This window comes from Paenibacillus sp. FSL H7-0737 (assembly GCF_000758545.1).
In the GTDB taxonomy this organism is placed as follows: Bacteria; Bacillota; Bacilli; order Paenibacillales; family Paenibacillaceae; genus Paenibacillus_AQ.
On sequence record NZ_CP009279.1, the window covers coordinates 115,344 to 173,014 of the forward strand.

The 57,671-nt window shown below is 45.9% G+C and carries 49 protein-coding genes, 10 tRNA genes, 3 rRNA genes, 1 other RNA gene and 2 riboswitches (2 of these 65 cut by a window edge); of the genes, 51 read left to right on the forward strand and 12 right to left on the reverse strand.

Annotation, left to right across the window (positions count from 1 at the left end):
• Positions 1-2,140 carry the 3' portion of a sensor histidine kinase gene (locus H70737_RS00540; RefSeq protein WP_042183942.1) on the forward strand. 188 nt of this gene lie to the left of the window's left edge, so 2,140 of the gene's 2,328 nt are visible here — the last part of the coding sequence; the start codon falls outside the window, past its left edge; its stop codon occupies positions 2,138-2,140.
• Entirely contained in the window at positions 2,130-2,831 is a 702-nt protein-coding gene (rluF, locus tag H70737_RS00545) for a 23S rRNA pseudouridine(2604) synthase RluF (protein WP_042183944.1), read from the forward strand. Before H70737_RS00540 ends, rluF begins: the two co-directional genes overlap by 11 nt.
• 99 nt (positions 2,832-2,930) lie before the next feature.
• Here the strand turns inward: rluF and motB are convergent, their stop codons facing one another.
• Positions 2,931-3,749: a flagellar motor protein MotB gene (gene motB, locus H70737_RS00550; protein WP_042183946.1), complete on the reverse strand. Its 819-nt coding sequence runs from the start codon at positions 3,747-3,749 to the stop codon at positions 2,931-2,933.
• The gene (gene motA / locus H70737_RS00555; RefSeq protein ID WP_042183948.1) at positions 3,733-4,536 is read right to left on the reverse strand and encodes a flagellar motor stator protein MotA; all 804 of its coding nucleotides are present in this window, start codon (positions 4,534-4,536) and stop codon (positions 3,733-3,735) included. Before motA ends, motB begins: the two co-directional genes overlap by 17 nt.
• A gap of 206 nt (positions 4,537-4,742) precedes the next feature.
• Here motA and H70737_RS00560 point away from each other — a divergent pair, with 206 nt between their 5' ends.
• Together H70737_RS00560 and H70737_RS00565 are read left to right on the forward strand one after the other, a co-directional pair.
• Complete coding sequence (locus H70737_RS00560; RefSeq protein ID WP_042131745.1) at positions 4,743-5,036, forward strand: hypothetical protein; 294 nt, start codon at positions 4,743-4,745, stop codon at positions 5,034-5,036.
• A 228-nt stretch (positions 5,037-5,264) separates the two neighbouring features.
• Complete coding sequence (locus H70737_RS00565) at positions 5,265-5,552, forward strand: 4a-hydroxytetrahydrobiopterin dehydratase (RefSeq protein ID WP_042123209.1); 288 nt, start codon at positions 5,265-5,267, stop codon at positions 5,550-5,552.
• A gap of 91 nt (positions 5,553-5,643) precedes the next feature.
• Here H70737_RS00565 and H70737_RS00570 read toward each other — a convergent pair whose 3' ends face one another.
• From H70737_RS00570 to H70737_RS00595, 6 genes are all read right to left on the reverse strand, one after another.
• Positions 5,644-6,000: a c-type cytochrome gene (locus H70737_RS00570; RefSeq protein ID WP_042183950.1), complete on the reverse strand. Its 357-nt coding sequence runs from the start codon at positions 5,998-6,000 to the stop codon at positions 5,644-5,646.
• 127 nt (positions 6,001-6,127) lie between these two features.
• Complete coding sequence (locus H70737_RS00575) at positions 6,128-6,613, reverse strand: GNAT family N-acetyltransferase (protein ID WP_042183952.1); 486 nt, start codon at positions 6,611-6,613, stop codon at positions 6,128-6,130.
• A gap of 256 nt (positions 6,614-6,869) precedes the next feature.
• Entirely contained in the window at positions 6,870-7,361 is a 492-nt protein-coding gene (locus tag H70737_RS00580; RefSeq protein WP_042183954.1) for a C40 family peptidase, read from the reverse strand.
• A 5-nt stretch (positions 7,362-7,366) separates the two neighbouring features.
• Positions 7,367-7,508, reverse strand: a riboswitch (cyclic di-AMP (ydaO/yuaA leader).
• A 359-nt stretch (positions 7,509-7,867) separates the two neighbouring features.
• Complete coding sequence (locus H70737_RS00585; protein ID WP_042193080.1) at positions 7,868-8,296, reverse strand: C40 family peptidase; 429 nt, start codon at positions 8,294-8,296, stop codon at positions 7,868-7,870.
• Positions 8,297-8,349: 53 nt separating this feature from the next.
• Positions 8,350-8,488: riboswitch (cyclic di-AMP (ydaO/yuaA leader) on the reverse strand.
• A 214-nt stretch (positions 8,489-8,702) separates the two neighbouring features.
• Entirely contained in the window at positions 8,703-9,533 is an 831-nt protein-coding gene (locus tag H70737_RS30920) for a hypothetical protein (protein ID WP_042193082.1), read from the reverse strand.
• A gap of 11 nt (positions 9,534-9,544) precedes the next feature.
• Positions 9,545-11,551 (reverse strand): M1 family metallopeptidase, encoded by a 2,007-nt coding sequence (locus H70737_RS00595; RefSeq protein WP_042183956.1) that lies wholly within the window; start codon positions 11,549-11,551, stop codon positions 9,545-9,547.
• A 103-nt stretch (positions 11,552-11,654) separates the two neighbouring features.
• Between H70737_RS00595 and H70737_RS00600 the strand changes: the two genes are divergently transcribed.
• Entirely contained in the window at positions 11,655-12,161 is a 507-nt protein-coding gene (locus H70737_RS00600; protein ID WP_042183958.1) for a YwhD family protein, read from the forward strand.
• Between the two features lie 101 nt (positions 12,162-12,262).
• Here the strand turns inward: H70737_RS00600 and H70737_RS00605 are convergent, their stop codons facing one another.
• Positions 12,263-12,736, reverse strand: coding sequence for an AbrB/MazE/SpoVT family DNA-binding domain-containing protein (locus H70737_RS00605; RefSeq protein WP_042183960.1), 474 nt, complete (start codon positions 12,734-12,736; stop codon positions 12,263-12,265).
• A 202-nt stretch (positions 12,737-12,938) separates the two neighbouring features.
• A complete protein-coding gene (locus H70737_RS00610; protein WP_042183962.1) occupies positions 12,939-14,999 on the reverse strand; it encodes a transglycosylase domain-containing protein in 2,061 nt (686 codons plus the stop codon).
• A 224-nt stretch (positions 15,000-15,223) separates the two neighbouring features.
• On the opposite strand from H70737_RS00610, the gene H70737_RS00615 reads away from it, so the two are divergent.
• From H70737_RS00615 to argS, 3 genes are all read left to right on the forward strand, one after another.
• Positions 15,224-16,408: a beta propeller repeat protein gene (locus tag H70737_RS00615; protein ID WP_042183964.1), complete on the forward strand. Its 1,185-nt coding sequence runs from the start codon at positions 15,224-15,226 to the stop codon at positions 16,406-16,408.
• 330 nt (positions 16,409-16,738) lie between these two features.
• Complete coding sequence (locus tag H70737_RS00620) at positions 16,739-17,182, forward strand: YwiB family protein (protein ID WP_156113197.1); 444 nt, start codon at positions 16,739-16,741, stop codon at positions 17,180-17,182.
• Positions 17,179-18,864 carry an arginine--tRNA ligase gene (gene argS / locus H70737_RS00625; RefSeq protein WP_042183968.1) on the forward strand — a complete coding sequence of 562 codons (1,686 nt, stop codon included), beginning with the start codon at positions 17,179-17,181 and terminating at the stop codon, positions 18,862-18,864. The genes H70737_RS00620 and argS overlap by 4 nt, the downstream gene beginning before the upstream one ends.
• Positions 18,865-18,992: 128 nt before the next feature.
• Here the strand turns inward: argS and H70737_RS00630 are convergent, their stop codons facing one another.
• Positions 18,993-20,162, reverse strand: coding sequence for a S8 family peptidase (locus tag H70737_RS00630; RefSeq protein ID WP_042183970.1), 1,170 nt, complete (start codon positions 20,160-20,162; stop codon positions 18,993-18,995).
• A 458-nt stretch (positions 20,163-20,620) separates the two neighbouring features.
• Between H70737_RS00630 and rpoE the strand changes: the two genes are divergently transcribed.
• From rpoE to H70737_RS00800, 35 genes are all read left to right on the forward strand, one after another.
• Positions 20,621-21,172: a DNA-directed RNA polymerase subunit delta gene (gene rpoE, locus H70737_RS00635; RefSeq protein WP_042183972.1), complete on the forward strand. Its 552-nt coding sequence runs from the start codon at positions 20,621-20,623 to the stop codon at positions 21,170-21,172.
• Between the two features lie 326 nt (positions 21,173-21,498).
• Positions 21,499-23,106, forward strand: coding sequence for a CTP synthase (locus H70737_RS00640; protein WP_042183974.1), 1,608 nt, complete (start codon positions 21,499-21,501; stop codon positions 23,104-23,106).
• Between the two features lie 370 nt (positions 23,107-23,476).
• The gene (locus H70737_RS00645) at positions 23,477-23,863 is read left to right on the forward strand and encodes a response regulator (protein WP_042123230.1); all 387 of its coding nucleotides are present in this window, start codon (positions 23,477-23,479) and stop codon (positions 23,861-23,863) included.
• 208 nt (positions 23,864-24,071) lie between these two features.
• Entirely contained in the window at positions 24,072-24,926 is an 855-nt protein-coding gene (fba, locus tag H70737_RS00650; RefSeq protein WP_036679934.1) for a class II fructose-1,6-bisphosphate aldolase, read from the forward strand.
• A 187-nt stretch (positions 24,927-25,113) separates the two neighbouring features.
• Complete coding sequence (locus tag H70737_RS00655) at positions 25,114-26,367, forward strand: UDP-N-acetylglucosamine 1-carboxyvinyltransferase (RefSeq protein WP_042183976.1); 1,254 nt, start codon at positions 25,114-25,116, stop codon at positions 26,365-26,367.
• Between the two features lie 162 nt (positions 26,368-26,529).
• The gene (gene rho, locus H70737_RS00660) at positions 26,530-27,882 is read left to right on the forward strand and encodes a transcription termination factor Rho (RefSeq protein WP_042123234.1); all 1,353 of its coding nucleotides are present in this window, start codon (positions 26,530-26,532) and stop codon (positions 27,880-27,882) included.
• Between the two features lie 25 nt (positions 27,883-27,907).
• A complete protein-coding gene (locus H70737_RS00665; protein WP_042183978.1) occupies positions 27,908-29,185 on the forward strand; it encodes a radical SAM family protein in 1,278 nt (425 codons plus the stop codon).
• A 131-nt stretch (positions 29,186-29,316) separates the two neighbouring features.
• Entirely contained in the window at positions 29,317-29,514 is a 198-nt protein-coding gene (rpmE, locus tag H70737_RS00670) for a 50S ribosomal protein L31 (RefSeq protein ID WP_042123239.1), read from the forward strand.
• A gap of 116 nt (positions 29,515-29,630) precedes the next feature.
• An RNA gene (ffs, locus tag H70737_RS30085) (signal recognition particle sRNA large type) lies at positions 29,631-29,899 on the forward strand.
• Positions 29,900-30,036: 137 nt separating this feature from the next.
• Entirely contained in the window at positions 30,037-31,812 is a 1,776-nt protein-coding gene (dnaX, locus tag H70737_RS00675; RefSeq protein WP_042183980.1) for a DNA polymerase III subunit gamma/tau, read from the forward strand.
• A 47-nt stretch (positions 31,813-31,859) separates the two neighbouring features.
• Complete coding sequence (locus H70737_RS00680; RefSeq protein WP_042183982.1) at positions 31,860-32,171, forward strand: YbaB/EbfC family nucleoid-associated protein; 312 nt, start codon at positions 31,860-31,862, stop codon at positions 32,169-32,171.
• A 39-nt stretch (positions 32,172-32,210) separates the two neighbouring features.
• The gene (recR, locus tag H70737_RS00685; protein ID WP_042123249.1) at positions 32,211-32,810 is read left to right on the forward strand and encodes a recombination mediator RecR; all 600 of its coding nucleotides are present in this window, start codon (positions 32,211-32,213) and stop codon (positions 32,808-32,810) included.
• 136 nt (positions 32,811-32,946) lie between these two features.
• Positions 32,947-33,198 carry a DUF2508 family protein gene (locus H70737_RS00690; RefSeq protein WP_052404100.1) on the forward strand — a complete coding sequence of 84 codons (252 nt, stop codon included), beginning with the start codon at positions 32,947-32,949 and terminating at the stop codon, positions 33,196-33,198.
• 43 nt (positions 33,199-33,241) lie between these two features.
• On the forward strand, positions 33,242-33,499 hold the full coding sequence (locus H70737_RS00695) for a pro-sigmaK processing inhibitor BofA family protein (RefSeq protein ID WP_371915754.1): 258 nt from the start codon (positions 33,242-33,244) through the stop codon (positions 33,497-33,499).
• Positions 33,500-33,801: 302 nt separating this feature from the next.
• Positions 33,802-35,359: ribosomal RNA gene (locus H70737_RS00700) — 16S ribosomal RNA — on the forward strand.
• Positions 35,360-35,483: 124 nt separating this feature from the next.
• Positions 35,484-35,600 (forward strand): 5S ribosomal RNA (gene rrf / locus H70737_RS00705).
• A gap of 45 nt (positions 35,601-35,645) precedes the next feature.
• Positions 35,646-35,722: transfer RNA gene (locus tag H70737_RS00710), tRNA-Ile, on the forward strand.
• A 21-nt stretch (positions 35,723-35,743) separates the two neighbouring features.
• Positions 35,744-35,819 (forward strand) — tRNA-Ala (locus H70737_RS00715).
• Positions 35,820-35,988: 169 nt separating this feature from the next.
• A 23S ribosomal RNA gene (locus tag H70737_RS00720) occupies positions 35,989-38,917 on the forward strand.
• Together the 16S, 23S and 5S rRNA genes with 10 tRNA genes alongside form the textbook arrangement of a ribosomal RNA operon.
• An 82-nt stretch (positions 38,918-38,999) precedes the next feature.
• A tRNA-Ser gene (locus tag H70737_RS00725) sits at positions 39,000-39,091 on the forward strand.
• A 30-nt stretch (positions 39,092-39,121) separates the two neighbouring features.
• A tRNA-Met gene (locus H70737_RS00730) sits at positions 39,122-39,198 on the forward strand.
• Between the two features lie 8 nt (positions 39,199-39,206).
• Positions 39,207-39,282, forward strand: a tRNA-Val gene (locus tag H70737_RS00735).
• Between the two features lie 33 nt (positions 39,283-39,315).
• Positions 39,316-39,391, forward strand: a tRNA-Thr gene (locus H70737_RS00740).
• Positions 39,392-39,404: 13 nt separating this feature from the next.
• Positions 39,405-39,482 (forward strand) — tRNA-Asp (locus H70737_RS00745).
• A gap of 66 nt (positions 39,483-39,548) precedes the next feature.
• Positions 39,549-39,621: transfer RNA gene (locus tag H70737_RS00750), tRNA-Phe, on the forward strand.
• 9 nt (positions 39,622-39,630) lie between these two features.
• A tRNA-Tyr gene (locus tag H70737_RS00755) sits at positions 39,631-39,716 on the forward strand.
• A gap of 5 nt (positions 39,717-39,721) precedes the next feature.
• Positions 39,722-39,794, forward strand: a tRNA-Lys gene (locus tag H70737_RS00760).
• A 149-nt stretch (positions 39,795-39,943) separates the two neighbouring features.
• A complete protein-coding gene (locus H70737_RS00765; RefSeq protein ID WP_042183986.1) occupies positions 39,944-41,038 on the forward strand; it encodes a PucR family transcriptional regulator in 1,095 nt (364 codons plus the stop codon).
• 114 nt (positions 41,039-41,152) lie between these two features.
• Positions 41,153-42,274: an ABC transporter ATP-binding protein gene (locus tag H70737_RS00770; RefSeq protein WP_042123255.1), complete on the forward strand. Its 1,122-nt coding sequence runs from the start codon at positions 41,153-41,155 to the stop codon at positions 42,272-42,274.
• A 210-nt stretch (positions 42,275-42,484) separates the two neighbouring features.
• Positions 42,485-43,423 (forward strand): HPr(Ser) kinase/phosphatase, encoded by a 939-nt coding sequence (hprK, locus tag H70737_RS00775; protein ID WP_042183988.1) that lies wholly within the window; start codon positions 42,485-42,487, stop codon positions 43,421-43,423.
• Between the two features lie 12 nt (positions 43,424-43,435).
• Entirely contained in the window at positions 43,436-44,467 is a 1,032-nt protein-coding gene (gene lgt, locus H70737_RS00780) for a prolipoprotein diacylglyceryl transferase (RefSeq protein ID WP_042183990.1), read from the forward strand.
• 5 nt (positions 44,468-44,472) lie between these two features.
• Positions 44,473-45,129 (forward strand): pyrophosphatase PpaX, encoded by a 657-nt coding sequence (gene ppaX, locus H70737_RS00785; RefSeq protein WP_042183992.1) that lies wholly within the window; start codon positions 44,473-44,475, stop codon positions 45,127-45,129.
• A complete protein-coding gene (locus H70737_RS00790; protein ID WP_197071255.1) occupies positions 45,126-45,635 on the forward strand; it encodes an acyltransferase in 510 nt (169 codons plus the stop codon). The genes ppaX and H70737_RS00790 overlap by 4 nt, the downstream gene beginning before the upstream one ends.
• A 293-nt stretch (positions 45,636-45,928) precedes the next feature.
• Complete coding sequence (locus tag H70737_RS00795) at positions 45,929-47,125, forward strand: acyltransferase (RefSeq protein WP_042183996.1); 1,197 nt, start codon at positions 45,929-45,931, stop codon at positions 47,123-47,125.
• 42 nt (positions 47,126-47,167) lie between these two features.
• Positions 47,168-48,322, forward strand: coding sequence for an acyltransferase (locus tag H70737_RS00800; RefSeq protein WP_042183998.1), 1,155 nt, complete (start codon positions 47,168-47,170; stop codon positions 48,320-48,322).
• 72 nt (positions 48,323-48,394) lie between these two features.
• Here H70737_RS00800 and gntK read toward each other — a convergent pair whose 3' ends face one another.
• Entirely contained in the window at positions 48,395-49,924 is a 1,530-nt protein-coding gene (gntK, locus tag H70737_RS00805; RefSeq protein ID WP_042193086.1) for a gluconokinase, read from the reverse strand.
• A gap of 379 nt (positions 49,925-50,303) precedes the next feature.
• Here gntK and H70737_RS00810 point away from each other — a divergent pair, with 379 nt between their 5' ends.
• The 8 genes from H70737_RS00810 to hisIE form a co-directional block, all read left to right on the forward strand.
• Positions 50,304-51,521, forward strand: coding sequence for an ATP phosphoribosyltransferase regulatory subunit (locus H70737_RS00810; RefSeq protein WP_042193089.1), 1,218 nt, complete (start codon positions 50,304-50,306; stop codon positions 51,519-51,521).
• A gap of 69 nt (positions 51,522-51,590) precedes the next feature.
• A complete protein-coding gene (gene hisG, locus H70737_RS00815) occupies positions 51,591-52,229 on the forward strand; it encodes an ATP phosphoribosyltransferase (protein WP_042123270.1) in 639 nt (212 codons plus the stop codon).
• A gap of 36 nt (positions 52,230-52,265) precedes the next feature.
• On the forward strand, positions 52,266-53,576 hold the full coding sequence (hisD, locus tag H70737_RS00820; protein WP_042184000.1) for a histidinol dehydrogenase: 1,311 nt from the start codon (positions 52,266-52,268) through the stop codon (positions 53,574-53,576).
• Positions 53,563-54,171, forward strand: a complete 609-nt coding sequence (hisB, locus tag H70737_RS00825) for an imidazoleglycerol-phosphate dehydratase HisB (protein ID WP_042184001.1) — start codon at positions 53,563-53,565, stop codon at positions 54,169-54,171. The genes hisD and hisB overlap by 14 nt, the downstream gene beginning before the upstream one ends.
• A gap of 1 nt (position 54,172) precedes the next feature.
• Positions 54,173-54,796 carry an imidazole glycerol phosphate synthase subunit HisH gene (gene hisH / locus H70737_RS00830; protein ID WP_042184004.1) on the forward strand — a complete coding sequence of 208 codons (624 nt, stop codon included), beginning with the start codon at positions 54,173-54,175 and terminating at the stop codon, positions 54,794-54,796.
• 42 nt (positions 54,797-54,838) lie between these two features.
• Positions 54,839-55,576 carry a 1-(5-phosphoribosyl)-5-[(5-phosphoribosylamino)methylideneamino]imidazole-4-carboxamide isomerase gene (gene hisA / locus H70737_RS00835; RefSeq protein ID WP_042184006.1) on the forward strand — a complete coding sequence of 246 codons (738 nt, stop codon included), beginning with the start codon at positions 54,839-54,841 and terminating at the stop codon, positions 55,574-55,576.
• A gap of 761 nt (positions 55,577-56,337) precedes the next feature.
• A complete protein-coding gene (hisF, locus tag H70737_RS00840; RefSeq protein WP_042123282.1) occupies positions 56,338-57,096 on the forward strand; it encodes an imidazole glycerol phosphate synthase subunit HisF in 759 nt (252 codons plus the stop codon).
• Positions 57,093-57,671, forward strand: the 5' portion of a protein-coding gene (gene hisIE, locus H70737_RS00845) for a bifunctional phosphoribosyl-AMP cyclohydrolase/phosphoribosyl-ATP diphosphatase HisIE (protein ID WP_042184008.1). Its footprint extends 138 nt past the window's final position; only the first 579 of its 717 coding nucleotides appear in the window; the start codon lies at positions 57,093-57,095; its stop codon lies off the right edge, out of view. Before hisF ends, hisIE begins: the two co-directional genes overlap by 4 nt.

Below are 57,671 nucleotides of genomic sequence, written 5' to 3' on the forward strand. Positions count from 1 at the left end.
AGAATATCAAATTGCGCATAATTTAAGGATGGCGGCTATCTTTGCCTCCGAAGAGCTGGACCCCGACTATAGGAATGTGACGAATGAAGAACTTAAGGCCCTAACTTCCAAGGTGGGCGTGTCTAATATTTCAATTCTGGTAAAGACTGATAACGATATTGTAATAGCGAGGTCTTCGGTGCCTAGTGATATTGGGGTGTCCACAAAGGACTGGGGGTACTGGTATCTGGCCTTTTTGGAGTTGTTCGATAATCAGGAGGTATCCGTGGGTCAGGGGCAGGCCATGGACCATTTTTGGTCAGGCCCTTTTGATTATTCAACCTACAATCTCGATTTCATTGAAAAGTGGGGATATTACCATGATGAAGAGAGCAACTACATCATAAATCCTGTTATTCTCAATACTGCAGCCAGCGACTATGTCAAGATTACCAATCCCGATCAAATCGCAGCGCAGACTAAAGAAGCTAATCCAGGGATCTTAGAACTCACAGGATTTAACCCGGTAACATTTGGTTCAGCAAGTATGAAGGCTGACGGAACTGACACATTGAATAAGAATCTTGGTAACCGTCCCATTAAGTACGGCACCTATACTTATGGTAATGTGGAGCAGGATAGAACAGCGATGCTATTGGCTCAGGAGAAGCAGAAGCCGGTTACACTGGAGACGAAAGTGCTTGGAAAAAGAGTGCTCAAAAGCTTCATTCCTATCCAATCTCCTGGACTGAAAGCTTATGTGATTGGAGTCGTTTTGGATTACTCCGTGATTTCATCTGTGGTTCATGAACAATTAATTAATAATCTGACAACTTCACTGTTATTACTTACATTATTCTTGTTATGTAGTTACATACTGTCTGGATTTGTTACTCGTCCTATTCAGGCGATACTTGCCAAAGTCAACGATGTAGCCAAAGGGAAATTCGAGCCTCCACTTAAGGTAACTAGCCGGGATGAGTTAGGGCAACTGGCACTACGAATCAACGCTATGACGGCTCATCTCATGCAGCGCACTAATCGACTCAAACAGACACTGGAAGAGAACCGAGCAGTTAAGGAGCATTTGGAATCGGTTATTAATGGAACCTCTGATGCGATACATACGATCGATATGGACGGCCGAATTACTAGTACGAACAGAGCCTTCGAAGAGCTGTATGGATGGAGTGCCAAAGAGGTGCTAGGGAATAAGCCTTACCTTGTGCCTGCGACAGCGCTTAAGCAGGAGGAAGAGCGGCTTGATGCGTTAAAGAGTGGTGCGGTTCTACCACCAATTGAAACCGTAAGACTTAAACGTGATGGAACAATTGTTGAAGTGAGTGTTAGTACCTCAGTGATTCGTGATGAAGACGGGTATCCGCATTCCTTTATTCACGTCTCACGTGATATGACGGAACGTAACCGAATGGAGGAACTGCTTAGACGCTCTGAGAAGCTGACTACAGTTGGCCAATTAGCCGCGGGAGTAGCTCATGAGATTCGTAATCCTCTTACGACGCTAAAAGGATTTCTGCAGCTTCAACAAGAAAAGCAGATTTTGGTTCCCCTCCATATTGAACTGATGTTGTCCGAGCTCGAGCGGATTAATCTGATCGTAAGTGAATTTTTGATTTTGGCTAAGCCTCAAGCTGTTCATTTCCAGGAAAAAGATGTGCGGGATATCCTTGGTGATGTGGTTTCTCTATTAGACAGTCAAGCTCATTTGTTTGGGATTCAGTTTAGTGCGACATTCTCTGAATATCCATCCACCGTACATTGTGAAGTGAACCAGCTAAAGCAGGTGTTTATTAACATCGTCAAAAATGCTATTGAAGCTATGCCTGATGGTGGTGTAATTTCAATGGAGTTAAGAAATACCTTGGATTCTGTCTTCATTCTTATTTCAGATCAAGGCGAAGGAATTCCTAAGGATATGCTGCCTAAGCTGGGTGAGCCCTTCTTCACCAATAAGGAGTCGGGAACAGGCTTAGGGCTAATGATTAGCCAACGTATTATTCAGGCTCATAAGGGTCATTTGGAAATACAAAGTGAAGTGGGTCAAGGGACAACTGTTATGATCAAGCTGCCTGCAGCTGGTACGGATAGCCCTTGGCTTAATATTAAGGATGAACGGAGTGAAGGACAACGTGAGAATTAATAAATTCATCAGTGAGACAGGGTACTGTTCACGCCGTGAAGCAGATAAGCTGGTGGAAGGTGGTAGAGTTACGATCAACGGACAACCTGCTGTGCTTGGCAGTCAGGCCGTTCCAGGCGATGATGTGAGAATAGATGGTGTTGCGCTTGAATCATCAAGCCAGACGGTTTACATTGCGTTAAACAAGCCAGTGGGTATCACTTCAACTACAGAGCAGCATATTAAGGGGAATATTGTTGATTTTGTAGGTCATCATGAGCGAATCTTCCCGATTGGGCGACTCGATAAGGATTCAGAAGGATTGATTTTGCTTACCAACGATGGGGACATCGTTAACAAGATTTTACGGTCCGAAGGTCGGCATGAAAAAGAGTATGTTGTTACTGTAGACAGACCGATTACGCCATCATTTATTACCGGCATGTCCAGCGGCGTAAAGATATTAGGTGAGAAGACGCTACCTTGTGAGGTCACTCGTATTACAGAGCGTGTATTCCGTATTATTTTGACGGAGGGTAAGAATCGTCAGATCCGCCGTATGTGCAGCGCTTTTGGCTACGAGGTTAGAAAGCTTCAACGCATTCGGATTATGAATATTCGTCTAGGGGCATTACAAACAGGAGAATGGCGTGAGCTGTCTGCTGAAGAGAAGCAAGAACTTGGAGCTACACTGAACTACGAACTTCTATAACCTAGAAGAGTCTTTATTTGAATACAATGTATCAAAAAAGAGCTGTTCCATCGGTCTAAGACCTTTGGACAGCTCTTTATGCTTGTAATAGGATAACCATTATTCATCGGAAGGAGCAATACCTGAGAACTCTTTGGTTTCTTGATATTTACGAATAATGGATACTTCAACCCGGCGGTTCTTACTTCGTCCAACAGCTGTAGTATTTTCAGAAATGGGGTGGTATTCCCCGTATCCAATCGCACTAAATTTCCGTGGATTCAGGTTCGTATTTGTTAGCAAAATCTTCATGAACTGAAGGGCGCGATCGGCGCTCAGGTCCCAGTTGGAAGAATAGTCGCTATTAGAGATAGGGATGTTATCGGTATGTCCTTGCACGACTACATCATAATCCGGGAATTGCTGCAGCATGGTTGAGATGGACTTTGCTAATTGCCGAGAATCATCTTTAACTACTGCCTGTCCGGATGCGAACAACGCGTTATCACTTATCGTAATCATAAGTTGGGATTGATTGAGCTTAGTACTGAGTAGATCGGTAAGGCCGTTCTTACTGATATATTGATCAAACTGCTTCTTAAGCTTCTCTAAATCCTCTTGCTCCTTTTGCCGCAGCTTAGCCATTTCTGTTTGTTCATTTTTCTTGGTTACTGATTTATCCATTTGATCATTTTTTCCTAAATCCTCTTGACTCTTAGATGGCATTGCCGCCCGTTCTTCAAGAACACCTGTACCGCCATTAAGAGCGGAACTGAAGGCTTGACTCATCTCTTCGAATTTTTTGGCATCCGTTGCACTCATAGAATACATTACGATGAACAAGGCTACCAGAAGGGTCATAAGATCAGAATAAGGCAGTAGCCACGATTCATCGGCGTGTTCTTCATGCTCTTCGTGTCGTCTAGTCTTTTTGCTCACCCGATCCACTCTCCTTCTCATCATTTAACTTAGCTCGTTCCGAAGGTGTCAGGAAGACAGCAAGCTTCTGATTGATGGCAATAGTGGATACACCGGATTGTATGGACAAAAGACCTTCGACCATCATCATTCGAACTTCAATTTCACGTTTGGAAAGTCGTTTCAGCTTATTGGCAATAGGATGCCATAATACGTAACCTGTAAAGATACCGAGTAGTGTTGCGATGAAGGCAGCCCCGATTGCTGCAGCCAATTTGTTCATATCACTCATATCAGCCAGAGCGGCGATAAGTCCGATAACGGCCCCGAGTACGCCAAGTGTAGGAGCATACATACCTGCTTGTGAGAAAATGAGTGCGCCTGCTTTATGTCTATCCTCTGTGGCGTGGATGTCCTCCATGAGAACATCGCGGACAAAATCCTGATCATTTCCATCAATAATCATCCGCATGCCATTTCTGAGGAAGTTATCTTCTATTTCATCGACTTTCGACTCAAGAGCCAGCAGACCTTCACGCCGTGTAATAGAAGCCCACTCCATGAACATAGTAATTAATTCGGGTTTACTGATTAATTTCTTTTTGACAAAAATCATTTTAAACAGACTTGGAATCTTCTTGACCTCCGAGAACGGAAAGGCCATAAAGATGGAAGCTGCCGTACCCACTAAGATAATAACGTAAGCAGCAGGTGTGGCTAAAGCGTGAAGAGGAGCGTGCTTGAGGATCATACCCCAAATAACTGCAACTAGACCAAAAATTAAACCAAGTATTGTTGAAATTTCCATTATGCACCTCGTCCATGAGATTATAAGATGTGTTCCGACAAAGCCGCGTATATCATCCTTGAAACAGCGGCAAGGCACTCTGTTCGAAACCGAATAACGTATATTCTTATTTATCGACATCATTCCGTTTTTTGTGAAGTCATTTTTTCGGCTATAATGGATAAGGTAAGTAATTATTCATCTGTGGAGAAAACGGAGTGATACATGTGGGCGTAAAGCATGGTAGAGATTACGGTGAAATCCTAACGGATTTGACTGAGGCTGTCGGAAGAATTTCCGATGGGTACTTATTTTTTGAAATGGATCCAGAAGAGTGGCAAGAATTGCCGCAGGAATCCAAGATGGAGGTATGGGAGGCACTGGCTGAGGATCTTTTCTTCGCGCTGGGTAATGAACCTATGATTGAGGTGGGGAGCGGCGTTATCATCTACGATAAGGACACGCACCGCATTAATATTTTAGTCGGAGAAGAGGATTTAGCCTCTGTTGTTTTGATTTAAGAAGAGGGGGCGGCGGGGCGTAATTTGCCCGTAGTTAGTAGCCCGTGTTAAAATTGGTGTAGCCGAGTTATAATCGCTGGGATTCTTGAATACATTTAATCGAAAATATTGCCTTTATCCTGGCACATCCCTTGGACCTCAGAAGCTAAGGGATGTTTTGTTTAACGAATATGACGAGTAAAGGGACCTGCGGATTTTACTGCAATTTTTAGTAAGGGAGGAAACGAATTGTTATTTACGGAAGAAGAACTGCGTGAGCAGATCAGCAAGCTGGAAGGTTGGAAGCTGGAAGAGAATACCATGGTGCGAAAATATATGTTCAGCCAATATATGAAGGGTATTGCTTTCGTTGATGAAGTAGCCACCATTTCAGAAGCCTTTGATCACCATCCACATATTACGATTGATTATAAGACAGTGACTTTACGACTGAAATCAAATGAGGAAGACGGTATTACAGCTCTAGATATTCGAGAGGCACATGAATTTAATGAAGCCTTTGAGAAAAATCGTTAGTGTCACCCAAACTCATAAATAAACGCCCGTGCGCAGATAGTGAACTATCTTCTGGCACGGGCGTTTTTAGTTGCTTAGGTAGTAGTTACTGTTACTTTTTCTCTGAGAGCCAGAGGGCGACGTTTGCAATCTCCTCAGGGGCTAGCTTTTCTTTAAAGGAAGGCATTTGACCGCGTCCTTTAGTGACTATACTGTAGATTTCTTCAGCATCATGCTGACCGCCTTCATTTTGAAGACTGGGTCCAACTCCACCTTGAAGCTGATCGCCGTGACAGGTGATACAGCTGGCTTTCACGGTTGCTTCGGCCTTTGCCGCATCCAATTGGACTTCCGGCATCGTCGGCTTATTCTGTTCAGCTACCTCTTCTTTACCTGGAAGTGTAAACATAAGTACTACCGCAAAGGCACAGGCGGCAAAAAACAAACCGCTCATGATCCATTTCTGCATCCCAGTTCGTCCCTTCTATGTAAGCTGCTCCCTACATTATAGCTCAAGGTGAAGCGTTATCATAGGGTTTGTGACAAAAAAATGAACGATAATGCCATCAAATCATTGAAAAATATGGAATTTAATATTATTTATCATAGACCATGCAATAAAAAGGTTTGTTTCCTGTGGGGGTTAGGCGTTCATACGTATCGGTAATCGTAAATCCACACTTTTGGTAAGTTCGGATCGCCCGCTGGTTCCAGGTCAATACCTCTAGATCAATCTCACGCTCAGGATAACGAAACAAGGCTGCTTGCACAATTGCATCCATGAATATTTTTCCTAGACCTTGACCGCATAGATCAGGGCGCATACCAATCCCCAAGCGAACAACACCTTCCATTGGAAACAACTGCGCGAATCCACACAAAATCCCTTGCCCATTTAGTATGGAGATATATTGCTCATTCCGTAGCTGAGGGTCACCGAACTCGATTCCAAGAGCCTGCATTTGCTCCCACGGCATCCAGCCGTAAATATTATAAGGGGCAGTGTAATCCCAGTTGCAAATCTCTTCCGCGTGACTGGTCTCCATAGGCGCTACATGAAAAGTAACAGAAGGATTTATCATAAGGTCAAAGGACCTCCTTTCACGGGCGAGCTTTAAATGTCTTATATTTCTAGCTTAAAATACTTATGGTCCTTATAAGGACATCGAAGGCGTTTATGCTTGTAACTAATTATATACAAAAAAAGGCATGGTCGACTCAGAAATTTATGAGGATTATTGTTTTACAAATTCTGAGAGGGGTAAATACTAAATAAGACAAAAAACAAGCTCCTCCCCAAGAATCAACATCTTGGAAAAGAGCCTATGTACGATTTACTTATTGAACATCATCATTATCTTCTGTCTCAGAAGCAACAGAATGATAAGCATCTGTGCTCATAATTCGTTTAGCACCGATGTAGCGTTTCACGTAGTAGCTATCACTCAGGGAGCTAATCGTTACACCGCGTGAGGAAGATGCGTGTGCAAACTTGCCTTCACCGACATAAATACCGACATGGGAGACACCCTTACCACTTGTATTGAAGAATACAAGATCTCCAGATCTTAAATCATCTTGGGAGATAGCAGTACCCATTTGATACTGGGAACCTGATTGGTGTGGTAGGTTTATACCAATTTTATCAAATACATACATTGTAAATCCGGAGCAATCAAATCCATTTGTGGAGATGCCGCCGGATACGTACTTAGTTCCGATGGTCTTGTCGATCACTTTATCCATTTTGGAATCCGCGAAAGCGCTTCCTGCTCCGATGGTGAAAATAATGGAAAAGCTAAGTACTGCTGCTGCTAGCTTCTTCTTCAAAAGTTTATACCCCTTCCGGATGCCTACGAGGTTAGCTTAAGGGTTCGGTTGAAGGTCCCCTATGACCCCTCTAAAAATGGAGGTCAATTCACCCAAAGTTGGTTCCCCCGTTTTCCTAATAGTTAGGAAACTCGGCTGATACTGTTGATTAGGAATAGCTTGTAATCAATACATGACAAAACCTTTGTAAATAACAACTTAATGATTACAAAAATGTTACTAAAATCTTACTGCAGTTATTGTAACAAACAGAGTGCCGCTTGGCAATCGTTTTTAACATAATCATGCAGAAAAATTCGTTTTTTTAAAGACAAAATGCATATGTAAGCGATAATATTAAACTAATTTTTATATTTATTGAAATTTTTATCAAATAAAAGTGTTTAAAGTCCGTTCAAGAGGTGTAAAGAATATAATAAGGCAAAAGAAAACCTGGATTCGATTAAGTCAATAATCAAACCCAGGTCTATATAATGTAATTGTGAGGTTATAGTTGTGGGGAAGTATTAATCGTAGGCTATAGCTTGATATGAGGAAGTACTCATTACTCTTTTAGCACCAACGTAGCGATTGGCCCAGTAGGATTGGCTAAGTGAAGTGATGGTCACGCCATATGAAGATGATGATTGTGCGAATTTTCCGTTTCCAACATAAATGCCGACATGGGATACGCCGTTGCCCAATGTGTTAAAGAAAACTAGGTCACCTGAACGTAATTTACTTTTAGCTACAGGAGTTCCGACATTATATTGAGCTTTTGAAGTACGGGGCAAAGAAAGACCCACCTTCTTGAATACATACGTAGTAAATCCAGAACAGTCAAACCCGGCAGTGCTAGTGCCTCCGGTTTTATAGGCAACTCCAATTGTCTTTGAAATAACACTGTCCATCTTAGAATCTGCAAAGGCACTTCCTCCACCAATAGAGAACGCCATCACAAGTCCTAGCGCCGCAGCGACGCATGCTTTTCTTAAATTCTTCAAAAAAATTGTACCCCTTCCAATGCCTGTGAGGTTAGCTTAAGGATTCGGTAGAAGGTTCCCCTATGATCACTGCAAAGCGAGATCAATTCACCCAAAATATGGTTCCCCCACTTCCCGGTGCAAGGAATTCGGCGTTTTATGCACCAGATAGTGACTTATCGACATGACTACGACAAATACATGAAGTTATGTAGAAATCGTTTCAAATGATTACAAACTTGTTACCAATGGAACAGGACTTATTGTAACAAAGTCTTTACGATTTTGCAAATCCTCATAATTTGTCTATAACGCGAAAGAGTCCCAGCTCCTGATTCAGGAACCGGGACTCTTATATTATGTTCTGTAATGCTTCAAATTATTGTGGAAATGCTTTACTGTGCCATAGATGATATTGAGCTGAAATTCCCCACATTTTGAAGAGTGTTGAGGGCAGTGATGAAAGTTGACGAATAAGAAGTGCTGGTAGGCCAGGACAGAAGATGCCCGTTATTCCGCACACTAGCAAAAGGATCAGGCCTGCTGCACCAAGTATGATTGAAATTCCTATTGCCGGAATCAGCGACTTCAAGCAAATGAATAAGGAGGAGAACATCCCCGTGCCGCTGGTATACCCAAACTGCATATATAGAAGGAACAGGCGCACGATAAAGATGTATATAAGCCATGCCAATACGTATGGAACTAGATGAAGTAACAAAGAGTAGTTCAGAAAGGAGGACAAGAATAGCCCGTACATTTTTGGAGCAAGCCAGTATAACGGAAGTAGAGCCAGCGCCCATTCGATTAGACTGAAGATAAACACTGGAAATCCATAAAGCTTCATACCTGGAAAAAAGAACAGGCCACGCTCTCCTTTTCGCTCCTGATGGAGTTCATGCAGTAATCCTGCCCTTATGAAGGGGGAGAGTAGCAGTCGTAAGACAACAAGCCCTAGGAACATCCATAACCAAGTACGTATCGCAGGATCTGTGTTCAAGTTGAACTGCCCTTCGACATAATAGAGTAGTCTGCCCATTCCGCTGCCTCCAGCGTCTTTATCTGGATAACGCAGTAGAATTGGAACGATAGCAGACCGGATGAAGCCGTACATAAAGTAGCCCCAGAGCAGTCGGTAGATGAAGAGCAGAATCAGAATATAAAATTGCTCCTTCATGCTTTGCCAGCCGCGGGTTATCGATGTTCTCACAATCATTCACCTCACCAGACAAGAGTTCCGAGCACGGTTTCAACTAGTTTAGTTACACTTAATGTCCAGCGGGAGAGCGTTTTGGGCTCTATTTCCGCCAGTCTGAAGTTATTAAGATGCTTGTTTTCTAACAGAATGGTATGCTCAGGATCAACCTCAGCAGAGAGAAGAAACTTATCGCTTAACAATTGGAAGGTAGTCTCTGCTCCTTCACCGCTCCAGACCCGCTCTGTAGCAGAGCCATCGGCGAATGTGAATTTAATGGGAACGTCAACGTAATGGCTCCCTTTGTTTGTAATCTTTACTATGGATTCATAGCTCTGAGCATCGCTGTTGCCATTCTTTTTAATCGTAATCGTATCTACTGAGAAATCAGGAGCACCACCACCATAAATATAATCTTCGAAATAAGGCTGCCATGATTTTTTGGTTACCTTCTCAACGACTTTTTGAAAATCAGACGTAGTGGGGTGCTGGAAACGGAATTTACGTGTGTAAGTGGACATGATGCTGTTCATTGCCTTAGTGCCTACTTGGCGCTCAATATCCTTAAGTACTAGCTTTCCGCGAATATACACATTCCGGCTATAGGATTCTGCCCCGGCATATTTCCATGTTTCTAAATTTAGCGGCTCTGATTTGGTCACCAAGCTGGACTGAAGAGGGAGATTCGTTTTGATGCCATATTCTTGCTCCATGAGTCTGTCTTCAGCATAAGAAGTGAAGCTTTCATCTAGCCAAGCCTCTTCGAATTCATTGCTGGCTACCATGCCGTAAAAGTATTGATGGCCAATTTCATGAACGACGGTTCTTTCAAGTGAGGTGTCAGGAGAAGAGTCTGTGGCTCCAAATGCTGTAATGAGTGTTGGATACTCCATTCCTCCAGCCCCATTCCCCTCCTTAGGCGGAACGATAATAGACAGAGTCGAGTAGGGATAAGGACCATACCATTTGCTGAAGTAGGTCAGAGCTGCCTTAGCGGCCTGAAGGTATCGTTCCTTTAAGTCTTTGTGTAATGGATCGAGATACACCTTAATCCGTACACCAGGCACTTCTGGCGTAGAGAAGGCTTCTTCGGCTACTGTAAAATCAGGGGATGCCGCCCACGCAAAGTCATGGACATCGTCAGCGTAGAACTGATATATTTTTTGATCTTGCTTTAGCTTGGCATTCTTCACAGGAAATCCGGTCGCAGCTACCGTGTAGTCGGAAGGAACCGCAATCGTTACATTAAAGATGCCAAAATCGCTGTAAAACTCAGAGGTGCCGTGATACTGATGCAAATCCCAGCCTTCCTCCTTAACCCCTCGTGTGCCCATAGGCTCGTATACACTAAGTTTAGGGAACCATTGCCCAGCCATCACGAAATTGCCTGATGCGCCCATACGGGCAAATATTTTGGGGAGCTGGACCTCGTACTGGAGTTTAAGCGTGACACTTTCTCCACCATTAACCGGCTGTGGGAGATGTACCTTTAGGAGTGTCTTATCGTTGACGTTACCATCATCGGGTTGTACAAATTGCACTCTTTGCATTAGTGATGTTCCTTCTGTTGTGCGCAAATCGGTTAAAGTCATACTTCCGAAGCCGTTCTCTGGCATGGTGTCACCTCTGAGCGTTCCCCCGGACTCCTTCATAAAGGTAGTATCTGGTGAAGCAAAAGCATTTGGATACATATGAAAATATAGATCACTTACCGGTTTTACACCGGGGTGTGTCCAGGTTACCGTCTCAGAAGCGATTAAGGTTTCTGTATCAGGAACAAGCTGAACATCGATGTGATACTCGACAACTCGTTGACTTAATGCCTCTTCTGCTGGAACGGGGGCGCTTTCAGGCAGTGTCTGTTGTGGTGCAGCTGCAGGAGCTGTGCCGCTTGAGGACTTGGCCTCTTTTGAAACAAAGCTAGTAACAGAAGATGTGGAGTTATCCCCCGAATAGACCCATATGCCTCCTAAAAGCACGAGGGTGGCCAGGGTCGCAAAGATGATGATGTACCTTAATGACAGTGACTTCATAGTGTGATTCCTCCCGTGACAAGCATCTACGGGATGTATATGTTTGCAATCGCCGCATTATTAGCTAAAATTAAATTATTCGTAAGAGGAAGGGTGTGCACTCGTGGACAACATACAACCGGAGGGTAAGAAACAGATTGCCTTAAATATTGTGAATGCCAAAAGTAAACATAAAGGCTTTGGAGCGGGCTCTATAGAGCTCAATAACGTATCGCCTGTCATTATTGATGGCGGTGAAGCAGTCATTGATATTGGTGCCATGCATGCCAAGAGTAAGGTTGAAAAGGGGATTAAATTCTCCATGAACCGTGAAGATGTACCTAATGGTAGACAGGTTTGGGTAGTATGGGTAGCAGTGGACCGTACACAGGATAGTCAATTCTATGGTGGAATAACGGCCTGCGAAATGTGGATCGATACGGAAGCGCGTCGCGGTTGGAAAATTCTCGCCGAGCATGTCAATAAGTTGGATGCTGCTCTAAAACGTAAAATCGATGTGGGAGGGCTTGGCGCAGTTGAAAAAGCTGCCCTCAAATCCCTCTTGATCTCTCATAATGAGGCATGGTGGACTGCGTCCTCCGATGAGCTTAAGGCTGCACTGACCGAGTAGGAACGAATTACCCGGTCAAGGTTACCTGATACAGAAAAAAGGCTTCGACATCCTGAAATAGGAGAGTCGAAGCCTTTTTGAATTGAACACAATGAATTAGTTTACGATTTGCCTGCCGTACTAAGTTTGCGTTTGAGTTGACTTACTCTGGCTTGACTGATCCCAAGAATTTCAGCAAGCTCTTTCTGATTGGCATATGGATGTTCTTCTATGGCCTGCTCCAGGCGTTGGCACATATCCTCTGTCTTCGTCTTCCGGATCGTGCTGCTGTGTTCTGACACTTCGCCTGCAAAATCTTGGCGCGCCTCAGGCACTTGAGACATGCGTTCAGGGTCGGCAATTTCTTTTAGACAGCTACTGCAAATAAATTGCTCTTTATAGTAGGTGACATGGTCGTGGCTTCTGCAAAACGTACATTCTGTCGAGGTGTACTTCCTGAGTATGATGGTGTTATCGTTTAATATAAAAAATTCGATAGGATCACCAATGTCGATATTACGAGTCATACGGATTTCTGCGGGAACCACAATTCTCCCAAGACTGTCTAAACTCCGGATCATGCCTGTATCCTTCATCCCATGTCCCTCATTTACATCTTTATATTTTGGTTGCTACTAACTATTATAGCAGTAATTGTGAGTTAAGAGAATGGGGTGAATATAATTAATGAAGCGGTTACATCCTTTGTGGGAGAAGTGAAAATCGAGTTTGACCATCTTATGGATTCTACAATAAATAAGTAATAAAAAAGAAAAACCTCTTCAATTAATGAAGAGGTTAATTCAACCACCAGCGTTTAATATTGTTCCACAGGGAACGACTTTCTTCAGCAGGATCTACTTTGCTTTGTACATCATCGACAGCGGGAACTTTGCCATGTTGATCACAGTATTCGGTGGGCTCAGTTCCACTAATGAAAGTCTCCAGTTCTTTTTCGGGACAGGCTGCTGTAGCTAGCTTACCGGATTGCGGATTGATGTATACACTGACTACGCCATCTGGAATGGGAAAAATCTTAGGCGGGATATTTTCCAACGCTTTTTCAGTAAACTCCGCGAAAATTGGAGCTGCCCGTCGGCCATCGGTAGTTGTGATGTCGCGCCCCTTGTCATATCCAACCCAAACTGCAGTGGACAGCTCGGGGGTGAAGCCTACCATCCAGCCGTCTGTATCCGTAGTTCCAGTCTTGCCGGCTACCGGACGTTTGATTATAGAAGCTACACGGTTTCCTGTCCCCCCAGTCTCAAATACTCCCTCCATTAAACGGGTCAACACATAGGCGGCAGAAGGCTCTACAATGGCTTCACCCTTTGGCTGTGGTGCTTCATACAGCACCATACCATTGGAATCCGTTATTTTTAGAATGGCTGTGGTTGGCATTTTCTGACCACTGTTTCCAATAACAGCGAATGCCGCAGCCATTTCTAGCGGACTGATCGGTGAGGTACCGAGTGCCAGTGACGGCACGCTTTGAAGCGGACTATCAATGCCCATCTTGCCTGCCATCTCGCTCACCTTATCTGCGCCGATCTTCATGATCGTATTCACAGCATAGATATTGTCGGATGCTGCAATGGCTTGTCGCATATTGATTTCGCCCAGATACTTATCCCCGAAGTTCCGAGGCTGGTAGGTTTTGCGATTGTTATCATAATGGAACATCGTTGGCTGGCTTTTGAAAACGGAAAGACCAGTCATCTCTTTAGAAGAGAGTGCTGCTAAATACATGATCGGCTTAAAGGACGAGCCGGGCTGACGTGTGGTGGCTAGAGCATGATTGTATTGGTTGGTACGATAATTTTTTCCGCCGACCATAGCTTTAATGTAGCCAGTGCGAGGATCGATGGAAACAAGGGCGGTCTCCAGATCACTCTTTTGATCCATCTCTTTGTCGACTGCTTGTTCTGCGGCATGCTGCATGTCAGGGTCCAGGGTGGTGTAAACATTTAGTCCCCCTTGTTCCAACTCATCACTGCTGATGTTAAGAGATTCTGTGGCCAGATTGCGAATATAATCTCTGAAATAGGGTGCAACCACAGTGGTATCCTTCTGGCCTTGTGGTTTTAAGTTCAAGTCCTCCTGAACAGCTTGTCCCGCTTCTTCTTGTGTGATTTCTCCTAAATTAGCCATGACAGTCAAAATGATTTTTTGTCGTTTTTTAGCGTTGTCTAAATGATTGTACGGCGAATAATAGGTTGGTCCTTTTGGAATCCCAGCTAGCATGGTACTCTCTGCCAAGTCTAAGTCTGCTGCAGATTTACCAAAATACATTTGAGAGGCTGCTTCAATGCCATAGGCACCATGGCCATAGTAAATGTTATTTAAATACATGTTCAAGATTTCATCTTTGCTGTATTTCATCTCGAGCTGCATCGTATACAAGGCTTCTTTAGCTTTACGCGTCCACGTCTTCTCGTGGGATAGATAAAGATTTCTCGCGAGCTGCTGAGTTAGCGTGCTAGCCCCCTGCGTTCGGTTTCCCTCTTCCAGATTGACGAGCACTGCCCGAGCCATCCCCTTCATGTCAAATCCGGAATGCTCGTAAAACTTACGGTCCTCGACGGCTAGTGTGGCTTCAATGAGCAGGGGAGAAATTTGACTTAATTTGACCGGTTCACGGCTACGCCCGTCTGAGGTAAAGGTGGCAAGAATATTGCCCCTGGAGTCGAGTAGCTTGGAGCGCACATCGTCGCCAATGGGAGGGAGATCTTTTTGGTATAGGTAACCGAGCAGAGCTCCCGTGGTCAGTAGAAACAATATAATCATGGCTACCAGCAGCCGAAATAAACGGCGGAAGCGGCTTTTTCGTTTGGGTGGACTCGTTGATTCACGTGACATGACACCAGACTCCCTTCTCCTTGTATTATGGGAAAGGAACTGGAAGGATATTCATTGTATAACTAGGTGATCTGTTAAAGGGACTATCACCGGAGGAGATTTAAATAGGAGATGACAAACTGTTTCCATTTTGTGACTATTCAATGGTGGATCATGCGTGCTTCAGGAGGTATAAAAGAGTAGAGATTGAAAGCGAGGGTATATATACAATAGGAGGTGTCATTATGAACTGGACGAAAAAGATTCACAGATCGACAATAACCGCCCTTTCGGCGACGCTAATAATGGTTTCAGGCTGGGGTGCATCAGCTTCTTCTGTACATGCTGCGGCATCGGCTACACCAGCGGCGTGCGGCACTGGAGATCATGGGCTACTACAGTCTCTGCAAAACAAGCATTCAGGAGACGTATCCACACCGCTTACCTTTTCTGATGTTCAGTTTCTGAATGGAGATATCGGACGGGCAGCAGGCAATGGATTTATGATTGGCACTTCTGATGGAGGCTGCAATTTTCAAGAAATTTATGAAGGCCAATGGAGCTTTAAACAGATTGATTTTCCCGATAACGTGCATGGTTTTGCCCTTGCTTCTGTAGAAGACGGTCAAGCTCGATATTTAATCAGTACCTATAATGGCGGCTCAGAATGGAAAAGACTTTCGAATAAAGCTGTTAGCTTTGAAAGAATCGATTTTTTCGACAGTAAGATTGGTTTCGGGTATAACAGGGCATCAACGTATTACACCAAGGACGGGGGACTTAGCTGGAGTAAGATTTCAACCCCATCCAATACACGTGGTGCTTATTTCAGTGATCGTAATACCGGCTGGGCTGTTGTAACTGTGCCTGGAACCGGCTACCGAATAATGAAGACTACAGATGGTGGGAAAACTTGGAGTTTATCGTTGAAGGCAGCCTTTTCTGATCCTGAGTATGGCCAAATCACCGCGAAGGGAGATCAAGTTGATGTGGTTCTCTTTGGCGGCTCAGGGATGAGTCAAACCTCATACTCCCTATATACAAGTACGAATAAGGGGAAAAGCTGGAATAGAGTGATCGCCCAGGAAACTGCTGGGGGTGGACCTTCCCCGGGTAGTGGAAAAGCTGTAGTAAATAAAGGGCCTGCGTCTGGCAGACCGGGAAATTTGGAGCTGATAGGGAACAATACGACCTTCTTGGTGGGTTATTCCGACGCAGCAGAAAAAGTAGCGGTAGGACGCACATATAACGGTGGCAAGCAGTGGACCAATCTTCCGGCGATTGCTGGGTATGAAGGAGTAATCTCGTTCACTAGTAATAAAGAAGGCTGGCTAGCCGTTCGCGAACGCGATTATTCATCGTTATATGTAACTAAAGATGGCGGCGCTTCTTGGCAACTTAGATTTTCGTTGAAAATTTTGTCCTTGTAACAGGCGGGTTAGTAAAGGTAGCGAGCATAGCTTTTAGTTTTCTAAACGGTTCCTAAGGGAACCGTTTTTTTTTTTGTGATTATGAAGTTGGTTGCACTTGTGTACAGTTTTACTACATGTTCCAAGTGTGCTTTTATCCATCAATATGGTAAAATTTTATGAGCTAAGCTAGATCTAATGGATTCTGAGATTGAAATGCTTCTTTGAACTGGATATAGTGTACAATGGGAAAGCGAATAGGCCTTTGAATGAATATAAAAATGTTTAAGTTTTACGACAGGCGTTTTTCTTATGCAGATTGCAGAGGCTTGCAGAATGGAGGAACGTGTGATGCCCGAACTACAGTCTAACAAATATGACGTCTCTATTACGCTCGTGAGCCTTCAAGATGGTCAGCGGAATGTTATGAAAGCGAATGGAGAGGTAGTATCCAAAGGACCGCATCTATATATTCAATATGAAGAGTTAGAGCAAGGCCCTCGAGGAGAGGAAATTTCTGTTCGTACAACAATAAAGATTGCAGGCAATCAGCTAAAGTTAATCCGCCACGGTGGGATACAGTCGGAACAGAGCTTTCAATCCGGACGGCGTCTGCCGGGATTCTATCGTTCACCATATACACAGTTTAATCTTTCTACAGAAACGAACAAGCTGGACGTGGTGTGCGAAGGGCGCTCCCTAACGGTTGCATGGGAATATGATTTGTACGTATACGAGGAATTGTCAGGAAAGTTTGCTATTAGTTTGCATATACAGGAGGAACCGAAATTATGACACAGAGAAAGAATCCGTTGGAGCTAGTGAATGAACGGGTAAAAGAAGCCGTTGCCGATGCAATTGTAAATGCAGGAATTGTTGCACCGGAAGAGGTTCCGGATATCGTACTGGAAGTACCCAGAGATAAGGCACACGGTGATTTGGCTACGAACGCTGCTATGCAGCTGACCAAAATCGCAAAACGTAACCCGCGCCAGATTGCTGAGGCAATTATAGAACATTTGGATACAAGCAGCGCTTCTATTGAAAAAGCTGAGATTGCCGGACCAGGCTTTATTAACTTTACGTTGTCCAAGAATTATTTGTACCCAATTATCAGCCTTGTTGCTGAGCAGGGTGATGATTATGGCCGTATTAACATCGGTCAAGGTCAGAAGGTTGAAATGGAGTTCGTCAGCGCTAATCCAACGGGTAGCCTTCATTTAGGACATGCTCGTGGTGCTGCTGTCGGCGATGCGCTTTGCAACGTACTCGATTATGCAGGCTATCAGGTGACACGGGAATATTATATTAATGATGCTGGTAACCAGGTGGTCAACCTGTGCAAATCCATTGAAACTCGTTACCTGCAGGAGCTGGGCCAAGAAGCAGAAATGCCTGAAGACGGTTACCATGGCGAGGATATTAAGGGATTTGCTAAAGAGCTTGTGGCTGAAAAGGGTGATATACTACTCGAAATGAGCCCGAGTGACCGCGCAGCTTTTTTCCGGACTTATGGACTTAATAAAGAGCTCGATAAAATCAAACGTGATCTGGGACTATTCCGCGTAAACTTCGATATCTGGTTCAGTGAGACTTCCCTGTACGAGAACGGAGAAGTGTTACGCTCGCTAGATGAGCTTCGTGATCGTGGAGAAGTTTATGAGCAGGATGGGGCAACCTGGCTGCAAACGACTAAGTATGGCGATGATAAAGACCGCGTTCTGATTAAGAACGATGGCACATACACCTACCTTACACCGGACATTGCTTATCACAGCGATAAGTATGGCCGTGGTTACGATAAAATGATTAACATTTGGGGTGCGGATCATCATGGCTATATTCCGCGGATGAAAGCGGCGATGTCAGCACTTGGCAATGATCCTGAGAAGTTAGTGGTTCTGATTGCTCAGATGGTCAGCCTGTTCCAGAATGGTGAAAAGGTTAAAATGTCGAAACGTACCGGCAAAGCGGTTACGATGGAAGATTTGATGGAAGAAGTAGGAATCGATGCGATTCGTTATTTCTTCACCATGCGTAGCATGGATTCCCATCTCGATTTCGATATGGACTTGGCGATCTCTACTTCTAATGAGAACCCTGTATTCTACGTTCAATATGCGCATGCGCGTATCTGCAGCATCTTCCGTCAGGCAGAGGAGCAAGGGATCTCCATTCCTGATTACGCTGAGATTGACTTCTCCAAGCTGACAGCAGTGCATGAATATGACCTGCTGCGCAAAATTGGTGAGCTCCCAGCAGAAATTGCTGTTGCGGCTGAAGGTTATGCTCCACATCGCCTCATCCGTTATGTATATGAGCTGGCTGCGATGTTCCACAGTTATTACAAAGCTGAACGTGTAATCACTGAGGATGCCGCTCAAACCGTGGCACGACTTGCACTGCTTGGTGCTGCGCGTACCACCATTGCTAATGTCCTGCGTCTTGTTGGTGTTTCCGCACCAGACCGTATGTAATTGGGGCATCAAACGACAAAAAATCCGCCTTCCGGTTCCCTGGGAGGCGGATTCTATTTTGTGCCGTTCTTCGCACCGGCACAAGCTGCGCTCACGTCAGAGTGACCCACCCGGTGCCCGGGCAGGGTCTATACGTTCGCGGATACCGCCCGCTTGGCCCTCACTCCTGCTTTCAGCAGGCGTAGGGCATCGGCAGCGCCGCCGCCAAGGGATGCGCGTCGCTGCCCCTTGCGCAGCCGCACCGGGGACGCGGTGCGGCGCAAGAGCAGCTTCAGCTCCCTTGGCGAGAGCCCCGGTCGCACCGAGAGCAGCAGTGCAGCGGCTCCCGTGACATGAGAGGTCGCCATGGAGGTGCCGCTCATCTCTTTGTAGCCCTCCTTCAGCCAACAGGAGGTCACGCCTTCGCCGGGACCATAGACATCGATATAAGAACCGCGGTTGCTGAAGCCGGCAACACGATGTCTTTTATCGATGGCGCCCACGGCAATCGTCTCAGGATAACGTGCGGGATAGTCCCCGCCACGTTTGCCGTCATTGCCGGAGGAGGCGATGATAGCGATTCCGGCTCGGTACGCTTTAATAACCACATTGTGAAGCGCTTTGCTTCTAGTTTTCATTCCGAAGCTCATATTGATGATATCTATTCTGTTCTGCACGCACCAATCAATACCCAGCACAATATCAGACACATAGGCTGATCCACTATGATCAAAAGCCTTGACTGGATATAGTAGTGCCCGTGGTGCTACACCCATCATCCCACGATTTCCCCCTGCTGCCGCTAAGGTCCCGGCGATATGAGTTCCGTGACCGTTATCATCCAGCGGCAACATTCCGCGGTGTAGTAGGTTGACCCCAGAGGCTAATGAATGCTTCAGATCGGGATGGCGGTAATCAGCTCCTGTATCGATTACGCCGATTTTGACGTGAACTCCAGTTGATTTGGACCATGCCTGAGGAGCATGAATGGCTTTTACTCCCCAAGGGAGTGTAGCGGTTCCGCTTTTTTCGTTAGCTATAGAATGGATTTGTATTTGTAGATCCTCTTCGACATTTAGGAGATCTGCAAATCGGTTCATTAGTTTTCCAGCTCCGGCAGCAGGCACAAAAAAGGCCCGAATCAGCGGAGATACCTGCACTTGCCGCAGCTCAGGCTGCTTCGCTTTCAGCGCCTTCCATTGTGTAAAAGCTCCGGCATACTGGCGGGGATCATTGAAGGTAAGAATACGCCGCTCACCATTGTTGGGGGCAACCGATATTTCTTCAAGAAGCATGTGCCAAAATTTGTAATAGTCCATAGGTTTCGCTGTCCCCTCCTCGGTGCCCTGCTGCCATATTGTATGAGTGGAAGAGGGGGTCCGAATGGGAACTTGCCCTTTTTTAACGAAATGGGCTGCCCATCGTGTCAAAAGACGGCGCTTTACATAAAATAGACAGAAGAGATTAACACTCTCTTTGTAACATCACGTAAGGAGCCGATCCTTGGCGTGGATACAGTCATGCGCGGAGGGTTTCCTCCGCCTTTTTTTATTTAAAAGGAATTATAAGTTTCACACGGGTACATATGTTATGGGCTTATCCTTCTTCAAGATGGAGACAGGTTTCTGCTATGGATAACAGCCTGAAGGCTCTTTCTGTCAGCTGTTACCGCTTTTGACTTGCAATTTGTTGTCAAATAGGTTTTACTTAGTTTTGTTAATGGATATTATTGAAATAAACCGTAATGTGAACAATGCGTGAGAGGAAGTGTCCTTTAGTGAGTACGCCACTCAATTTAAAGCTAGACCCTGAGAAAGTTAAAGAAATGCCGATGGTGGATTTGGCCTTTCTAGTGCTTAAGGCAGCCAATACACCGTATTATTACCGTGATCTGATGGTCGAGGTAGCCAAGTTGCGCGGCATGACCGATCAACAAAGCCAAGATACTATTGCCCAGTTATATACCGAGATTAACATTGATGGGCGTTTTGCCTGTGTCGGAACCAACCTTTGGGGATTGAAACGCTGGTATCCTCTAGAGCGCTCTGATGATCCGGTTGGTAACACCAAACGCGTGCGTATCATCAACGATGAAGACGATGATTTGGAAGATGACGACTTTGCTGAAGAAGAAGAAAACTACGCTGCTGAAGAAGAGGATTTCGACGCTATCGACGAAGATCGCGACGACCTCTATTCCGACGACGACAGCGAAGAAGAAGTCGACGAAGATGTCGTGATCGATGAAGATGACATAGACGAAGATGACTCAGATGAAGACGATGCAGAAGATGACTCAGATGAAGACGATGCAGAAGCTGACAAGTAAGATAAATAATTTCAAAGAGTCTTGCTGATGGTATAATTCCTCCCTTGACAGTGGGGGAACGTCAGAGTAAACTATTGCATGGGCTTATCATGTAAGTTAATAAACGCGTTTCTTAAAATAAAAAGTGCCCCGGTTCTACGGGTGTCACTTTTTTGTTTTTTTAGATGCAAAGTAGCTGTAGTTTTATGTAATTTGCGGGACGACGTTTTATGTTTTCCCCGGTGAATCAAACTTTTGATTTCCCCTGTTTTGATGATAGTAAAACGGGTTACGATAAACACCATGCGCCGCTTTTATGTCTGGACTTTATTTAGGAGGGTTTTACAGTGACAAAGTATATTTTTGTAACGGGTGGCGTTGTGTCTTCCCTGGGCAAGGGCATTACCGCCGCTTCGCTGGGCAGGCTGCTCAAAAACAGAGGTCTAAAGGTAACGATTCAGAAATTTGATCCGTATCTTAACGTAGACCCTGGAACGATGAGTCCTTATCAGCACGGTGAAGTATTCGTAACCGATGACGGTGCGGAGACTGACCTTGACCTTGGACACTATGAACGGTTTATTGATATTAATCTGTCAAAGAACAACAATGTGACGACAGGTAAGATCTATTCATCCGTAATCAGCAAGGAACGTCGTGGAGAGTATTTGGGCGGAACTGTACAAGTTATCCCACACATTACGAATGAGATCAAAGAACGCGTGTTCCGTGCAGGCCGCGAGACCAACTCTGATGTTGTAATCACAGAGATTGGTGGAACCGTAGGTGATATTGAAAGTCTTCCGTTCCTGGAAGCCATTCGTCAGATCAAGAGTGATATCGGACGGGAAAATGTGATGTATATCCACGTAACCTTGATTCCTTATATCAAGGCTGCTGGAGAAGTGAAGACAAAGCCGACACAACACAGTGTTAAAGAGCTGCGCAGTATCGGTATTCAACCGAATGTCATCGTGTGCCGTACGGAATATGAGCTTTCCGCAGATATGAAAGCGAAGATCGCACTCTTTTGCGATATTGATGCTAATGCTGTTGTGGAATGCCGCGATGCTTCAACGTTGTATGAAGTTCCATTGAATCTTCGTGATGAAGGATTGGACGAGATTGTTGTTAATCATTTGAAGCTTACGACACCTGCACCAGATATGCGTGAATGGGAAAGTATGCTTGAACGGATTCAGAAGCTTGAAAAAACAGTGGAAATTGCGATTGTTGGTAAGTACGTAGCACTGCATGACGCTTATTTGAGCGTTGTTGAATCACTTTCACACGCAGGCTTTGCTGCTAATGCAGAGGTTAAGATTCGCTGGGTGAATGCAGAGGAAATTACGGATGAGAACGTGGATGAAATGCTGCGTGGTATTGGTGGTATTCTTGTTCCTGGTGGTTTCGGTGATCGGGGAATTGAAGGTAAAATCTCTGCGATTCGTTATGCCCGTGAGAAATTGATACCTTTCTTCGGAATTTGCTTAGGTATGCAAGTTTCCGTAATCGAATATGGCCGTTCTGTTCTAGGTCTACAAGGTGCGAATAGCTCCGAAATCGATCCGAACACACCATATCCACTGATCGATCTGCTTCCTGAGCAGAAGGATATTGAAGATATGGGCGGTACTATGCGTCTTGGCTTGTATCCTTGTAAGATTGCTGAGGGTTCCCTGGCAATGTCTTGCTACGATGATGAACTGGTTTATGAGCGTCACCGTCACCGGTATGAGTTCAACAATACGTACCGTGATGAGATTGAAAAAGCAGGTCTGGTTATTTCCGGAACCTCTCCAGATGGCCGTTTAGTTGAGATCGTAGAGCTTCCGGGACATCCTTGGTTCTTGTCGGTTCAATTCCATCCGGAATTCACTTCACGTCCAAACCGTCCACAACCGTTGTTCCGTGATTTCGTCAAAGCTTCTTTGACTCATTCCGAACAGCAGTAATTTTGTAAATATAATTGGAACCTACGGGTTTTATATCAAACCTGAAGAGCCTCCCATAGGAGGCTCTTTTTTTTTAACTATTCGAAAGTATAAGTTGTTCATCTATCCTATATGTCTAATATTTTTCGCTTAAACGCTTACCGTCCTTATAGGGACGCCGAAGGTGTTTATGCCTGTTTGTCCATTTTGAAGAGCTCCGTAAATGACATCACTGTAATTCAGACTCTTTATTTACCCATTTTATCCAATTAGCAGGATTTGAGCAGTGAAGCACGAATAATAGGTTTCGTATGGGTTAGTTTCTGAAGGGGCCGTTAGCTGTGGAGAGCGCGGTATAGTCAATCTGGCTTAATCTCTGGGAGGGTATTATATGGAAAAAAAGAAAGTGTTAATTGTCGATGATCAGAATGGGATTCGGATTCTTCTTATGGAAGTGTTCAATAGCGAAGGATATACGACATTTCAAGCAGCTAACGGAAAATTGGCCTTAGACATTGTTCGCAGTGAGTCTCCTGACTTGGTTTTGCTCGATATGAAAATACCGGGAATGGATGGACTCGAGATTTTGAAGCATCTGAAGGAACTAAATCCATCCATAAAGGTCATAATGATGACCGCTTATGGAGAGCTGGATATGATTAAGGAAGCAACCAAGCTAGGTGCATTGATGCATTTCACAAAGCCGTTTGACATCGATGAAATGCGGGTAGCGGTCAATATGCATCTTCATAATAAGTCTGTAGATCAATGCAGTTAAAGTGATATTTTCTGTATAGATTCTATTTGGTTATGGTGATTATAAACAGTTTGAGTGCAAATGCTATACGGGCTGGATAAAAATCGTCCCACCGGGACATTTTTTTGTTTATCCTATTTAGTATTTGACTCAGGATGTGTTATAATAAGCCTGTATGTGATGTCGGTTTAAAAACATAGCCAACCAACATTCTTAGGAGGATGAAACCATGCCATTAGTATCTATGACAGACATGTTGAACAAAGCACTTGAAGGAAAATACGCAGTAGGTCAGTACAACATTAACAACTTGGAGTGGACACAAGCTATTCTTGGTGCCGCTGAACAAGAGAAATCACCAGTAATCCTTGGTGTATCCGAAGGCGCAGCACGTCACATGGGCGGCTTCACTACTGTTGTTAAAATGGTAGAAGGTCTAATTATCGATATGAATATCACAGTTCCTGTAGCGATCCACCTTGACCATGGATCTAGCTTTGATAAATGTAAAGCAGCAATTGATGCTGGATTTACATCCGTAATGATCGACGGTTCCCACCACCCAATCGATGAGAACATTGATATGACTAAAAAAGTCGTTGAATATGCTCACGCTAAAGGTGTTTCTGTAGAAGCAGAAGTAGGTACTGTTGGTGGACAAGAAGACGACGTTATCGGCGGCATCATGTATGCTAAGCTTGATGAGTGCGTACGTATTGTTAAAGAAACAGGTATCGACACTTTGGCTCCTGCACTAGGTTCCGTTCATGGACCTTACCATGGCGAGCCTAACCTCGGATTTAAAGAAATGGAAGAAATCCGCGACGCTACTAACATCCCAATGGTTCTTCATGGTGGTACAGGTATTCCTGAACATGACATCAAGAAAGCTATCTCCTTGGGTACTTCCAAAATCAACGTAAACACTGAGAACCAAATCGTGTTCGCAAAAGTTGTTCGTGAAGTTCTAGCTGCTAAACCTGATGCTTACGATCCACGTACATTCATCGCACCAGGTCGCGATGCGATCAAAGAAACCGTTATCGGTAAAATCCGCGAATTTGGATCCAACAACAAAGCCTAATCATTGTTAGCTTCCGCCACAGGTGGACAAGCAATTTGTAAAGGGCAGGGTGTAGCTCTGCCCAGTTGAATAGTTTGATGAGGAAAGCACACCGCTTAGCCGGTGTCTTTCCATTTTCATCACTAAAAGTCCACAGCACGTATTGCCCACACAGCTGCAATACACGTAGGGGGAAATTGATAAATCTATGGAAAAATTAATGATTGGCGGTGGACGTCCGCTAGAGGGCGTTGTAACCATCAGTGGAGCAAAGAATAGTGCTATTGCACTTATTCCTGCGGCGATTTTGGCCGAATCTGAAGTTGTTCTTGATAATTTACCGTCCCTTAGTGATGTAGCCGTTTACTCCGAAATCTTGCAAGAGCTTGGCGCAAGTGTATCTTGGTCAGGCAACCAGATGAAAATTGATCCTTCGCGTATTGTATCTATACCTATGCCTAATGGTCCGGTTAAGAAACTTCGAGCTTCGTATTATATGATGGGAGCTCTACTTGGAAGATTCAAAGAAGCGACAATAGGTCTACCCGGTGGTTGTAACTTCGAACCTCGTCCAATCGATCAGCATATCAAAGGATTCGAGGCACTGGGAGCAACAGTTACCAACGAACATGGTTCTATCCACTTATATGCTAAAGAGCTACGCGGTGCGAAGATTTATTTAGACGTATCAAGCGTAGGTGCCACTATTAACATCATGCTGGCGGCTTCACGTGCCAAAGGCTCCACAATTATTGAAAATGCGGCTAAAGAGCCTGAGATTATAGATGTAGCAACCCTATTGAACTCTATGGGCGCTGTTATTAAAGGCGCCGGTACAGAAACCATCAGAATCGAAGGGGTATCGGAGATGCACGGTTGCCGTCACTCCATCATTCCCGATCGGATTCAAGCAGGAACTTATATGATTGCCGCTGCGGCTACGCGTGGTAATGTGTTGATAGATAACGTTATTCCTAAGCACTTGGAAGCTTTAACGGCCAAGCTTTTAGAGATGGGCGTTGAGATTGAAGAGCTTGACGAAAGTATTCGCGTTATAGGTAGAGCTAAATATGAGCACGCAGATGTCAAAGCGTTGACCTATCCTGGCTTTCCTACAGATTTACAATCTCCTATGACAAGTATGTTGACACAGGCGGAAGGCGTTAGTGTGCTTAGCGATTTCGTCTACAGCAACCGTTTTAAACATGTGCCAGAATTGGTACGGATGGGCGCGAAAATACGCGTTGAAGGCCGTTCTGCAATTATTGAGGGTGGTAAGCTTAACGCTGCAAAGGTGAAAGCGACCGATTTACGGGCAGGCGCTGCTCTTGTCATTGCTGGATTGACAGTAGGGGATGGGATCACCGAGGTGACCGGCGTAGAATATATTGACCGTGGTTATGATAATTTAGTGAGCAACCTTCGACAACTTGGTGCTCATGTTTGGCGTGAGAACGAATAAAATTAGGATATCCCGTTTGGAAGGAGGTTTATTTGCTTATTTACCGCATATATCCTTCCAAATTGGGTATTAATATCCTAATGGCATTTTAATAGACTCATCATTTTGCCTAGTAGATAGACTAGGGCGAACTCATTTAAAAATTGAATAGGTGGTTATTACATGGATCTTCAAATTTCCGATTTGGAAGAAATGAAGCTGACCGAGTTGTATAAGCTGGCCAAGAAATACCAGATCCCTTATTACGGACAGCTGAAGAAACGGGAACTGATCTTTGCGATCCTTCGGGCACAGGCAGAGCAAAGCGGTCTTATGTTTATGGAAGGCGTACTGGAAATTCTACCCGAGGGTTATGGATTTCTAAGGCCGATTAACTATTTGCCTAGCGCTGAAGATATTTATATCTCAGCCTCACAAATTCGGAAGTTTGATCTCAGAAGCGGAGATCTTGTATCTGGGAAATGCCGGACGCCGAAAGAAAATGAACGATATTTTGGCCTGCTTCAAGTCAATGCCGTTAATGGTGAGAACCCTGCTAGCGCAGCGGAGCGACTACATTTTCCAGCATTAACACCACTTTATCCGCAAGACAAGCTACCGCTTGAAACATCCCCTACTCATTTGTCTACCCGAATAATGGATTTGCTCGCTCCTGTAGGTTTGGGGCAGCGGGGTTTGATTGTAGCACCTCCTAAAGCAGGAAAAACGCTCCTCTTGAAAGAAATTGCCAATAGTATTTCCACTAATAATCCTGAGATTGAACTCTTTGTATTGCTAATAGATGAGCGTCCCGAAGAAGTAACTGATATGCAGCGTTCAGTAAAAGGCGAAGTGGTTGCATCGACGTTTGATGAGCTTCCAGAGAATCATATTAAAGTGGCCGAACTTGTGTTGCAAAGAGCTCTTCGTTTAGTTGAGCACAAGAAGGATGTAGTTATTCTTTTAGACAGCATTACCCGTCTTGCACGTGCGTATAATCTTGTGGTTCCACCATCTGGACGCACGCTTAGTGGGGGGATTGACCCAGCAGCCTTTCATCGGCCGAAACGGTTTTTTGGCTCTGCACGGAATGTAGAAGAGGGCGGTTCACTGACTATTTTAGCAACTGCTTTAATTGATACCGGATCACGTATGGATGATATTATTTATGAAGAGTTTAAGGGTACTGGTAATATGGAGCTTCATTTGGACCGCAAATTGGCGGAACGCCGTATATTCCCTGCTATTGATATTCGTCGTTCAGGTACACGTCGTGAAGAAGTGCTCTTGAGCAAAGAAGAGCTTGATACGATCTGGGCGATTCGCAAAAATATGAATGAATCCTACGATTTTGTGGAGGGATTCATCAAAAAGCTGCGTGATACAAAGACTAATGCTGAATTCTTAGCATCATTTGACGTTGCGGGAGCTAAACAATCGCCAAATGGAACTGCGAGTAGCGGAGGAACTTCCAACAGTGGTACGGCTGCTCGTCGCACAACACGGGCAAAGACTTCTTCAGTGCCTACAACTTGAGAATTGATAATAAGAGGAGACTAACATGTATTTGGTATATGCCGACGGGCAAGGAAACGTATATGATCATCCAGAACTGTACGGGTTAGCCCGTAGTGGAGATATGATCGTTGAAATGTTGGAGGAAGAGTTGATACCGCTGCCTGAAGGCGCTACTCTTGTGGGCTTGCCTAGTACGCGGGCTGTGGGTATGGATCCTGAGACAGGTGAAATGATGGCGTTGCCGGATGGCTCACAGGCTGTAGGCGCGCTGCTGCCTCAGGGCTATACTCGCTTGTGTCTTCCTGGGTATGTAAAGACAGATAAGTCTTACAAGCTTCCTCTGTTTGGGTATTCGGCTGTAGTGTGGAAGGATGGCGGGTTCTATGTTGCGGCGGATCCAACCGATAATCCGGAGAAGTGGAACCCACTGAACTGTGATAAACAGGATCTTGAGGTAAGTGTTGGCGAGTTGACTGCCAAATATCCTGATAACCGTCTCTATGAGCATCTTTCTAACTGTGCGCTTGGTTATGAATGCCTGACTTCCTCCAACACCTTCTTAGGGCGTTGGGAGGGCGGTGTACCTGTCTCTTATTCATGTAATGCTGGATGTTTTGGCTGTATTTCTGAGCAACCTGATGATAGTGGTTTTGTGTCTCCGCAGACTCGTATGAATTTCCGACCAACGGTCAATGAAATTTCACAAGTTATGTTGGAGCACTTGAAGACGCCTGAATCGATTATCAGTTTTGGACAAGGCTGTGAAGGTGAACCTTCTACGCAGGCAAAACTTATTATAGAAGCAATCCGTGAAGTGCGCTCGATTACTGACATGGGCTACATTAATATCAACACCAATGCTGGCTTAAGCGATCATATTCGTGGAATCGTCGATGCTGGGCTGGATTTGATGCGTGTCAGCACGATTAGTGCTCTAGATGATCATTACAATGCTTATTACAAACCACGTGGCTACACATTGGCTAATGTAGAGAAGTCTTTGAAATATGCTGCCTCGCAAGGTGTTTACACATCGATCAACTATCTGATTTTCCCTGGAGTAACTGATCGCGAAGAAGAGATTGAGGCGATGGTGGAGTTTGTAAGACGTACGGATCTGAAGCTTATTCAGATGCGTAATCTGAACATTGATCCAGAGAGTTATCTGGAGTTAATTCCTCCTGCTAAGGGTGAAATTCTCGGCATGAAGACGATGCTGGAAATTTTCCGGGACGAATTGCCGGATGTTGTTATTGGTTCTTACACACATGTACCACCAGCAAATATGGCTCGGGTAAAGCAACGGCAACTCAACATTTAATAGATTAAATGTACCAATGAATTACCAATGAAACATATTGATCAATTGAATTTTTCGTGCTAAAATACCACAGTGTAATCATATAACTCTGGGTCCGCATGAGGCTTAGGGCATGAGAGGTGAAATTCAAAATGCAAGCAGCAATTCAACCAAAGTATAACTTAACTAAGGTAACCTGCGCATGTGGCAACTCTTTCGAAGCTGGCTCTGTTAAACAAGAGCTTCGTGTTGAAATTTGCTCCAGCTGCCATCCTTTCTTCACTGGCAAGCAGAAGTTCCTGGATGCCGGCGGTCGCGTTGATAAATTCAAGAAGAAATACGGTATCTAATTGGAATAGCCGCTTAGCGGCTTAATGGTTAGATCGAGCTCCCAGCTTTCTCGCTGGGGGCTCATTTTATGTCTTGGAGTTGATTTTTGTCCGAGCGTGAGCTATACTTATCTTCGCCGTGCTAGACGGGGAGGTAGCGGTGCCCTGTAACTCGCAATCCGCTGTAGCGAGGTTGAATTCCTGTTAGAGGTGCTATCGATGTGAGGCCTTGGTTCCTACGGGCTGTGTTGACGGTTGGGTCCTCCGCAATGAGTGCTTATGAACCTGGTCAGGTCCGGAAGGAAGCAGCCATAAGTAAGTTTACTCTTGTGCCGGAGGGTGGCCTAGCCCGAGCAGTCATGTAGGGTTGCCGCTTGGATCGTAGTCATCAATAACAGGTGCACGGTTTATAATTCTGTTTATAACAGCATCTTTGCCACAAGCAAAGATGCTTTTTGTTTTTGGTCAATAGCCGATGAATATAGTATAATAAATTTGCGACAAATGCCGGGAAAGAGGCAGCCTAAGAGAGGGTAATGCATAGTGGAACATATCGCGCTGTACCGTGCTTGGCGGCCGCAGTCGTTTCAAGACATGGTTGGACAACAGCACATTATCCAAACGCTGCAGAACGCAATTCGTGAACAGCGGGTTTCGCATGCCTATCTGTTCAGTGGTCCGCGGGGAACTGGTAAGACAAGTGCTGCTAAAGTCTTAGCGAAAGCGGTCAATTGTGAACGTGGGCCAGGTCCGGAGCCTTGCAACGAGTGTCCTTCCTGCTTGCGAATCACTGCGGGTAATGTGATGGATGTGCAGGAAATAGACGCGGCATCCAACCGGGGCGTAGAAGAGATTCGCGACCTCCGGGACAAGGTGAAATATGCACCTACCGAGGTGCGCCGTAAAGTGTATATTATTGATGAAGTGCATATGCTGACAACAGAAGCATTTAATGCGCTATTAAAGACATTGGAAGAACCGCCGTCACATGCAATGTTCATCCTTGCGACTACGGAACCTCATAAATTGCCAGCGACGATCATTTCTCGTTGTCAGCGTTTTGACTTCCGCAGAGTAGCTTTGGAAGAGCAGACAGCACATCTGAGTGCTATCTGTGAGAAGGAAGGGATTACAGCTGATGTTAACGCATTGCAGTATATTGCCCGCCTTTCTGATGGGGGTATGCGCGATGCAGTGAGTTTGCTGGATCAGATTTCATCTTTTACAGATGGCAAAGTTACGTACGAGCAAGTCCTGGGGATGACCGGAGGGATACCCTCTGAGCAATTTGCACGACTTGCCACTGCCATATTGGAAGGTGATATGGGTCTTCTGCTGGAGCTTGTTGAACAGCTTATGCATGAAGGTAAGAGTGCTGATAAATGTCTAGAGAATCTTATGTATTATTTCCGTGATTTATTGATGATTAAGATGGTACCTGGGGCTGATCAACTGACGGAGCGAGTGCTTAATCCCGCCGAGTTTAAAGATATGGCCACCGCATTTTCCCGGGATCGTCTGTTTCAGATCGTAGATACACTTAATAAGTACCTGGGTGAAATGAAATATGCTACTCATCCGCAGACTTTGTTTGAAGTCGCGCTGATGAAGCTTTGTAGCTTGCAGCAAGAGGAAAGTGAGACCGCATCAGCTGCTCCGTTAGGTGCATTGCAGGCTGGATCAGGGGTGAATGCTCCTGCAGTCCACTCTGGTGAACTGGATCTGCTCAAGAGACAGATTACTGCGCTGGAGAAAAAGCTGGAGCAGGCATTGCAGTCCGGTGGTATTTCCGGAGGTGGGCGAGATGGTGCCTCTTCTGCGAAATCGAATCCGACTCCAAGTTCTGCGCCTAGAATCTCTGCAACCTCCAAAATGCCTCCAAATGTTGATAAGTTTATTGCTGGTAAGGATAGTCCTGATTTTGCAGCTATCTATAAACAGTGGAGTCTTGTCTTGCAAGGGGTAAAAGAGGAGAAGGTAACGGTTCATGCGTGGTTTGTAGACGGAGAACCTGTATCTGTAATGGACGACGCTGTGCTTGTTGCGTTTAAGAACACGATTCATCGTGATACAACGGAGAAGCCAGCAAACAGACAGGTCATTGAGAATGTGTTTGCAGCGCGTCTTGGTAAACCTTATAGACTGGTAACTATAATGCAGCGCGATTGGAACGAAGCCGCTCAGAAGTCAGTGGGACAGCCTAGCAAGGAAGAGTTGCGGCTAGAGCATGAACATGATACTGCGGATGCGAAATCTGAACCTTGGATTGATGAGGCTATCCAGCTTTTTGGAGAAGACCTTGTTGTCATAAAAGAGTAATGTAAGCATACTAGCGCAAATTGCGCATTCCAAAGGAGAGATGATGTATGAATAATATGAACCAAATGATGAAGCAAGTTAAGAAAATGCAGGAGCAAATGCTTAAGGCTCAAGAAGAACTAGGTGGCAAGGTGATTGAAGGCTCATCAGGTGGCGGAGTAGTTACAGTTCAAGTTAATGGCCACAAAAAGTTGCTTTCTATCCAAATCAAGCCAGAAGCTGTTGATCCGGAAGATGTTGAAATGCTACAGGATTTGGTAATCACTGCAGTTAATGATGCTTTGACTCAAGCTGAAGACCTTGCGAACAATGATATGGGTAAATTTACTGGTGGAATGAAGATCCCAGGCTTGTTCTAATTCACTCACTCCACTTTCGTCTAAAGGAGAATTATTAATTTGTATTATCCCGAACCGCTAGCCAAGCTGATCGATGCTTTTACGCGCTTGCCCGGGATTGGGCCGAAGACAGCCGCCCGGTTAGCTTTTCATGTGCTTAACATGAAAGAGGATGACGTCATTGATTTTGCTAAAGCGCTAGTAAGTGTCAAGCGTAATCTTCATTATTGCTCCGTCTGCTGTAATATTACGGATACGGACCCGTGTAAGATATGTCAGGACAAAACTAGAGATCCTTCAGTAATCTGTGTGATCCAAGACTCCAAGGATTTGGTGGCAATAGAACGAACCAAAGAGTTTAATGGGTATTATCACGTTCTTCAGGGTGCGATTTCACCTATGGAAGGTATAGGCCCTGATGATATTCGCTTGAAGGAATTATTGACTCGTTTGAGTGATGAAAGAGTGAGTGAGCTTATCATGGCGACCAACCCCAACATTGAGGGTGAGGCAACGGCGATGTATATTTCTCGTTTAGTTCGGCCTTTTGAGATTAAAATCACCAGAATAGCCCATGGCTTGCCTGTTGGTGGCGATCTTGAATATGCCGACGAGGTTACCTTGTCCAAAGCGTTGGAAGGTCGTCGTGAGCTATTCTAGTAGCTCTAAAGTCGTGTTTTTCAAAAGGAGGCCCCCTGGGCCTCCTTTTTTTGTTCTAAGTTTGTCCCTATCCCGATATGAATGAGAATAACGAGATGTAATTTTGCATCGAAATTATTCTGAGGAGGAATGAGTAATGGGATGGTGGACCTCATTGTGGCGGGGAGCAGATGAAGAACAGGGTAGAAAAGATACGGAGGGCTGGGAAACGTTGCTGGAGGTTCGTAAGGCGCAATCTGAGTGGGAGAGAGCGTACCTAATGTTTGATGAAGCGTTGGGTCAAGATCAAATTGATTATGCTATTTATATTTTAGAGGCAGCAGAGCGCAAGTATCAGATACATCTCAAACATGCAAAGAGCATTGGATTAAATAGCAGTCAGATGTAGGCGCTAGTCAAAAGGAAATATAGGAGGGATCAACATGCTAAGAATGTTAGCTATAGGAGTACTAGTCATATCGGTTGTGTTGTTGAGTGTAATTGTATTCCGAAAAAAACTTGGCTTTGGATGGCTTAGTCTGTTCGGAGCTCATTTGGTACTGGCTGCGCTCGCGATATATGTAGTGAATTTCTCGGGTTTAATCACACAAGTTCATATTCCCTTGAATCCCGCAACCATAGGCGCAGTAACGGTTCTTGGCCTTCCAGGCGTAGTAATGTTAATAGGATTAAGAATTATTTTGTTTTAATGCTTGACGTGAGTTTGAAAAATATGATACATTAAGTCTCGCCCCTTTGGACAAGATGTTGATTAACAACTTGCTGAAACGGTAAGCGAAAAAAAGAAATTAAAAAAACGCTTGACGAAAACAAAGGTGCTGTGATATATTATAAAGGTCGCTGCTGACAAGCAACGACAACGAAAGATGAGACATTGATCTTTGAAAACTGAACAACGAGTGAGTGGGAATTCACGAAAGTGAAATCCAAAATTAGAGAATTAATTTTCTCGTCAGATGTTTCAAAATGAGCATATCGCTCTTTTCAATACTAATTGGAGAGTTTGATCCTGGCTCAGGACGAACGCTGGCGGCGTGCCTAATACATGCAAGTCGAGCGGAGTCATTTTGAAAGCTTGCTTTCAAAATGACTTAGCGGCGGACGGGTGAGTAACACGTAGGCAACCTGCCCCTTAGACTGGGATAACTACCGGAAACGGTAGCTAATACCGGATAATTTCTTTTTTCTCCTGAAGAAAGAATGAAAGACGGAGCAATCTGTCACTGAGGGATGGGCCTGCGGCGCATTAGCTAGTTGGTGGGGTAACGGCCCACCAAGGCGACGATGCGTAGCCGACCTGAGAGGGTGAACGGCCACACTGGGACTGAGACACGGCCCAGACTCCTACGGGAGGCAGCAGTAGGGAATCTTCCGCAATGGGCGAAAGCCTGACGGAGCAACGCCGCGTGAGTGATGAAGGTTTTCGGATCGTAAAGCTCTGTTGCCAGGGAAGAACGTCCGGTAGAGTAACTGCTATCGGAGTGACGGTACCTGAGAAGAAAGCCCCGGCTAACTACGTGCCAGCAGCCGCGGTAATACGTAGGGGGCAAGCGTTGTCCGGAATTATTGGGCGTAAAGCGCGCGCAGGCGGTCATTTAAGTCTGGTGTTTAAACCTTGGGCTCAACCTGAGGTCGCACTGGAAACTGGGTGACTTGAGTACAGAAGAGGAAAGTGGAATTCCACGTGTAGCGGTGAAATGCGTAGATATGTGGAGGAACACCAGTGGCGAAGGCGACTTTCTGGGCTGTAACTGACGCTGAGGCGCGAAAGCGTGGGGAGCAAACAGGATTAGATACCCTGGTAGTCCACGCCGTAAACGATGAGTGCTAGGTGTTAGGGGTTTCGATACCCTTGGTGCCGAAGTTAACACAGTAAGCACTCCGCCTGGGGAGTACGGTCGCAAGACTGAAACTCAAAGGAATTGACGGGGACCCGCACAAGCAGTGGAGTATGTGGTTTAATTCGAAGCAACGCGAAGAACCTTACCAGGTCTTGACATCCCTCTGAATCCACTAGAGATAGTGGCGGCCTTCGGGACAGAGGAGACAGGTGGTGCATGGTTGTCGTCAGCTCGTGTCGTGAGATGTTGGGTTAAGTCCCGCAACGAGCGCAACCCTTAACTTTAGTTGCCAGCAGGTTAAGCTGGGCACTCTAGAGTGACTGCCGGTGACAAACCGGAGGAAGGTGGGGATGACGTCAAATCATCATGCCCCTTATGACCTGGGCTACACACGTACTACAATGGCCGGTACAACGGGAAGCGAAACCGCGAGGTGAAGCCAATCCCATCAAAGCCGGTCTCAGTTCGGATTGCAGGCTGCAACTCGCCTGCATGAAGTCGGAATTGCTAGTAATCGCGGATCAGCATGCCGCGGTGAATACGTTCCCGGGTCTTGTACACACCGCCCGTCACACCACGAGAGTTTACAACACCCGAAGTCGGTGGGGTAACCCGCAAGGGAGCCAGCCGCCGAAGGTGGGGTAGATGATTGGGGTGAAGTCGTAACAAGGTAGCCGTATCGGAAGGTGCGGCTGGATCACCTCCTTTCTATGGAGAATCGTCTTCTGCAATGAAGACATTCAAATCGGAAGTTAAACTTCCATTATAGAACCTTCGGGTTCGAACACTCACTCGTGTTCAGTTTTGAAAGAGCAAGTCTCTTTCGTATGCGTTTGGTGGCGATAGCGGAGGGGTTCCACACGTACCCATCCCGAACACGACCGTTAAGCCCTCCAGCGCCGATGGTACTTGGACCGAAGGGTCCTGGGAGAGTAGGACGCCGCCAAGCGGACAACCATTCTTTGGTTGATTCACAATATTATATATGTTATATGGGCTTTTAGCTCAGTTGGTTAGAGCGCACCTCTGATAAGGGTGAGGTCGGTGGTTCGAGTCCACCAAGGCCCACCATATGACATTATATCCTTTTATGGGGCCATAGCTCAGCTGGGAGAGCGCCTGCCTTGCAAGCAGGAGGTCAGCGGTTCGATCCCGCTTGGCTCCACCATAATTTTAATTCAATACCTGTTTTAAACATTGATCCTTGAAAACTGGATACCGAAACGAATTTGCGTTTTAGAACATCTTTTAGCAACTTGTGCAAACAAGTAAATGTTATTAGTGAGATGATTCCAAAGAGAATGTCATTGTATGATATTTTCCTACGGAAAAATCAAGGTTAAGCTAATAAGAGCACACGGAGGATGCCTAGGCGCCAGGAGCCGACGAAGGACGTGGCGAACAACGAAACTGCCTCGGGGAGCTGTAAGCAAGCTTTGATCCGGGGGTGTCCGAATGGGGAAACCCAGCTGTGGTAATTCGCAGTTACTCATCTCTGAACACATAGGAGATGTAGAGGCAGACCAGGGGAACTGAAACATCTAAGTACCCTGAGGAAGAGAAAACAATAGTGATTCCGTCAGTAGCGGCGAGCGAACGCGGAACAGCCTAAACCTAAGAGCTTGCTCTTAGGGGTTGTGGGACGTCTCACATGGAGTTACAAAGGAATATGGTAGGTGAAGAGGTCTGGAAAGGCCCGCGATAGAGGTAAAAGCCCTGTAACCTAAACTGTGTTCTCTCCGAGACGGATCCCGAGTAGTGCGGGGCACGTGAAACCCCGTATGAATCCAGCAGGACCATCTGCTAAGGCTAAATACTACCTGGCGACCGATAGTGAAACAGTACCGTGAGGGAAAGGTGAAAAGCACCCCGGAAGGGGAGTGAAATAGAACCTGAAACCGTGTGCTTACAAAAAGTCAGAGCCCTATTAATGGGTGATGGCGTGCCTTTTGTAGAATGAACCGGCGAGTTACGTTTAACATGCAAGGTTAAGTCGAGAAGACGGAGCCGCAGCGAAAGCGAGTCTGAATAGGGCGATTGAGTATGTGGACGTAGACCCGAAACCGTGTGATCTACCCCTGTCCAGGGTGAAGGTGCGGTAACACGCACTGGAGGCCCGAACCCACGCATGTTGAAAAATGCGGGGATGAGGTGGGGGTAGCGGAGAAATTCCAATCGAACTCGGAGATAGCTGGTTCTCCCCGAAATAGCTTTAGGGCTAGCCTCGGTATAAGAGTAGTGGAGGTAGAGCACTGATTGGGTGCGGGGTCCGCAAGGATTACCAAGCTCAGTCAAACTCCGAATGCCATATACTTATTGCCGGGAGTCAGACAGTGAGTGCTAAGATCCATTGTCAAAAGGGAAACAGCCCAGACCATCAGCTAAGGTCCCCAAGTGTGTGTTAAGTGGGAAAGGATGTGGAGTTGCACAGACAACCAGGATGTTGGCTTAGAAGCAGCCACCATTGAAAGAGTGCGTAATAGCTCACTGGTCGAGTGACTCTGCGCCGAAAATGTAACGGGGCTAAACACACCACCGAAGCTATGGCTAGATACGTATGTATCTGGGGTAGGGGAGCGTTGTATGTGGGTTGAAGGTGTACCGTAAGGAGCGCTGGACAGCATACAAGTGAGAATGCCGGTATGAGTAACGAAAAGATCAGTGAGAATCTGATCCGCCGAAAGCCCAAGGTTTCCTGAGGAAGGCTCGTCCGCTCAGGGTAAGTCGGGACCTAAGGCGAGGCCGAAAGGCGTAGTCGAAGGACAACAGTTTGAAATTACTGTACCACCGTAATCCGCTATGAGCGATGGGGTGACGCAGGAGGGTAGTGACGCGGACTGATGGATATGTCCGTCTAAGCAGTGAGGCTGATGTGTAGGCAAATCCGCACATCATTAAGGCTGGGCTGTGATGGGGAGCGAAAATTGTAGTAGCGAAGGTCATGATCTCACACTGCCAAGAAAAGCCTCTAGCCAGGAGAAGGTGCCCGTACCGCAAACCGACACAGGTAGGCGAGAAGAGAATTCTAAGGCGCGCGGAAGAACTCTCGTTAAGGAACTCGGCAAAATGACCCCGTAACTTCGGGAGAAGGGGTGCCCCGGTAGTGTGAATAGCACGAGGGGGCCGCAGTGAAAAGGCCCAAGCGACTGTTTAGCAAAAACACAGGTCTGTGCGAAGCCGCAAGGCGAAGTATACGGGCTGACGCCTGCCCGGTGCTGGAAGGTTAAGGGGAGTGGTTAGGGGTAACCCGAAGCTATGAACCGAAGCCCCAGTAAACGGCGGCCGTAACTATAACGGTCCTAAGGTAGCGAAATTCCTTGTCAGGTAAATTCTGACCCGCACGAATGGCGTAACGACTTGGGCGCTGTCTCAACGAGAGATCCGGTGAAATTTTAATACCTGTGAAGATGCAGGTTACCCGCGACAAGACGGAAAGACCCCATGGAGCTTTACTGCAGCTTGATATTGAATTTGGGTACGATCTGTACAGGATAGGTGGGAGCCGTAGAAATCGGAGCGCAAGCTTCGGTGGAGGCGCCGTTGGGATACCACCCTGATCGTATCTAGGTTCTAACCTAGTACCCTAATCGGGTACGGGGACCGTGTCAGGCGGGCAGTTTGACTGGGGCGGTCGCCTCCTAAAGAGTAACGGAGGCGTTCCAAGGTTCCCTCAGAATGGTTGGAAATCATTCGAAGAGTGCAAAGGCATAAGGGAGCTTGACTGCGAGACCTACAAGTCGAGCAGGGACGAAAGTCGGACTTAGTGATCCGGTGGTACCGCATGGAAGGGCCATCGCTCAACGGATAAAAGCTACCCTGGGGATAACAGGCTTATCTCCCCCAAGAGTCCACATCGACGGGGAGGTTTGGCACCTCGATGTCGGCTCATCGCATCCTGGGGCTGAAGTAGGTCCCAAGGGTTGGGCTGTTCGCCCATTAAAGCGGTACGCGAGCTGGGTTCAGAACGTCGTGAGACAGTTCGGTCCCTATCTGTCGTGGGCGCAGGAAATTTGAGAGGAGCTGTCCTTAGTACGAGAGGACCGGGATGGACGTACCGCTGGTGCACCAGTTGTTTCGCCAGAAGCATGGCTGGGTAGCTACGTACGGACGGGATAAGCGCTGAAAGCATCTAAGCGTGAAGCCCCCCTCAAGATGAGATTTCCCAATTAGTAAGACCCCTTGAAGACGACGAGGTAGATAGGTTGGAGGTGGAAGTGCAGTAATGCATGGAGCTGACCAATACTAATCGGTCGAGGGCTTATCCTATACTTAAGACGCAAATTCAATTCGGATTCAGTTTTCAGGGAGTCAAATTCCTGTTTGGATTGCTGTGGTACTGATATCGTTTGGAGAGATACCCAAGTGGCTATAAGGGGACCCTCTGCTAAGGGGTTAGACTGCGTAAGCGGTGCGTGGGTTCGAATCCCACTCTCTCCGCCATTTTCAATCCATAGCATTTCTAATTATTGTGGCGGTGTAGCTCAGCTGGCTAGAGCGTACGGTTCATACCCGTGAGGTCGGGGGTTCGATCCCCTTCGCCGCTACCATAATACCTGGAGGCTTAGCTCAGCTGGGAGAGCATCTGCCTTACAAGCAGAGGGTCGGGGGTTCGATCCCCTCAGCCTCCACCATTATTACTTTTTAAGAAATACTTTTTACACCGTGCCGGTGTAGCTCAACTGGTAGAGCAACTGACTTGTAATCAGTAGGTTGGGGGTTCAAGTCCTCTCGCCGGCACCATTATTATCAATGCGGAACCGTGGTGTAGTTGGCCTAACATGCCTGCCTGTCACGCAGGAGATCGCGAGTTCGAATCTCGTCGGTTCCGCCATTTTTTTCCACAAGACAAGGGTGGGAAGTATAATACTACCACTTTATTTTTATGTCAATTTAATATGGCTCGATAGCTCAGTCGGTAGAGCAGAGGACTGAAAATCCTCGTGTCGGCGGTTCGAATCCGTCTCGAGCCACTTTTCCCTGGGGGATTAGCGAAGTGGCCAAACGCATCAGACTGTAAATCTGCTCACGTACGTGTTCGGTGGTTCGAATCCATCATCCCCCACCATTTATGAGCCATTAGCTCAGTTGGTAGAGCACCTGACTTTTAATCAGGGTGTCGAAGGTTCGAGTCCTTCATGGCTCATCCCAAACAGAAAGTCATCACCTTATGGTGGTGGCTTTTTTTGTGTTTTATGGTTGTATTATAGTAGCGCGCTACTGTAGCGATTAACATAATATAAGAGAATATGCTAAAATAGGCGAAAAGAGCAAAAGTGGTGGAGCATGGTGACTATGGATAGTGAGACATTGCGGAAAAAATTAGAGCAGCTCACCGGAAAGAGAACCGGAATCAAGCAGTTAGGGAGGCAGCATTCAGCTTCTCTTTTTAGCATGGGATTAGAAGGACAGGATCAGCTGGTAATCCATGAGGGTCATCTCTGGGCACCTTTGTATGAGAGTGACGGACGTATAACCGCTGTCTGGGTAGAAATGGAGGGGCTCACTTCTCTGGAAGTACAACTGGTCAACTATGCAGTTCGAAATTTTGCTATTGCACTTAAAGCAACAGGGCTTCGAGAAGAAGGTGAAGTGGAGGCGCGGCAGCTTGGCGCTTGGTTGAACACGGAGCTAGAGCAAGAGAAGAATGACACTGAAATTCCCGATGAGATCACCCTAAAGGGACGTCTGTTCGGAGATATGATTCCATTCCTCCTTAGTAGTGAGATTGCCCATAGTCCACAGATCTCTTATCGTTCACTGATGAAATTACTGCGTAGCTATTTTGAGAACGAAATTCTGCTCATTCCCCTTCAAGAGAAGGAATGGTTAATTTTAGCTCGTAAAGAATTACTTACGGGCGGGGATGATAAGGATGATGAAGAAGAGAGTGTAGATGATCTTCTAGCACAGACTAGTATGGGGTTACATGAGCTGATAGCTAGTGAATGGGTAGGAGTATTCCATTTGGCAGTAGCTCCGGCTATAGTCCCTGTTAAGGGATTGACTGGATCTGTAGCTTTGCTCAGGGAGACGATTGTACTCGGTCGTATTTTTCAAGTAGGAGAGTATATTCATTTACCTTGGGAACTGCATTTGGAACGTCTGGTTAACAGCATTCCTGATGTACGCCGCAAACAGTTGCTTGGACAAATTGGTGACTACTCCTCTGTACTATCAGATAAAGAAATGCTGCTGACTTTGGAGACCTTTTTTGAGATGGACTGTAATGTAAGTGAAACCGCCAAGAAGTTGTATATCCATCGAAATACGCTGCTTTACCGTCTGGATAAGATAAAACAAGAGACCGGAGCAGATGTACGAAGCTTTGGGGACGCTGCTATTGTTAAGCTTACTATGCTTTTGTATAAAGTGACGAAAAGGAAATAGGTTTTTTGTGAACCTTACAAATAGCCATAGTGTCCCGACTGGGGTAATATAAATGTACAAGGAAACAGAATTTTTATATTAACTAATTAATAATTAACTCGAGGGGGAAATACAATGGCAGGCGTACGTTTAGAGCATATTTTCAAAAAATACCCGGGTTCAGATAAAGCAACAGTAATCGATATCAATCTTGATATTAAAGATAAGGAATTTCTAGTATTGGTTGGACCTTCCGGTTGCGGTAAATCCACAACTTTGCGTATGATCGCTGGTTTGGAAGAAATCTCCGAAGGTAAAATGTACATTGGCGATCGTGTAGTTAATGACGTTGCACCTAAAGACCGCGATATCGCGATGGTATTCCAATCCTACGCCCTGTATCCGCATATGAGCGTATACCAAAACATGGCTTTCGGTTTGAAACTTCGTAAAGTGAAGAAGGATGAAATCGACAAGAAAGTTCGCGAAGCTGCTAAAATTCTTGACATCGAGCATTTGCTAGATCGTAAACCAAAAGCGCTTTCCGGTGGTCAACGCCAACGTGTCGCTTTGGGACGCGCTATCGTACGTGATCCACAAGTCTTCTTGATGGATGAGCCTCTTTCCAACTTGGATGCTAAACTTCGTGGTCAAATGCGTGCTGAAATCACTAAACTGGTTAAGCGCCTTGAAACTACTTGTATCTACGTAACGCATGACCAAACAGAAGCTATGACAATGGGTGATCGCATCGTAGTTATGTATGATGGTATCATTCAACAAGCAGCTTCCCCTGAAGAGTTGTACAATGAACCTACAAACTTGTTCGTAGCTGGATTTATCGGATCCCCTACAATGAACTTTATCAATGGTACTTTGTCCGAAGTGAGCGGTTCTATCCGTTTCCGTGCTGAGAACCTTGATGTTGAAGTACCAGGCGGAAAAGCTCAAATCATCCGCAACAAAGGTTACATCGGTAAAGAAGTAATCATGGGCGTTCGTCCAGAAGATATCCATGAAGAGCCAGTATTCTTGGAAGCTTCCCCTAACACAATCTTCACTTCATTGGTTGATGTTACTGAAAACCTTGGTCACGAAATGCTCCTTTACTTGAGCGGCCTTGGTAAATCTACTGTAATCGCTCGTGTAGATGGACGTTCCACTACTCGCGAAGGCAGCAAGCCTAAATTGGCTATTGATATGAACAAAATTCACTTCTTTGATAAAGAATCCGAAGCTAACATTTTGTTGGGATAAGATTGTAAAGATCTTTTCTCTCTTGATAAAGCCACCCGAAAGGGTGGCTTTATTGTTTAGATGGCCCCTGTTTGGTTAGGCGCTAAGATTGCATTCATAAGCGTTATCAATTAAGATAGCAGGAGAATTACCTCCGGAATGTAAAGAGATCGCTGCCAACCGGACGCAGTAAGCGGACAAATACCGCAGGTGACGAAAGGACGAAATTACATGGCTAAGAAAGTAAAAGTATCTGAATTGGTACAGCATTTTCAATTAGAGGTTATTTCCGGCCAGGAAGGTCTAAAGAGACCCATTACGGTCGATGACCTGAATCGCCCTGGACTAGAGATTGCTGGTTATTTTGAATATTATCCAGAAGAACGTGTTCAATTGCTAGGCAAAACAGAACTCGCTTTTTTCTCCATGCTGCCCGAAGCTGAGCGGAAAAGCCGACTTCGTGGAATTTGCAATGATAACACACCTTGTATTGTAATTACACGTGGTTTAGAAGTGCCTCAAGAGTTAATTGACATAAGTAATGAAAAGGCTCTTCCTGTGCTTCGCAGCTCGATGGCTACGACTATTTTCTCCAGCCGTTTGACGAGCTTCCTAGAAGGAAAATTAGCTCCTACGGCGACTATTCATGGCGTACTTTGTGATGTATATGGTGTAGGTATGCTAATTACGGGTAGTAGTGGGATTGGTAAAAGTGAAACAGCCCTTGAGCTTGTAAAACGCGGTCATCGATTGATTGCTGATGATGCCGTAGAAATCCGTCAGACTTCAGATAACCAGCTGCATGGTACAGCCCCTGAGTTAATCCGTCATTTACTGGAGATCCGTGGAGTCGGTATCATTAATGTAATGACACTTTTTGGTGCGGGTGCCATTCGTAATCATAAACGGATTACACTTGTTGTTAGATTGGAAGCTTGGCAGCAAGACAAGCAGTATGATCGACTTGGACTTGATGAGGAAACGACACGGATTATTGACACAGATGTTCCGCTTGTAACGATTCCCGTACGCCCAGGACGTAACCTTGCAGTTATTATAGAGGTTGCAGCGATGAACTATCGCCTGAAACAAATGGGCTTTAATGCAGCCCTGCAGTTCACGAATAAGCTAACTGCGACCATATCTGAAGATATGGATGATCTCGATTAGGAGTGTGAGAGAATGTTCCCATTAGCACTAAATCCTATTGTCTTCTCAATTGGATCACTGCAAGTACACTGGTACGGATTAATACTAGGTTTCGGTGCACTCGCGGGGTTATTTCTTGCGATCCGCGAGGGCAAACGGTTTGGTATACCACAAGAATTCTTTATGGATATGCTGCTGCTAGGTGTGCCTTCGGCCATTATTGGGGCACGGATTTACTTTGTAGCGTTTAAATGGGAGGATTATAAGGATAATTTAATAGATGTCTTTAAGATCTGGAATGGTGGCATCGCCATTTACGGTGCGTTAATTGGAGCCATTATTTGCGGGATTATTTATTTCCGCTATAAAGGCTACCCCTTCTGGCGTATCGTTGATATTTGTGCACCTGGACTACTTGCGGGTCAAATGATTGGACGCTGGGGAAACTTTGTCAACCAAGAGGCATACGGCAGCGTGGTTGAAGAGTCGTTTTTACGGGATAAACTGCATTTACCTGACTTCATTGTGAACCAAATGTACATAGGGGATGCTTTTCATCATCCGACCTTCTTGTATGAATCTCTTTGGAGCTTACTGGGTATCGCGCTACTAATGGTTCTTCGTCGTCAGAAGTTTGTGCGAGCCGGTGAGATCTTCATGTCTTACTTTATATGGTATTCCATCGGTCGTTTCTTCATTGAAGCCATACGTACGGACAGCTTGGCCTTTAATGGAAGTGCAGGCTTGGCATCCTTTATGAACGGATTATGGAAACCGATGGAATGGTTAGGCTTTGAGCAAGGATACTTGGACCCAAGCTATGGAAATATCCGTATTTCTCAGCTGCTTGCTCTACTGATCATCGTCGCAGCTGTACTGCTTATCATTATTCGTAGGGTCACCGGAGAGCCTAAAGCACATTATTCTGATCCTATAGTATGTACTAAACCGATCAAAGCAGATACCATAGTGCCTGAAAGCGCAGTAAATACACCGCAGAAAGCTCGTCACGGGGCTCAACCTGAGCAAGGACAGCCTGCGGATGGAGATAAGAAGGAGCAGTAAAGCTTATGATAGAATGCGTTCTTTTTGATCTAGATGGAACGATTGTCGATACGAATGAGCTAATTATTAGTTCGTTTATGTACGCGCTGAAGGACAATGGTCTAGCTCCACTCACTAGGGAAGAGATTATTCCGCATATGGGCACAACCCTTCAGCAACAGATGAGAGTCTTCTCTGGACTTGAGGATGTAAGTGGTGCGCTTGAGAAATCCTACCGTTCTTATAATTATGAACATCACGATGAGTTAGTACGTCCCTTTCCTCAAGTGAATGAGACAATGGAAGAGCTCTTACGTCGTGGAATTAAAATGGGGATTGTGACTACAAAAATTCGTCCAACAACGATTAAATCGCTTGAGATGTTTGATTTGCTAAAGTACATGGATACGATTGTGACGGTGAACGATGTTACTGAACCAAAGCCACATCCAGAGCCTGTTCTGACAGCAGTCAATAACCTTGGCGTTGATCCTCGTAAAACTCTTATGGTGGGTGACAGTACGGTTGATATTCAGTCAGCAAAAACTGCTGGTGTATATGCGGCTGGAGTATCGTGGTCTTTAAAAGGCGAAGAGACTCTCCGCAAGTATGATCCCGACTATATCATCCATAACATGAAGGATATTATAGAAATTGTGGAGCGAGGAACGAGTGAATCGTGAGAAACGTAACCCGATATCCTGTAGAAGGTCATAACTCACTTTGGTACATTTACCGTACGGTCAGCCCGTGGAAGGGTGTCCGCAACTTTATTTTTATTCAGATTGCCCGTTATTGCCCGATTCTACCGTTAAAGAACTGGATCTATCGTCGGATTCTCGGGATGAAGGTAGGCAAGCATACCTCCTTCGGTCTGATGGCGATGGTGGATGTATTTTTTCCGGAAAAAATAACGGTGGGTGAGAACTCTATTATCGGTTATAACACGACGATTCTGGCGCATGAATATTTAATCAAGGAGTATCGCCTGGGAGAAGTAGTGATTGGGGAAAATGTATTGATTGGCGCCAATACAACGATTCTTCCCGGTGTAACCATCGGTGATTGGGCAGTTGTTGCCGCAGGATCAATAGTACACAAGAACGTGGCGGCTGGCTCTTTTGTAGGAGGCAACCCACTGCGAGAGCTACGCCCAGCTTCATCGGAAGATTCTTCGGAACAAGTGTAAAAGATGCTTCGTAAACCCTGCAGTTTCATATTGCGTTTTTTTAGCGCAGGATCTGCAGGGTTTCTTGCGTCTTGGAGAAGCATATTAAGAAAACTTTAAGATCTTCTTAAGTTTTTTATTCGGATGTAGGCGGTATAATTAACCTTAGTAATCACGTAAATCCCACGCTAGGCATTCAGCGTCAAATATCAGAATGTAAATTCAGCAAGTGCAGACTTCCTGGTATGTTCAGTTTCCACATTCCGCTTAGCGTCTCTATGAACAACCATCATAGTAGAGAAGAGGAATTTAATATGAATACTGTGAGACAGGAAAGGCTGCCCCAGCTGGATATTTTCAGAGCTCTAGCTATATTAGGAGTGCTGCATGTGCATGCCTCATCTTTTGCTGCTGGAGAGCAGGCACTGCATTCACCTTATTATTACTGGCTGAACTGGATTAACATTTTCTTTAAATTCGGTACGCCCTCATTTATTTTCCTTAGCAGCTTCGTATTGTTTTATAATTATTATGGTCGTCCTGTGACACGCAGCTTGATCATTAATTTCTACCGTCGGCGATTAAAGTATATCTTACTGCCTTATTTGCTAGCTTCTATGGGCTATTATGTACTAACTCTATATGTGAACGGACGATTGATGCAGAGCCTTGGAGACAACTTGTTAAGCTTTTCTAGAGCGTTATTCTCGGGCTCCGCATATGCGCATTTGTATTTTGTCTTTATTAGCATTCAGTTTTATTTGCTTTTTCCAGTGCTGCTTAAGCTACTGCAGAGTTCCCGCTTCTTAATGAAATGGGCGATACCGGTGGGTTTGGCGCTTCAGTGGGGTTTTATTTTTTGGAATAAGTACGAATTGCACATTGTTGAAAAAGGGAGCTTGGCAATCTCCTACCTAGCTTATTATATGATGGGTGCTTATCTCGCCATTCACTTTGAGAAGGTGAAGCTGTGGCTGATAAAGCCATGGAGTGAGCTGGCTGCCAAGCAAAAGAGGTGGACTGCCTTATTAGTGAGCTTGTGGTTAATTGCAGCTTTTATCCATGTGCAGCTATGGTATGTAGCCCGCCATTTTGGGGTGTGGACGGATTCACTGTGGTACGAGCTGTTATGGAATGTTCATACGATGTTATCGGCATTGGTTCTGTTGTACGCTGCATTTTTGCTTTATCGTAAGGCCCCTCGTGTGATCGTTGCTTTCTTGACTCGTTTAGGTGAGTTGTCATTTGCAATTTATTTGATTCATCCGCTATTGCTGGCGATATATCGCAGGTTCCGATATCATATTCCCTTGGAATCGCTAACTTATGTTTTCTTCATCTATGGAGGACTTGTAGTTGCACTGGGAGGAAGCTGGTTCATGGTGCAGTTTGCTTTTCGCCGAATTTCTAAGTCATGGATCTTCTTGGGAAGTGTTCCTCGGTCTCTAGAGTCTAGTTCCAAGGTAAAGTCAGGACATGTCTCGGAGGAGATGAGGAAGGTTAATACTTGATTAGGCATCATTTTGATGCGGAGCTTAACAGGAGGAAAGATAATGAGACAAAAAGAAAGAATTCCGCAGCTGGATATTTTTCGAGCGATTGCTATTTTTGCAGTGCTAGCTATTCATGCTACTTCGCGAACGTTGGCGGAGACACTAGGTACAAACATGTTTCATCCGTTCTTACTTATTAATAAATTCAGCCAGTTCGCTGTACCTTCATTCATATTTTTGAGTGGGTTCGTGCTGTTCTATAACTATATTGATCGTCCTCTGGGCGGAAAGACGCTGGGGAAGTTCTACAGTAGAAGGCTGCTTTATATTATCGTGCCTTATGTACTATTTTCACTGTTGTATTTTGCATTAAAAATGACGGCGGGACATACATGGAGTTTACCTCCAGGGGAGATGGCTTCTAAGCTTTGGAAGTATTTGTGGACAGGAACAGCATACACGCATTTGTATTATATTATTATCATTATTCAGTTCTATGTATTGTTTCCACTCATTCTGTGGTGTCTGCAAAAGGTTCGTCGTCTGGCGGCTTGGGCACCGCTAATCGGATTGATTCTACAATGGGGTTTTGTGCTGCTGAATAAATACATGACTAATAACGGGTATTGGCAGTTGTCCAAGGGCAGTCTGGCAATCACTTATTTCTCGTATTTCTTGCTGGGTGCGGGGATTGCAGTATACTATCCTTCTTTGAAAAAGTGGCTGGTACCTTCACGTGAAGGCTGGCGCGCCGGTAAAGGTCCGGTATGGATTACGTTGTGGTTGTTGTGGATCGTAGCTGGGGTTGTTCATGTTGAGCTATGGTTTAATAACTATACGAAGAAAACAGTCATCAATAGTTTATGGTATGAGGGATTCTCTAACCTTCATGCGCTACTCTCTTGTGTGGTGTTGCTACAAATCTCCTTCTTATTGTATGGAGCGGGCCGAAGCTTGATTACAAGACTGTTGTTATCTGCCGGAGCTTGCTCTTTCGGAATCTATTTACTGCATCCGTTACTGCTATTTTTCTATAGAAAATTACCGTTTCACGGGGGTTCTCTTGCATATACCGCAGCGATTGCTGGGGGTTGGCTCTTTGCGTTGTTAGGTTCATGGGTGGTAGTGGCCTTTGCCTTCCGATATATTAAATCGGCTTGGATCATCTTCGGCTCGGGTCCACAGAAAGCAAAAGCAGAATCCAAAAGTGCATAGTCTATTGCAAGGAAATATAAAAGCGTCGGTTTTCCCACATATGTGGGTAGCCGACGCTTTTTATTTTTTGCCTTATTCTCCAGCTTGTTCTCGCTGAAACTCTGCAATGGCTTGATACTGGCTTTCGAGACTACGGTAAACAGAAATATAGATCGGCAGCAGCTGTTTGTAGATCTTGGTATGTTCATCAATTGGAGTATGCTTATGGGTTGAACCAATCATGTCAAACACGACATCAAAGGAATCGACTCGACCTGTTGCATAAAGACCAAGTACAACCGCCCCGAGGCAGGAGCTCTCGATACTCTCCGGAATGACAACCTCCTGATCAAAGATATCAGCCATCATCTGCCGCCATACTGAGGAGCGGGCGAAGCCGCCAGTGGCAAGGATTCTGCTTGGGCGTCCGATTTGCTCTTCCATAGCAAGGAGAACCATATACATATTGAAGATTACGCCCTCTAGTACTGACCGAATCATATGCTCCTTATGGTGGTTCATAGAAAGGCCAAAGAAGGAGCCCCGAGCATCCGGATTCCACAGCGGTGCTCGTTCTCCAGTCAAGTAAGGATGGAATAAAAGTCCACCGCTTCCCGCAGGAACTTGCTCTGCAATGCGAGTCAGAACCTCGTAAGGATCAATGCCTAGTCGTTTGGCGGTTTCAACTTCAGAGGCCGCGAACTCGTCACGTACCCAGCGGAACAGCATGCCACCATTGTTGACGGGGCCTCCGATCACCCAATGTTTTGGGGTTAAGTTATAACAGAAGGTCCGTCCTTTGGGATCGGTGAGCGGGTGATCCACTACGGTACGAATTGCTCCACTCGTACCAATCGTAGCGGCCACTACACCGGGCTCAATTGCGCCTACGCCGAGGTTGGAAAGGACGCCATCACTGGCGCCAACAACAAATGGAGTTGTAGGGAGCAGCAAAAGCTCCTCTGCCAGACCAGGGAGCAGCCCTTGCATAATCTGCGTGGTGGGAACAAGCCGCGAGAGTTGATCTGTTGTAATGTGGGCAATCTCCAAAGCTTCTTTATCCCATTCTAGATTCTCCAGATTGAGCATGCCTGTGGAAGAGGCAATGGAATGATCGATGATGTATTCGCCAAACAGTCTTGCGAATATGTATTCTTTTATGGAAATGAATTTATAGGTTTGTTGGAACACTTCTGTATGTTCTTCCCGAAGCCACATTAGCTTGGTGATCGGAGACATTGGGTGTATAGGTGTACCTGTGCGTAGATACAATTCATGGCCGTTTAGCTCATCCTTCAAACGAAGTGCGCATCCGGCACTGCGATTATCAGCCCATGTGATGCAGGCAGTTAGGGCCTTACCCAGTTTATCAACTGCAATGACACTGTGCATGGCAGAACTGAAGGAGACGAAAAGGATTGCATCCGCAGATACACCGCTTTGCCGCATAACTTCAGAGATAGTATGGAAGACTGCACTCAGGATTTGTTCTGGGTCCTGCTCCGCTATTGAGGGTGAGGGCTGATGTAAGGGATATCCTACATTAGCTTGTGCAGCTATGGCTCCTTTTTCCTCGAAGAGAACTGCTTTGGTACTTGTAGTTCCAATATCAACGCCAATCATATAGGATTTAGTCACGCATTAGCCCTTCTTTCTAGTTGTAAGTAGATTTTTAGAACACTAATTACAGAATTATGAAGTACAATCATATTAGCTCATTATAGTATTGGATAAACGTGGAGGCAAAATAAAGGGATTCCCAAGTATTGGTTCGAAGTACATAAGTGTTTGATTTAGATTTTCTTTGTGAACAATTCAACCTAGGTAGACAAGCTTTAAGCATACAAGCATTAGAATGGAAGTCATAGCTTTACCTCGTTAGATTGACGAAAAAGCAGTGACCATGATACGATATTGAAAATACTTTAATTTGCTACCACTTTACCATAGTAAAGTAAATATAAACAGTATCTAATGATAACTGACGAGGTGAACAATGAAGATGTCCAAACCAAAGGGATTTGAGAAGCCGTCTGGCGTTCGGGACTATCTGCCCCGGGCCGTAACGAAATTACGCAAAATTGAGAATGATGTACTGCATTGCATGAGTCGCTGGGGTTATCAGCAAATGATGACTCCGACGCTAGAATATTACGATACAGTTGGCGTGGCTAGCTCTACGTCCGACCAAAAACTTTATAAATTGCTCAACAATCGTGGTCAGGCGCTAGTGCTTCGTTCTGAAATGACAGCTCCTGTAGCCCGTGTTGTGGCATCTTTATTAAAGGATGAGCCATTGCCATTGCGGTTGTCCTATCACGCTAATGTTTTCCGTGCCATTGAGGAAGAAGCAGGGCGGGAAGCGGAGTTTTTCCAGACAGGGGTCGAGCTGGTAGGTGACGATTCACCTGAGGCTGATGCTGAAGTAGTGGCGCTCGCAATTTCATCTTTGCAGGCTGCGGGTGTGAAATCTTTTAAAATCGCTATGGGGCATGTAGGCTTTCTGAATGGTTTATTTCAAGAGGCACTTCCACAATTGCCGGAGGCTCAGGAGGAGCTCAAAAGTCATTTGTTGGGCCGTGACTACGTCTCTTTTCGGGAGACCTTACGCCGGCTGGATCTGACGGAAGCTCAGAAGAATGAACTGGATGGACTGTTACGTTTGCGTGGAGGTAAGGAGATTTGTGGACAGGCGCTGGAGCTTAGCGATCATCCGCTTGCCCGTCATTCGATAGATCATTTATGCAAGGTGTGGGAGGTACTGGTCTCTTACGGCGTATCACAGCATGTGCTGATCGATCTGACGATGATCGGGGACTTCTCTTATTATACAGGGATGACTTTCGAAGGCTATGCAGCGGAATTAGGGTTTCCGGTATGTAGTGGAGGCAGATATGATAATCTCCTTCAGCAGTTTGGACGTCCGATCCCTTCTACAGGTTTTTCTTTAAAAACGAATCGTATTCTCGATGGTGTGGCTGGATCGAGCGAAGAGGAAGAGCTGCCTATCTTGATCCAATATGATGCTACTCGCAGAAAAGAAGGTCTGGAAGAGGCAACACGCTTACGGTCGGAAGGGCACGCAGTAGTGACTAGACTGGCAGCAGGTCCAGAAGAGCTTGAAACGGTGAAGCGTCTAGATACGGATACGATCGAAGCAGATGGTATGCGGTACGGCGAAATCTATACCTTTGTATCTTTTGTAAGTGAGCATGGCTGAGATATCGCTAGCAAGAATGAGCGGTTAAGATAAATTTTGTATGGAAATGGAAAAGGAGGCAACTTAACGATGGCACAGATTTTGAAGGTCGCTATGCCAAAAGGTCGGATTTATGAAAAGGCTGCTGAGCTGTTCCGCCAGGCAGGTCTCCCGATTCCACCGGATGGTGAGGCATCCCGCAAGCTTGTTATTCCGCTGCCTGAGGCAGGCATGGAATTTATATTAGCTAAACCAGTAGATGTACCTACATATGTAGAATATGGTGTGGCCGACATTGGAATCGTGGGCAAGGACGTATTGCTGGAGGAAGATCGTGATGTATATGAGCTGCTTGATCTTGGCATCGCTCGATGCCGGATGTCGATCATTGGATTGCCGAACTGGCAGCCGGGGATTCAGCAGCGTGTAGCGACGAAATATCCGAATGTGGCTTCAAAATATTTTCGGGAGCAGGGACAGCAGGTTGAGGTCGTGAAGCTGAATGGTTCAATTGAGCTTGCGCCGCTGATTGGTCTCGCTGATCGTATCGTGGATATGGTAGAGACGGGCCAAACGCTGCGGGATAACGGATTAATTGAAATGAAGAGCATATTCGAAATTACGAGCCGTCTTGTGGCCAATCGTGTGAGCTATCGGATGAAAAATGAAGAGATACAGCAGCTGTGTGACCGACTACAGGCGGTTATAGGGGAACCAAATTTGCGGTAGGTGACAGATGTTAAGGGGTAAAGGGAGGAACCGGCGATGAAGGTTGTATCGAGCAAGGATTTTAAGCTAGAGCGAGAAGTCGAGTATGGAACGCCAGAACAAAATCAGGCGGTAAAGGAAATTGTGACCGCGATTAAAAAAGAAGGAGACACGGCACTTCTTCGCTACACGGCGCAATTTGATCGGGTCACGCTTACGCCGAATCAGCTGAGGGTAACGCCGGAAGAGCTTCAGGCGGCGTATGGTCGAGTAGAGGAATCTTTCGTATCCGCTATTCAAGCAGCCGCAGCCAATATCCGGGCTTTTCATGCTAGACAGAAACGGAATTCGTGGATGGATTTGCAGCCCGATGGCACTATTCTGGGACAGATTATTCGTCCGCTGAAGCGGGTAGGGGTATATGTTCCTGGTGGTAAGGCAGCTTATCCTTCCTCGGTGCTGATGAACGTGATCCCTGCACAGATCGCAGGCGTGCCGGAGATCGTTATGGTAACCCCGCCATCCACCGGCGGCAAAGAAGGGATTGATCCTTACATCCTGGTTGCTGCTGCAGAAGCAGGGGTGAATGAAATCTACCGTGTGGGCGGAGCGCAGGCGGTAGCTGCTTTGGCTTTTGGGACGGAGAGCATAGCGCCGGTAGATAAGATATGTGGGCCCGGCAACATATACGTCGCGCTAGCAAAACGCGAGGTATATGGCGCCGTGGACATCGACAGTATCGCGGGACCAAGCGAGATTGTCGTGCTCGCAGATGAGACCGCTGAGCCGGCCTATGTCGCAGCGGATCTGCTCTCGCAGGCCGAGCATGACGAGATGGCCTCAGCGATTCTAGTCACGCCATCGCAGAGCTTGGCGGATAGCGTGGCTGCTGAAGTGGAGCGTCAGCTACAGGAGCTGCCGCGACAGGCGATCGCCCGTTCATCCGTAGAAAATTACGGGGCGATCATTGTTGTGGAATCTATGGAGGAGGGAATCTCCGTAGTGAATCGGTTGGCACCAGAGCATCTAGAGATTGTTGTCGAGGATCCAATGGGCCTTGTGGGCAGCATCGAGAATGCTGGGGCGATCTTCCTGGGAGCGTATAGCTCGGAGCCTGTGGGCGACTATTTTGCCGGACCGAATCATATTATCCCGACCAATGGTACGGCACGCTTCTCATCGCCAGTGGATGTGGATGATTTTATAAAGAAATCAAGTCTGATTTATTACAGTAAAGAAGCCCTCCTGCGGGATGGAAAGACCATTATAGAGCTGGCGCGTCGCGAAGGGTTAGAAGGCCACGCACGAGCCATTGAGATTCGACTCAAGAACGAAGGAAAAGGTGGAGACGGATATGGAGAACAATAATGAACAGGCCTTGCGCCAAGCAGGATTAAGCCGTAAAACAAACGAGACGGATATCAAGCTGTCTCTTAACGTAGATGGAAGTGGAGTTTCCGAGCTGGAGACGGATGTTCCTTTTCTGAATCATATGCTGGACCTATTTACGAAGCACGGCCAGTTTGACCTGTCAGTTCAGGCGCGAGGAGATATCGAAATTGATGATCACCACACGGTTGAAGACATCGGGATCTGCCTAGGTCAAGCGCTGCACGAAGCACTTGGTGATAAAAAGGCAATTAAACGTTATGCGAGTGTTTTTGTACCGATGGATGAGGCGTTGGCGCAGGTTGTGATCGATATCAGCAATCGCCCACACTTTGAATATCGCGCAACGTATCCTTCACAGCAGGTGGGCAGCTTTTCGACGGAGCTTGTTCAGGAATTCTTATGGAAGTTCGCGCTGGAAGCTCGGATTACGCTGCATGTGATCGTACACTACGGTTCTAACACACATCACATGATTGAGGCTGTATTCAAGGCGCTCGGACGGGCACTCGATGAAGCGACACTGATTGATCCACGCGTGAAGGGTGTGCCTTCTACGAAGGGAGTGCTGTAGCATGACTGTTGCAATCGTCGATTATGGCATGGGCAACCTGCACAGTGTGAGCAAGGCGGTAGAACGTCTCGGTTATGAGTGTGTAGTGACGGGGGAAGCCGAGCAAATTCTCGCTGCTGATAGTGTCATTCTGCCAGGTGTCGGTGCATTTGGCGATGCGATGGAGCAGCTGCGGGAAAGTGGTTTGGATCGTGTGGTCAAACAGGTAGCTGCCGGAACCCAGCCGCTGCTAGGAATCTGTCTTGGTATGCAACTACTGTTTAGCAGCAGTGAAGAGCATGGCAGCCATGAGGGACTTGATATTCTCTCAGGCTCGGTGGTGCGTTTCGCTCCTAGAGATGGCTATAAGGTGCCGCATATGGGTTGGAACAAGCTGAGCTTTAGGCAGCCGCAAAGTCCGCTTTTTGCAGATCTTGAAGAGGGTCATGTGTACTTTGTGCACTCTTATCATGCGCTTGTAGCGAATGAGAGTGATCTGCTGGCTGTCACCGATTATGGTTACCCAGTCACAGCTATTGTGGGGCGAGATAATGTGTTCGGCATGCAGTTCCATCCTGAAAAAAGCGGGGAGCTGGGAATCAAGCTGCTGGGCAATTTTTTGAAATTAAAGGGAGAGCGGGCGTAAGCCGCGCTATAAATATAATGTAACGAAAGTGGGGAGCGCCAAATGTCTTCTTTTATTGTATATCCGGCGATTGATATCCGGGATGGAAAATGTGTCAGGCTGCAGCAGGGGGATTACAGTCAGGAAACGATATACAATGATAGCCCACTGGAGGTGGCAAAATCATGGGAAGAGCAAGGCGGAAAGTTCATTCATTTGGTGGACTTAGATGGCGCGAAAGCAGGTCATCCTGTGAATGATGCGATTATCGGTGCTATTGCTGCTAATGCTAATGTGCCTGTTCAGGTGGGCGGTGGCCTTCGTAATCTTGCGGACGTGGAAAAATTGCTTGGGCTTGGCGTTAGTCGGGTTATTATCGGAACTGCTGCGATTAACGATCATGCTTTTACCGAAGCGGTATTGGCTAAATACGGTGATAAAGTAGCTATCGGCATTGATGCGCGCAACGGTTATGTTGCGACACATGGCTGGTTGAACACCTCTGAAGTACGTGCTGAGGATCTGGCTAAGGAATTGGCTGCAAAAGGAGCCGAGACGTTCATTTACACCGACATCTCCCGCGACGGGATGATGCAGGGTCCGAACGTGGACGGCATTGTGTCCATGGCGAAGGTCAGCGGTAAAACGGTGATCGCCTCCGGCGGAGTCACCAGTCTTGATGATCTGTTACGTCTAAACGTACATAGCGGCAGCGGTGTGGGCGGAGCTATTGTTGGCAAGGCGTTGTACACGGGCAATATTGATCTTTCCAAAGCTTTGCAGGCGCTCGGGCAGAAGTAGTGCTGAGTATGTGCGTTAGTTGACGAACCTGACTAATTAACTCGTTCTTACTCTGTGAAAAGTCTCATTTAGGGGTGCTGGTTGCATTTTGTGCAATAGAAAGCTGCTTAAAGAAGCTGAATGCTTATCTGACTGCACTTTGTACAATCCAAACAGTTCAAAGCTCTTATTTTTGTGGATTTCTCAGGAATCTATTGCACGAAATGCAACAGACGGCACAATTAGATTGTTTGAGGTCGATTCTATTGTACAGAATGCAATAGAACGTTGAACTAGGCTAATAAGCCACTAAGCTATTGAGCGACGAAGGTGGTTTCAGCTTAAGCCTGACGTGGGAACTGCTGCAATAAGTTAATTAAGCGGCAGGTTGGGCATTATCTTTTGATAGTATAAGTGTACTTCATACAACTATTGTTCCAATTCAGAATCCTTTAGCTAATTTAATTGTATTTCGTGCAGCTATAAATGAGAGTTGAGCTTATTTCTAAGCTCATTCTCAGATTTAATTGTACGAAATGCAATTAAACGGAGGGCTTGCTGGACGAGCGGTGAAATAACTGCACATTGTGCAACTAATTATGCTTATTATTTCATGAGCGCAAGCCCACAGGCCGCCTATATGAATGTGGTCTTGCGGTTGTCGCGAGCCCGTCGTCCTGCTAGAGCAAGAATCGTGGGAACATAGTGATTATAGAGTGAGTGGAGCGGGATTTAGGGGGATCAAAATGTTTTAGGGAAACACATGGAAAGGGGGATTAATAATGTTAGCAAAACGTATCATCCCCTGTCTTGACGTTAAGGACGGACGGGTAGTCAAAGGCGTTAACTTTGTGAATCTGCGTGATGCCGGAGATCCGGTAGAGCTGGCGGCGCTGTATGACCGTGAGGGTGCAGATGAGCTTGTGTTTCTCGATATATCGGCTTCCGTAGAAGGCCGGGCGACCATGATTGAGGTTGTGCGGCAGACCGCAGGTGAAATCGCCATTCCTTTTACAGTGGGTGGCGGGATCTCTACACCTGATGATATGAAGCGGATTCTTCGTGCAGGTGCAGACAAAATCGGCATTAATACGGCTGCTATCACTAACCCACAGTTAATTCTGGAAGGTGCACGCCGTTTTGGTTCTCAATGTATTGTTGTAGCAATAGATGCTAAATATAACGAGGCATTTGGTGAATGGGAAGTGTATACACATGGTGGTCGCAAGCCCACTGGCATCCGTGCTCTGACCTGGGCCAAGGAAGCTGAAAAGCTGGGTGCAGGTGAGATTTTGCTCACAAGTATGGATGCAGATGGGACGAAAGATGGCTTCGACCTGAAGCTGACTTCAGCAGTAAGCGATTTACTTAGTATTCCTGTGATTGCTTCTGGAGGCGCTGGGAAGAAGGAGCATTTTTACGATGTATTTACGGAAGGGAAAGCCGATGCGGGACTGGCGGCGACCATTTTTCACTATAAAGAGATTGCCATTAACGACTTAAAGGCTGACTTGAAGCAAAAAGGGGTAGAGATCCGATGAGCGAAATAGAAAAGAATACATCCATTAGCCAAAAAGAAGCGCTGGCCGGCATTCGCTGGAATGAAGCGGGGTTGGTGCCTACCGTTGTGCAGGATGCTAACACACTAGAAGTTTTGATGGTTGCTTATATGAATTCGGAATCGTTGCAGCTCTCGTTGGAAAGTGGCCAGACCTGGTTCTGGAGCCGCTCACGCAGCGAGCTTTGGCACAAAGGTGGAACCTCAGGCAATACACAAGCGATTACTTCCATATCCTATGATTGCGATAGTGATACACTGCTCGTGAAGGTTGTCCCTGAAGGACCAGCTTGCCATACTGGAGCTACATCATGCTTTTTCCGTGACATTCCTTTGAATAACCAAGCCGAGGAAGCTCAGAAATCGGTAGCTACTAGCCTTACGGATGGTGAGCGTTTTGCTGTTCTTGGTGAGCTGGAGCGCGTGATTGCTGAGCGGGAAGTAGAGCGTCCGGAAGGCGCGTATACAACTTATTTGTTCGATAAAGGTGTCGATAAGATCCTTAAGAAGGTAGGCGAAGAAGCCTCTGAAACGATTATTGCCGCCAAAAATAAAGAT

Coding starts and splice junctions, on each gene's coding strand:
- H70737_RS00655 (WP_042183976.1), top strand. CDS start 25,114: ATGGAAAAATTAATGATTGGCGGTGGACGTCCGCTAGAGGGCGTTGTA.
- ppaX (WP_042183992.1), top strand. CDS start 44,473: ATGATAGAATGCGTTCTTTTTGATCTAGATGGAACGATTGTCGATACG.
- rho (WP_042123234.1), top strand. CDS start 26,530: ATGGATCTTCAAATTTCCGATTTGGAAGAAATGAAGCTGACCGAGTTG.
- gntK (WP_042193086.1), bottom strand. CDS start 49,924: ATGATTGGCGTTGATATTGGAACTACAAGTACCAAAGCAGTTCTCTTC.
- H70737_RS00595 (WP_042183956.1), bottom strand. CDS start 11,551: ATGAAGTCACTGTCATTAAGGTACATCATCATCTTTGCGACCCTGGCC.
- hisA (WP_042184006.1), top strand. CDS start 54,839: ATGTCTTCTTTTATTGTATATCCGGCGATTGATATCCGGGATGGAAAA.
- argS (WP_042183968.1), top strand. CDS start 17,179: ATGACACAGAGAAAGAATCCGTTGGAGCTAGTGAATGAACGGGTAAAA.
- H70737_RS00620 (WP_156113197.1), top strand. CDS start 16,739: ATGCCCGAACTACAGTCTAACAAATATGACGTCTCTATTACGCTCGTG.
- H70737_RS00765 (WP_042183986.1), top strand. CDS start 39,944: ATGGATAGTGAGACATTGCGGAAAAAATTAGAGCAGCTCACCGGAAAG.
- motA (WP_042183948.1), bottom strand. CDS start 4,536: ATGGAAATTTCAACAATACTTGGTTTAATTTTTGGTCTAGTTGCAGTT.
- fba (WP_036679934.1), top strand. CDS start 24,072: ATGCCATTAGTATCTATGACAGACATGTTGAACAAAGCACTTGAAGGA.
- H70737_RS00570 (WP_042183950.1), bottom strand. CDS start 6,000: ATGCAGAAATGGATCATGAGCGGTTTGTTTTTTGCCGCCTGTGCCTTT.
- lgt (WP_042183990.1), top strand. CDS start 43,436: ATGTTCCCATTAGCACTAAATCCTATTGTCTTCTCAATTGGATCACTG.
- H70737_RS00615 (WP_042183964.1), top strand. CDS start 15,224: ATGAACTGGACGAAAAAGATTCACAGATCGACAATAACCGCCCTTTCG.
- hisF (WP_042123282.1), top strand. CDS start 56,338: ATGTTAGCAAAACGTATCATCCCCTGTCTTGACGTTAAGGACGGACGG.
- hisG (WP_042123270.1), top strand. CDS start 51,591: ATGGCACAGATTTTGAAGGTCGCTATGCCAAAAGGTCGGATTTATGAA.
- H70737_RS00690 (WP_052404100.1), top strand. CDS start 32,947: ATGGGATGGTGGACCTCATTGTGGCGGGGAGCAGATGAAGAACAGGGT.
- H70737_RS00575 (WP_042183952.1), bottom strand. CDS start 6,613: ATGATAAATCCTTCTGTTACTTTTCATGTAGCGCCTATGGAGACCAGT.
- H70737_RS00795 (WP_042183996.1), top strand. CDS start 45,929: ATGAATACTGTGAGACAGGAAAGGCTGCCCCAGCTGGATATTTTCAGA.
- H70737_RS00695 (WP_371915754.1), top strand. CDS start 33,242: ATGTTAGCTATAGGAGTACTAGTCATATCGGTTGTGTTGTTGAGTGTA.
- hisD (WP_042184000.1), top strand. CDS start 52,266: ATGAAGGTTGTATCGAGCAAGGATTTTAAGCTAGAGCGAGAAGTCGAG.
- H70737_RS00630 (WP_042183970.1), bottom strand. CDS start 20,162: ATGGACTATTACAAATTTTGGCACATGCTTCTTGAAGAAATATCGGTT.
- H70737_RS00645 (WP_042123230.1), top strand. CDS start 23,477: ATGGAAAAAAAGAAAGTGTTAATTGTCGATGATCAGAATGGGATTCGG.
- H70737_RS00585 (WP_042193080.1), bottom strand. CDS start 8,296: ATGGCGTTCTCTATTGGTGGAGGAAGTGCCTTTGCAGATTCTAAGATG.
- hprK (WP_042183988.1), top strand. CDS start 42,485: ATGGCTAAGAAAGTAAAAGTATCTGAATTGGTACAGCATTTTCAATTA.
- H70737_RS00605 (WP_042183960.1), bottom strand. CDS start 12,736: ATGAAGGATACAGGCATGATCCGGAGTTTAGACAGTCTTGGGAGAATT.
- hisB (WP_042184001.1), top strand. CDS start 53,563: ATGGAGAACAATAATGAACAGGCCTTGCGCCAAGCAGGATTAAGCCGT.
- H70737_RS00665 (WP_042183978.1), top strand. CDS start 27,908: ATGTATTTGGTATATGCCGACGGGCAAGGAAACGTATATGATCATCCA.
- hisH (WP_042184004.1), top strand. CDS start 54,173: ATGACTGTTGCAATCGTCGATTATGGCATGGGCAACCTGCACAGTGTG.
- H70737_RS00770 (WP_042123255.1), top strand. CDS start 41,153: ATGGCAGGCGTACGTTTAGAGCATATTTTCAAAAAATACCCGGGTTCA.
- rpmE (WP_042123239.1), top strand. CDS start 29,317: ATGCAAGCAGCAATTCAACCAAAGTATAACTTAACTAAGGTAACCTGC.
- H70737_RS00800 (WP_042183998.1), top strand. CDS start 47,168: ATGAGACAAAAAGAAAGAATTCCGCAGCTGGATATTTTTCGAGCGATT.
- H70737_RS00680 (WP_042183982.1), top strand. CDS start 31,860: ATGAATAATATGAACCAAATGATGAAGCAAGTTAAGAAAATGCAGGAG.
- H70737_RS00810 (WP_042193089.1), top strand. CDS start 50,304: ATGTCCAAACCAAAGGGATTTGAGAAGCCGTCTGGCGTTCGGGACTAT.
- H70737_RS00610 (WP_042183962.1), bottom strand. CDS start 14,999: ATGTCACGTGAATCAACGAGTCCACCCAAACGAAAAAGCCGCTTCCGC.